This is a genomic window from Phenylobacterium sp. (assembly GCF_035944335.1).
Classification (GTDB): Bacteria; Pseudomonadota; Alphaproteobacteria; order Caulobacterales; family Caulobacteraceae; genus Phenylobacterium.
This window is the reverse complement of sequence record NZ_DASZBG010000059.1, coordinates 1-53,927: the sequence shown is the minus strand read 5'-3', so window position 1 is coordinate 53,927 and position 53,927 is coordinate 1. Positions and strand designations below refer to the sequence as shown.

Below are 53,927 nucleotides of genomic sequence, written 5' to 3'. Positions count from 1 at the left end.
GCCAAGGAAGCCCCCGACCCCCGCGACGAGGGCCACGACAAGCGGCTCGGCATGCTGCTGGCCGCCGCCCGCGAGGGCCGGGGCCGGCCCGAGCGCCCGGAACGGGCCGAGCGTCCCGCGCCGATCGCCGCCGCGCCGCTGCGTCCCCGCGTCAGTCCCGAAGACGACCTCTTCGAAGACCCGCCGCTCCGGCTGCATCAAGGAGGCCGCCTATGAAATCCATGCCGCGTATCCTGCCGCTGGTGGGCGTCGCCATCGGCGGCGTCCTGGCGGTCAACGCGCTCGCCGGCGCCCGCGATCTGCCGAGCCTGTTCTCGAACGCCAAGGCCTTCGCCGAGGAAACCGCCAAGGGCGCCAAGCCCGCCAAGGGCAAGGCGGACAAGTCCAAGGACGCCAAGGCCGGCGATCCCGCCGCCACGGCCGACGCGGCGAACACCGCCCCCGTCATCCCCGCGCTGCCGCCGCCCAGCATCAAGCCGCAGGCGGTCTGCGCCCCCACCGCCGCCGAGCTCGCCAAGGAAGCCGGGCTGTCGCCGGCCGAGCTGCAGGTGCTGCAGAACCTGGGGGCTCGCCGCGGCGAGCTCGACCAGCGCGCCACCGACCTCGACACCCAGATGGCCCTGCTGGCCGCCGCCGAGGCCAAGCTCGACGCCAAGGCCAAGGCGCTCACCGGCCTCAAGGCCGACGTGCAGGGCCTGCTCACCCAGGCCGACGGCCGCGAGGCCGCCGAGGTCGACCGGCTGGTGAAGGTGTTCGAAGGCATGAAGCCCAAGGACGCCGCCCCGCGCATGACGCTGCTGGACGACGCCGTGCGGCTGCCGATCGCCGCCAAGATGAAGGAGCGCTCGCTCTCGGCGATCCTGGCCCAGATGCCGCCGATCGAGGCCAAGAAGCTGACGGAGTCGCTGGCCAAGCGCTTCGCCGCCGCCCAGATCCTGGCCGCCAACGGCATCGCCCAAGCCGATCCGGCCAAGCCTGCGCCGGCCGCTGCCGCCGCGGCGGCGCCGGCCAAGCCTGCGGCCGTGAAGACCGCCAAGGCCCGCCCGCGCAAGAAGGCGCCGGCCTCCAAGCAGGCCTCGGCCGCCAAGCCGCCCGCCGCCGACGCGGCCCCGGCCGCCGCCACACCGCCCGCCCCGGCCGCCGCCCCGAAGGCCGGCTGACCGATGAGCCTGCGCCGCACCCTGCGCTCCGGCGTCGCTGCGGTCGCCATCGCGGCCGTCGTGGCGCCCGGCGGCGCGTGGTCGGCGACCCATGCCCCAGCCGGCCTCGACGTGCATGTGGCCCAGGCGCAGGACTTCTCGCGCATCGAATTCCACGGCGGCGGGGCGATCAAGTCGCGCCGCGATGGCCAGACCCTGGTCATCGATTTCGTCGGCAATGCCGATCCGGACATCGCCCGGCTACACACCGATCCGCCCAAATGGGTGAAGACCGCCGAGAAGCGCCACGTGGACGGCCACCTCGAGCTGGCGATCACCCTCACGGACGACGCCGACGCCAAGCTGGGCTTCGCCGATGGGGCGGCCTTCATCAATGTGTTCGCCAAGCCGACCCCGGATCCCGCGGCTGCGGCCAAGGCCCAGCTCGCCGCGCAAGCGCCGTCGCCGGAACCGCCCCGGCCCAATCCGATCCCGGCCGGCGGCGTCGTCCACATGGACGCCAAGGTCGCCAATCAGCAGGTGCTGCTCACCTTCGGCTGGGCCAATCCGGCCGGGGCCGCGGTGTTCCGGCGCGGCGACGCCGTCTGGGTGGTGTTCGACGCGGCGGCGACGCTGGACGTCTCGAAAGCGCCTCGCGGCCTGAAGCAGTTCTCAGGCCTCACCGCCTACCGCGGCGCGGACTACACCGCGATCCGCATCGATGCGGCCCACCAGATCCCGGTGTTCGCCGTCAGCCAGGGCGCGGTCTGGACCATTGCGCTCGGTCCCGGCGATCAGGGCCAGCCCAGCCTCGTGCACGTCGCCCGCGACGATGCGCAGGGGCCCGCCGTGCTGAAGGCCCCGGTGGCCGGCGCGACCCGCATCGTCAAGCTGGTGGACCCGGCCGTCGGCGACGTGCTCTCGGTGGTCACCGCGCTGGGCCCGGCCAAGGGCCTGCCCTCGCGGCGCGAATATGTGCAGATGGCCTTGCTGCCCTCGGTGCAGGGTCTCGCCGTCGAAAGCTACATCGACGACCTCTCCGTCGATCGGGCCGGCGACATCGTCCACATCGGGCGTCCGTCGGCTGGCCTGGTGCTCTCGCCCAAGTGGGCGACGCAGGACCGCGAGCAGGCGCAGCTGGGCGCCCCGCAGCCGGCGGCCATGCCCTCCCTGGTGGACTACGAGAACTGGCCGCGCACCGGCTCCGGCGGATTCCTCGCCCGCTACAACGCGCTGCTGTCGGCGGCCTCGACCGAGCAGGCCAGGACCGGCCCCGGCGCGCCCACCGCCGCGCGGATGGCCATGGCCCGCTTCCTGGTCGGCTCGGAGCTGTCGTTCGAAGCCATCGGCGTGCTCAACGAGGCGGCCCACGACCAGCCCAAGCTGCTGGACGATGCGGAATTCCGCGGCCTGCGCGGCGTGGCCCGCGTCATGGCCCGCCGCTACAAGGAGGCCGACACCGACTTCTCCTCGCCGGTCCTGGTGGAGGACCCGGCCAGCGCGCTGTGGCGGGCCTACGTCGCCTCGCAGCTCGCGCAATATGCCGAGGCCCGCACCCAGTTCGCCAAGGGCGCCGAGGCCTACGCCCTGTTCCCCGCCGTGTGGAAGGTGCGCTTCGCCCGCGCCGACGCCCAGGCCGCTCTGGCGCAGGGCGACCTGAACGGCGCCGACAGCCGCATCCGCCTGGCCTTGCTGGAGAAGACAGATCCCTACGAGGAGCTCGCCACCCGCCTCGTGCAGGCCCGGGTCATCGAGCTGCAGGGCCACAAGGACCGGGCGCTGCATGTCTACCAGGCGATCGCCAAGGCGCCGGCCGAGTACCTGTCGGCGCCGGCCCTGCTGCGCGCCACCCAGATCCAGCTCGATGGCGGCAAGATCACCCCTGTCCAGGCGGCGGGCGTGTTCGACGGCCTGCGCTATCGCTGGCGCGGCGACGCCACCGAACTGGAGACCATCCGCGCGCTGGGCCAGCTCTATCTCGGCCAGGGCCGCTACCGCGAGGCGCTCGAGGCCCTGCGCTCGGCCGGCAAGCGGCTGCCCGACCTGCCCGAGGCCCTGCAGCTGCAGGCCGACCTCACCGCCGCCTTCCGCGGCCTCTTCCTGGACGGTTCCGCCGACGGGCTCGAACCCATCCAGGCGCTCGCCCTGTTTTACGACTTCAAGGAGCTGACCCCGATCGGCGCCGACGGCGACGCCATGGTGCGCAAGCTGGTCCGCCGGCTGGTCGACGTGGACCTGCTGGACCAGGCCGCCGAACTCCTGAAGTACCAGGCCGACAATCGCCTCGACGGCGTGTCCAAGGCGCAGGTCGCCACCGACCTGGCCGTGATCTACCTGATGGACAAAAAGCCGGAGCAGGCGATCCAGGCGATCAACGCCTCGCGCACCACCATCCTGCCCGCCGCCCTCAACGCCCAGCGCCGGCTGATCGAGGCTCGCGCCTGGGCCGGCGTCGGCCGCTTCGATTCAGCCCTGGAGATCCTCGACAAGGACGCCTCGAAAGACGCCCAGGAGCTGCGCGCCGAGGTCACCTGGAAACAGAAGAATTGGGCGGCCGCCGCGCCGCTGTACGAGAAATCGCTCGGCGACCGCTACAAGACCGCGACGCCGCTCGCCGCCGAGGAAGAGGGACGGCTGCTCCGCGCCGGCGTGGCCTACAGCCTGGCCGGCGACGACGCCGCGCTCGCCCGCCTGCGCGGCGAGTACCAGGGCTTCATCGAAGGCGCGCACAACCCCGATGCCTTGAGGATCGCCCTGGCCGGCATGTCCGGCGGCCATCTGAACGTCGCCGACTTCGGCCGCGTCAGCGCCGACAACGAGGTGTTCGCCGGCTGGGTCGACAAGATGAAGGCCCGCTTCCGCGAGCCCCGCGCCGCCGCGCCGGCGGCCAAGCCCGCGGCCGCGCCGGCCAGGCGCGCCGAGGCCCCGACCGCGGCGAAGGGCTAGCCGGCGCCGGGTCCGTGCTGGAAGCTCTGCACGAGACTGCCTGCCACCAGCCGCCAACCGTCCACCAGGACGAAGAAGATCAGCTTGAAAGGCAGGCTCACCACCACCGGCGGCAACATCATCATGCCCATGCTCATCAAGACGCTGGCCACCACCAGGTCGATCACCAGGAACGGCACGAACAGCAGGAAGCCAATCTCGAAGGCGCGCTTCAGCTCGCTGATCATGAAGGCCGGCGTCACCACCCGGATCGGGGTGTCGGCGATCTTCGCGGGGCGGGGGACCTTGGAGAGCCGCACGAACAGGTCGAGGTCGCCGCGGTCCACCTGGCTCAGCATGAAGGTCTTCACCGGCGCGCTGGAGGCGTCGAAGGCCTGCGGCAGCTCCATCTTGTGATCCAGCAGCGGCTTGATGCCGGCCTGGTACGAGGCGTCGAAGGTCGGGCCCATGACGATGGCCGTCAGGAACAGCGACAGCGAGATGATCACCGCGTTCGGCGGGCTTTGCTGCAGGCCGAGCGCCGTGCGCAACAGGGACAGCACCACCACGATCCGCACGAATGAGGTGGTCATGATCACGATGGAGGGCGCGAGCGACAGCACGGTCAGGAGACCGACCAACTGCACCACCCGGTCGGTCAGGCCGGCGCCCGACCCCAGGTTGATGTTCACCGCCTGGGCCGCGGCCATGGCCGGGAAGATCAGGGTGAGGACGGTGGTCAGACCGGCCAGGCCCGCCGCCCGGCGCCACTCCGCCGCGGGCAGGGCGCGGATGGCGGCGATGAGCTCGCCCATCAGCCGCGGGCCCCCGTCGTCTTGGCTGGCTTGTCGACCGGGCCCAGCACCTGGCCCTCGCCCAGCAGGATCAGCTTCTCCTGGCCGTCGCAGGCGACCAGCACCAGGCGGCGCGACGGATCGAGCACCAGGGTCTCGATGACCGCCAGCCGCCGCTCGCCCTTCAGCGGCGCGGCGAACTTGCCAAGCGCGCCCGCGCCGTAACGGCGCAGCGCCACCGCCACCAGGCCGAACAGGCCCAGGGCGACCAGCAGCCCGAAGACCGCTCTGAAGAAGTAGCCGACGTCCATGAGGCCAGTTTGAGGGGATTCGCGGCCAAACGGGCGCTTCGACATCGTGTCGCGGCAAGTTCCTTAATCGCCGATTAACCCTGTTTGTTCACCTTTGCGGACCATGGATCTCGCCGACATCCCGCTCTTCGCCATGATCCGCGGCAAGCTGGGCTATCTGTCCGAGCGGCAGAAGGTCATCGCCGAGAACGTGGCCAACGCCAACACCCCTGGCTACAAGCCGCACGAGCTGAAGCCGTTCAGCTTCCAGGCTCAGGTGCAGGCCCAGGCGACCAGCGCCTCGTCCATGGCGGTGACCCAGCCGGGGCATATGACGCCGCCGCACGCCTCCGGTTCGGCCTCGGTCGCCAAGCCGGTGGTCACAAAGGATTCGGAGACCACCCTCGACGGCAACTCCGTCGTCCTCGAGGACGAGATGCTGAAGATGAGCCAGGCGCGCGCGGACTACGACGCGGCCATCGGCTTCTACCAGAAGTCCCTCGATCTCATCCGCCTGGCCGCCCGCGCGCCAGGCCACGGCTAGGAAAGGACTGACCCATGGCCGACGTCCGCTTCAACGCCGAAACCGCCCAGGCGATCGCCGCCTCCGCCCTGCGCGCCCAGCAGGGCCGCATGCGGATCATCGCGGAGAACCTGGCCAACGCCAATTCCACCTCCAAGACCAAGGGTGGCGATCCGTACCGGCGCCAGGAACCGGTGTTCGAGCCGACGCCGGTGGCCGGCGGGATGGGCGTTCGGATGTCGCGCGCCCAGCCGGACTCGAGCGCCTTCAAGCTGCAGTTCGACCCGGGCAATCCGTCCGCCGACGCGTCGGGCTATGTGAAGCTGCCCAATGTCGATCCGTTGATCGAGGCCCTCGACATGCGCGACGCCCAGCGGGCCTACGAGGCCAACCTCAATGTCATCGACACCGCGCGCACCATGCAGATGCGCACGCTCGACCTCCTCAAGAAGTAGGCGAGGGCGCTAGGTCATGATGACCCCCCTCGCCGTCGCCAAGGCCTACGCGGCCGTCCAGAAGGCGGCGGGCGCGGAGTCCGGTCTCGGCGCCGGGGCGCCGGCCCAGGGCGGCGGCTTCGGCGAGATCCTGAAATCGGCCATGGCCGACGCCTCCAAGGCCTCCAAGAACGCCGAAACCCAGATGAGCAACCACATCCAGGGCAAGGGCGATCTGGTGGACGTGGTGACGGCGGTGTCCTCCGCCGAGGCCAGCCTCGAGACCGTGATGGCGATCCGCGACCAGGTGATCAACGCCTACCAGGAAATCATGCGCATGCCGATCTGACGGCGGCGCGTCCCTCGCTCCCGGAGCCTTCATGACCGCAGCATCGCCCGCGAAAGCCCCGCCGCTGGTGGGGCCGTTCCGGCTCGGCGTCGACGTCGTGGTCATGGCCGTGCTGACCATCGCCTCGGTGATGGCCTTCTCGGCAAGCCAGGTCTCCGCGGCGGGCTGGCTCGGCCGGCTGGTGGTGCCGGGCCGCATGCTGATCCTGCTGCTGATCGCCACCCTCCTCCTGCGGCAGAGCGGCCAGGGCTGGCGCGACGTGGGCTTCGCCCGCCCGAAGCGGCTTTGGCTGACGCTCGTGCTGGCGCTCGGCGGCTACCTAGCCTCCTATCTGCTGGTCGGCCTCGTCGTGGCGCTGCTGTTTCCGGTGCTGCACCTGTCGCGTCCCGGCATCGGTCCGTTGGGCCACGTCCGCGGCAACCTCGGCGAATACCTCTACTGGATGATCCCCGTGACCTGGGCCTCGGCGGCCTTCGGGGAGGAGATGCTGTTCCGCGGCTTCTTCTTCACCCGCCTGCTCAGGATGTTCCCCGCCTCGCGGCTGGCGGTGGCGGGCGCGGTGCTGGCCCAGGCGATCCTGTTCGGCTCGCTGCACCTCTATCTCGGGATGAGCGGCGCCATCGTCGCCGGGGTCATGGGGATCGTGCTGGCCTCGGTCTATCTGTTCGGCGGCCGCAATCTCTGGGCCAGCATCATCCTGCACGGCCTGATCGACTCGACCTCGATCACCGTCGTCTACCTCGGGCTCGCGAAGGTCTGACGCGCCGGAAAACCGTGCTAGGCCTTGCCCCATGCCCGGGGCGATCGAACTTGCTGACATCGAGAAGCGCTACGGCGCTCAGCAGGCCCTGGCCGGCGTCAGCCTCGTCGTGCAGCCCGGCGAGTTCACCGCCCTGGTCGGCGGATCCGGCTCCGGCAAGACCACCCTGCTCAAGACCATCAATGGCCTGGTGACGCCCGACGCCGGTCAGGTGCGCGTGCTGGGCGAGCTGGCCCGCGACCAGCCCCCGCACATCCCACGGCGAAAAATCGGATATGTTTTCCAGGAGATAGGCCTCTTCCCTCATCTGAGCGTCGCCGAAAACATCGCCATCACGCCGAAGCTGCTGGGCTGGGCGCCGGACCGCATCGCCGCCCGCGTCGAGACGCTGCTCGACCTCGTGGCCCTGCCGCGCGAGGTCGCCGGCCGCGCGCCCTCTGAGCTCTCCGGCGGCCAGCGGCAGAGGGTCGGCGTCGCCCGCGCGCTCGCCGCCGAGCCCAAGATCATGCTGATGGACGAGCCGTTCGGCGCCCTCGATCCGCTCACCCGCGACCAGCTCGGCAGCGATTACCGCGGCCTGCACGAGCGGCTTTCCCTGACCACCCTGATGGTCACCCACGACATGGCCGAGGCCGTGCTGCTCGCCGATCGCATCGTGGTGCTGTCGGCCGGGCGCATCGTGGCCGACGGCAAGCCGGCCGAGCTTCTGGCCACCGCCAAGGACCCGGAGGTCCGCGCGCTCCTCGAGGCCCCGAAACGCCAGGCCGACCGGCTGCGCGCCAAGCTGGAGGCCGGCGCTTGAACGCCCGTCTCGCCGCCGCCTGGGCGCTGCTTCCCGAATACCTCGCCTGGCACGTGCTGCTGTCGGCCAGCGCGCTTCTGCTCGGCGTCGCCATCAGCCTGCCGCTGGCCATCGCCGCGGCCCGCTCGGCGCGGCTGCGCTGGCCGGTGCTGGCCGGCGCGAGCCTGATCCAGACCATTCCGAGCCTCGCCTTGCTCGCCCTCTTTTATCCCCTGCTGTTGGCGCTCTCGGCGCTCAGCGTCCGGCTGATCGGCGACGGCTTTCCGGCGCTGGGCTTCCTGCCGTCGCTCTTGGCGCTCACCCTCTATTCCATGCTGCCGATCCTCAGGAACGGCGCGGCCGCCATCCTCGGCGTCGATCCGGCGATCCGCGAGGCCGCCGACGGCGTGGGCATGACGCCCCGCCAGCGCCTGTTCCAGGTGGAGCTGCCGCTCGCCGCCCCGGTGATCATGGCCGGCGTCCGCACCGCCGCGGTCTGGACCATCGGCGCCGCGACCCTCTCGACCCCGGTCGGCCAGACCAGCCTCGGCAACTACATCTTCGCCGGGCTGCAGACCGAGAACTGGGTCTTCGTGCTGTTCGGCTGCGCAGCCTCGGCGGGCCTGGCGCTGGTCGCCGACCAATTGCTTGGCCTGGTGGAAGCCGGCGCGCGGCGCCGCAGCCGCGCCCTCACGCTGGCTGGGCTCGCCGGCCTCGCCGTCGGCGTCGCCTTCGCCGTGCTGCCCCTCGCCGGGTTGGGCAAGCCGGGCGCCTATGTGATCGGGGCCAAGAACTTCTCCGAGCAGTACATCCTGGCCGACCTGATGGCCCAGCGGCTGCAGGACGCCGGCGCCACTGTCCAGCGCAAGGAGGACCTCGGCTCGGCCGTCGCCTACCGCGCCCTCGCCGCCGGCGAGATCGATGCCTACGTCGACTATTCGGGCACGCTGTGGACCAACGTCCTGCAGCGCACCGGCAATCCCGGCCGCAAGCCGGTGCTGGATCAGCTCACCGCCGAGCTGAAGCGCCGCGACGGAGTCCTGGTCTTGGGCTCGCTGGGGTTCGAGAACGCCTATGCCTTCGTGATGCGGCCGGACCGCGCGGCGGCCCTGCACATCGCTTCCATCGCCGACCTCGCCCGCGAGGCGCCGCACCTGACGCTGGGCTCGGACCTTGAGTTCCTGTCGCGTCCGGAATGGAAGGCGGTGCAGTCAGCCTATGGCCTCAGCTTCAGGACCCAGCGTTCCTACCAGCCGACCTTCATGTACCGGGCGCTGAGCGGCGGCGAGGCCGACGTGATCTCCGCCTTCTCGTCCGACGGTCGGATCGCCGCCGACAGGCTGGTGGTGCTCAGCGATCCCAAGGGCGCGATCCCGCCCTATGACGCGGTGGTGCTGATCTCGCCCCGGCGCGCGAACGACGCGCGGCTGCTCGCGGCCCTCAAGCCGATGATCGGCAGGGTCTCGGTCGAGGCCATGCGCCAGGCCAACCTCACCGTCGACCGGGATCGGCAGAAGGCGACGCCGGCCGAGGCCGCCAGGGCGATGCGGCTCAAGCTCGGCCTTTGAACGGGCTTTAGTTAGCTTCCAGCGAGGCCTGTTCGCGCGTGTAGGCGACCAGCTTGGAGAGCGCGTTGGCATAGGCGCCGGTAACCTCGCCGAAGCTGCCCTGAACCGAGATCGGCCAGGCCTTCTTCCCGCAGGCGTACTGGTAGGTCATCTCGCCGCGCGATCCGGGGATCACCGGCTCGTAGCCGTCCTTCTTGGTGGCGACCCAGCTTTCCTTGGTCTTCAGGTCGCTGTCGAACCAGACCACCATCTCGGGGCGGATCATCGGCGTGCCGGTGCAGGAGACCTGCCACAGCGCCTTGACCACCGGCTCGTCCGCCTCGTTCACCTTCAGGGACGAGGTCCAGACGCTGACGTTGCCGTTCGCATGGACGACCTTGCTGTCGGTCTCCATCATCAGCAGCTCGGCCGGGGTTGCGCCCATCACATGCCACGTCTCGGCCAGGGCCGGCGTGGCGAGGAACATCAGCGCCGCCGCGGAAGCGAAATATCTCAGCATCAACTCAGCCTTCCACTTAGCTCTCCGGGGCCGACAACGGCGCAGCCGGCGCTTGGTCGCCTCCGATCTCGGAAATGTGTTGAGGGCTGGCCGCCGCGCCACACCGCCCGCGCAGGCCGTAAAGGCGCCAAATCAGCACTTCGTTAACCATACCGGCAGAAATTGCCCAGGTGGCCGCGCGCCGCCCGATTTCAGTGGCTTTCGAAGGGGTTTCCATGAACGGCGCCGAGGTTCTGGACGTCGGTCGCGACGCCATCTGGCTGACGCTTCAGCTGTCCGCGCCGATCCTCATCGTCGGCCTGATCGTCGGCGTCGGGATCGGCCTGCTGCAGGCCCTGACCCAGATTCAGGAAGCCACCCTGGTCTATGCGCCGAAGATCGTGGCAATCTTCGTCAGCCTCTTGGTCTTCCTGCCGCTGATGGGCGCCCTGATGAGCGGCTTCATGCGCCACATCGCCGCCCGCATCGCGGCGATGTAGGCGGGCGACGAGCCCGTGGAGCACTACGCCACAGCTCAGCAGCTCTACGCCGCCGGGCTGATCTTCGCCCGACTGGGCGCCATCGTCATGCTGATCCCCGGCATCGGCGAGACCTTCGTGCCGGCCCGGGTGCGGCTGTCCTTCGCCTTCCTGTTCGCGCTGATCCTGTTCCCGATCATCGGCGTCACCGTCCCGGCGGTGCCCACCACGGTCAGCGGGGCCGGCGGGGCGATGATCCAGGAGGTGCTGATCGGGCTGATGATGGGCGGCATCCTGCGCCTGTTCATGACCTCCCTGTCGACCGCCGGCGAGATCGTCTCGATCCAGACCACCCTGTCCTTCGCCCAGACCGCCAACCCGACCGAGGCCCAGCCCACCGCCAGCCTCGGCACCTTCCTGGGCCTGGTCGGCCTGCTGTTGATCATGACCACCAACCTGCACCACCTGTTCATCGGGGCGGTGGTGAAATCCTATGCCATCTTCCCCTTCACCCGGGCCGTGCCGGTCGCCGATGCCGGCCAGCTCGCCGTGCAGACGGTGAGCCGCTCCTTCGGCCTCGGCCTGCAGCTCGCCGCCCCGGTGCTGGTCTTCTCCCTGGTGTTCTCCGTCGCCACCGGCCTGGTGGCCCGGGTCATGCCCCAGTTCCAGGTGTTCTTCGTGGCCGCGCCCCTGCAGGTGCTGCTGGGCCTGTCGATCTTCGCGCTCAGCCTGGGCTCGATCGGCATGGTCTGGGTCGACCGCTACCGCGAACTCCTCGTGCCGTTCGGCGGCTGACCCATGAGCGACACCGAGGGCGCATCCCGCACAGAAGAGCCGACGCCGCGGAAACTCGAACGGGCCCGCGAGAAGGGCGACGTCGCCAAGACCCAGGACCTCGCCTCGCTGCTGTCGCTGGCCGCCGTCGCCAGCGTCATCGCCGTCTCGGGCGGACTGCTTTCGCGAAACCTCGCCCAGGCCCTGATCCCCTTCCTCGCCCGGCCCGACGCCATGGTCCTCGAGGGCGGCGGCGGGGTGGAGGTGGCGCGCCACGCGGTCATGGCCGGCGCGCCGATCCTGGTGATCGTCATGCTCTGCGCGGCCGCGGCGGGGGTCGCGGGCAACCTCATCCAGACCGGCTTCCTGTTCACGCCCAGCAAGCTTAGCCCCGACTTCTCCAAGGTCTCGCCCATGGCGGGGTTCAAGCGGATCTTCAGCGTCGACGGCCTGGCGCAATTCCTGAAGTCGCTGGCCAAGGTGTTCGCCACCGGCGCCATCGCCTGGTGGGTGCTGCAACCCCACGTCAACGAACTCGCCAACCTCACCCAGCTTGAGCCGGTGGCCATGCTGCCGTTCCTGGCCGATGTGCTTCGCCGGCTGATGTTCTCCATCCTCGCCCTCTTGCTGGTCGTCGCCGGGGCGGACTGGTTCTGGCAGCGCCAGCGCTTCATGGCCCGCATGCGAATGACCAAGGAGGAGGTCAAGGAAGACCACCGCCAGTCGGAAGGCGACCCGCACGTCAAGGCCAAGCAGAAGCAGAAGCGCGCCGAGGCGGCCCGCCGGCGCATGATGCAGGCGGTGCCGAAGGCCACCGTGGTGATCATGAACCCGACCCACTACGCCGTGGCGCTGAAGTACGAACAGGGCGAGGACGCCGCCCCGCTCTGCGTCGCCAAGGGCGTCGACAGCCTGGCCCTGAAGATCCGCGAGATCGCGGAGGAAGCCGGCGTGCCGATCATCGAGGACGCGCCCTTGGCCCGCGCCCTCTACGCCGCCGTCGAGGTCGACGACATGATCCCCACGGCCCATTACGAGGCGGTCGCCAAGGTCATCGGCTTCATCCTCGGAACGGGACGCCGTGCGGCGGCGAAAGCCTTGTGAGACAATGCCTTCGAGACAAAGCCTTTGACTGATTCGGAAAGGCGGCCGCCGCCCATGGCCAAGCCCGGCCAGGACAGGACCCGGAAGAAGGGACGCATCGACCCGCTGACCACGGCGGCGGTGATCTTTTTCCTGATCGCCGTGGTGTTCGCCGGCGCGCCCATGCTGAACGCCGGGCCGGCGACGCTGGCGGGCCTGCTGCTGCTGATCGGCCTGGCGGGCGTGGCCTTCCTCGGCCTCTTCGTGCTGCGCGCCGGGGTCGATCCCCAGGCCGAGAGCGAGCCAGGCGCGGAGCGCTTCATCAGCGCGCTCTCGGAGCCGGCGGTGGTGGCGGCCCCCGACGGCCGCATCGTCGCCGCCAACTCCGCTTGGCGCGAGGCGGTGGGCGCCTCGCCGCGCCTGCCCAAGGGCGGCGCTTCGGCCGCCAGCCTCTTCGCAGCGCTCGGCGCCGCGCGCCGCGGCGAGGTCGCCCGCGCGGCCATCAAGGCCAACGGCGCCGAGCATCAGGCCCTGGTCTCGCCGCTGGCCCCGCGCCGCTTCCTGGTGCGCCTGACCGGCCAGGGCCTTTCCACGCTGGCCCTGCCGGCGGCGGCCCTCGAGGTGATCCAGGCGGTCGCCACCGCCGGACGCCCGCCGCCGCAGGTCCTCGACGCCTTCGCCGCCGCCTCGCCGTTCGGCGCGGCCCTGCTGGAAGGCGAGGACCCGTTCGCCGCCAGGATCGTCGAGGCCAATCCCGCGCTGAAGGCCGTGGCCGGCGGCGGCGAGGCCGGCCAGGTGTTCGGCGAGCTGATCGAGCCTGCCTCCCGCGCAGACGCCGCCGAGCGGCTGGCGGCCGGGACCGGCTCCGGCGCGCCGCTGGAGGTCCGCCTGGCGCATGACGCCGCGCGCATCGCCCACCTCTATCTCACCAAGACCGACGGTCGCTGGGTCGCCTATCTGGTGGATGTCTCTGAGCAGAAGCAGATCGAGCTGCAGCTCTCCCAGAGCCAGAAGATGCAGGCCATCGGCCAACTCGCCGGCGGCGTGGCGCACGATTTCAACAACCTGCTGACCGCCGTCTTCATGCAGCTCGACGTGTTGGCCGCCCGCCATCCGGTGGGCGATCCGTCCTTCGAGGGGCTGAACGAGATCCGCCAGATCTCCACCCGCGCCGCCGACCTGGTGCGCAAGCTGCTGGCCTTCTCGCGCAAACAGACCGTCCAGCGCGAGATCCTCGACCTCGGCGAACTGATCAGCGAGTTCGAGGTGCTGCTGCGCCGGGTGCTCTACGAGGACGTCAAGCTCGCCACCGAATACGGCCGCAACCTGCCGCTGGTGCGCGTCGACCGCGGGCAGCTGGAAACCGCCGTCATGAACCTGGCCGTCAACGCCCGCGACGCGGTGCGCGCCCACGGCGGCGGCTCGGTGAAGATTCGCACCGCCCGGGTGACCCAGGAACAGGCCGCGGCGCTCGGCTATGCGGTGGCCCAGGGCGACCAGGCGCTGATCGAGGTCTCCGACGACGGCGGCGGCATTCCGCCGGAGGTCATGGACAAGATCTTCGATCCCTTCTTCACCACGAAGCCGGTGGGCGAGGGGACGGGGCTGGGCCTGGCCACCGTCTACGGCATCGTCAAGCAGTCGGACGGCTGGATCGCGGTGGACTCCAAGCCCGGCGAAGGCGCGGCCTTCCGCATCTTCCTGCCGGTGCACCATGCCGCCGCGGTGATCGCGCCCGCGCCCGCGCCGATCCAGACCAAGCGCCCCGCCGCCCGAGACCTCTCCGGCGCCGGGCGCATCCTGTTCGTGGAGGACGAGGATGCGGTGCGCGGCGTCGCCGCCAAGCTGCTCCGGTTGCGCGGCTACGAGGTCATCGAGGCGGCGAGCGGCGAGGAGGCCCTGGCGCTGGCCGAGACCCATGCCGGCCAGATCGACCTGATGATCTCCGACGTGGTCATGCCCGGCATGCAGGGCCCCGACCTCTTGAAACAGGCCCGCCAGTACCTGGGCGCGGCGCCGGTGATGTTCATCTCCGGCTATGCGGAGAGCGAGTTCTCCGACCTGCTGGAGGGCGAGAGCAACGTCTCCTTCCTGCCCAAGCCCATCGACATCAAGACCCTGGCCGAGCGGGTGAAGCTGGAGCTGCAGCGAGCGGCGTGACGCCGCGCTTTGCGCCCCCGCGCGGCGCGCTACTATGGGCCCTCTGTATCAGCGGCCTTGGGGGCCAAACGCGTGTCCGACGTCACCATCACGCCCAGCCAACGGCTCACCTACGCCGATGTCCTGGCGCGCGCCTTCGCGGCGGCGGAAGCCGGAAACGTCGCCGAGGCCGAACGCCTCTATCGCGGCCTGCTGGCCAGCGTCCCGGGCGGGGCGGCGGCGGCCAGCCTGGGCTTCCTGCTCGACCAGCAGGCGCGTTTCGCCGAGGCCGAGGCGGTCTATGTCGAGGGCCTGAAGGCGACGCCCGACGACCACCTGCTGCGCTGGAACCATGCCTTCGGCCTGATGCGCGAGGGCCGCTATGCCGAGGCCTGGCCGTTCTTCGAATCCCGCGCCGCCCGCCAGCGGATCGCCCCTGAGCTGCCCTTCCCGGAGTGGGACGGCCGGGCCATCAAGTCGCTGCTCATCCTGCCGGAGCAGGGGCTGGGCGATCAGATCCAGTTCGCCCGCTTCGCCAGGCTGCTGCAGGCCCGCGGCGTCCAGGTGACCCTGCTCTGCGACCGCGCGCTCGCACGCCTCTTCGCCCCGCTCGGCGTGACGGTGCTGCCGGCCACGGGCGCGCTCGACATCGCCCCGCACGACGCCTGGATCCTGGCCGATTCCGTCCCGGGCCGTCTCGGAATGACGCTGGAGACGCTGCCCGCCGAGCCCTACCTGCCGGGCCGGCCAGGCGGGACCGGCATCGGGGTCGTCACCGAGGGCAATCCCAAGCATCCGAACGACGCCAACCGTTCGCTCCCCCCCGACCTCGCCGCCGTCCTGCGGTCGTGGCCGGGCGTGGTCGGCCTGACGCCGCAGGAAACCGGGGCCAAGGACATGGAGGACACCCGCGCGGTGGTCGCCGGGCTTGAGCTGGTGATCTGCGTCGACACCGCCATCGCCCACCTGGCCGGCGCCATGGGCAAGCCGTGCTGGCTGCTGCTGCCGCACGTCGGTGACTGGCGCTGGTTGCGCGACCGTGCCGACAGCCCCTGGTACCCCTCGATCCGCATCTTCCGCCAGCCCAAGCCCGGCGACTGGGCGAGCGTGATGGCCGAGGTGCGGCGCGAACTCGGCGCACGCCCATGATCCTGGAGGCGGTCAAGGACGACTGGCCGCCGCTCAGCTACGACGACTGGGCCGACACCCAGGCGACCCTGCACATGTGGACCCAGGTCGTCGGCAAGATCCGCATGGCGCTATCGCCGCCGGTGAACCACTGGTGGCACGTGCCGCTCTATGTGACCTCGCGGGGCCTCACCACCTCGCCCATGCCGGTGGGCGGCCGCACCCTCGAGATCACCTTCGACTTCGTCACCCACCAGCTGCGGCTCGACTGCAGCAACGGGGCGGGCGAGCGGCTGGCGCTGAAGCCGCGCAGCGTCGCCGACTTCTATCGCAAGCTGATGGCGGCGCTCGAGCGCCTGCACGTCAGGGCGCCGATCTGGACCACGCCCTGCGAGGTCGAGGCTCCGATCCCCTTCGAACGCGACGAAACCCACGCGAGCTACGACCCCGCCGCGGCCCACCGCTTCTGGCGCGCCCTGGTCCAGGCCGACCGCGTGATGAAGGCCTTCCGCGGCCGCTTCCTCGGCAAGGCCAGCCCCGTGCACTTTTTCTGGGGCAGCTTCGACCTGGCGGTCACCCGCTTCTCCGGCCGCCCCGCGCCGCCGCATCCTGGGTCGCCGCTGGCGCCGGCGTCGGTCAGCCGCGAGGCCTATTCGCACGAGGTGTCGAGCTGCGGCTTCTGGCCGGGCGGGCCGGGCGTCGCGCCGCTGTTCTACGCCTATGCCTATCCCGAGCCGGAGGGCTTCGCCGAGACGGGGGTTCGTCCCGAGGCCGCCGGCTGGAACAAGGCCTTGGGCGAATTCGTCCTGCCCTACGAGGCCGTCCGGGCCGCCGGCTCGCCGGACGAGGCCCTGCTCGCCTTCTTCCAGTCCACCTATGAGGCCGCCGCCGTCACGGCCCGCTGGCCGCGCCGCGCGCTGGAACGGCCTGACGGCCTGGGAGCCGCGCCATGAAGGAGCCGATGCCGTTCAGGAAGCCGCTGCCCCTGTCGCGCTGGATGGCGACTGCGGTGGGCGCTGCGGCGGTCGGCGCGCTCGCCGTAGGCGCCGTCGCGATCGGGCGGATGGCGATCGGGCGCCTCGCCATCGGCCGCCTGCGGATCGGCAAGCTCGAGGTGGACGAGCTCACCGTGAAGCGCATCGTCGGTCCGGAGGACTAGCCGGCGCGCGCAGCCTCCGGAGCCTCGGCTCCGTACGGCGTCAGGTCGATCCCCGGATAGCGCAGGGCCACGTCCGACAGGGTCTGGGCGTTCCAGTAGTCGTCGCCCGGCGGCGGCCAGCCGAACAGGTCGCGCTGGCGCGGGGTCATGTTCACCATCGCCTCCTTCCAGCCGGGATTGGGCGCCTGGTTCGCCCAGGCGAGCTTGCCCTGCCAACGCCAGCCGCGCTTCTTGAAGTCGATGGGCATGACGAAGCGAGAGCGGCCGGGCGCGCCGAAATTCGAGCCGCGATGGAAGACGTCGGTCTTGTAGATCAGGATCGAGCCCGCCGGCCCGGTGATCGCCACCTCGTCCTCGAAGAACTCGCCCATCCGGGTCTTGGTGACGCCGATCGGGAGGTGGCGGGTCGCCTCGATCGGCACGACCTTGGTCGGCCCGTCCAGCTCGGTCACGTCGGAGAGCAGGATGAAGCAGGTCATCTGCGGCATCGTCTGGTCGGCGCGGGGCACGACGATGGTGTGGTTCTCGTAGTCGCGGTGATGTGGCTGGTCGTAGTCGATGGCGCCGGCGTACTTCCCCCACAGCTCGATCTTGTAGCAGTCGATCTCGGTGGTCTGCAGGAACCGCTCGGCCGCGTCGATCAGGTCCGGATAGACGCTGATCCGGTTGATCGCCCAGGACGGGTAGGGGAAGAACCGCAGGCCCGCGAACTGGCTCTTGGCGTACTTCGGATAGGCTTGCGGGTTGGCGAAATAATCCTCGGGCGGGGGATAGACCTCCCAAAGCGCGTCCTGCGCCGCGGCAAGCGTCCCCTTGTCGAGGAAACCCTCCACCACGGTGAAGCCGCGGTCGAACACTTCGGCCAGGTTCTGGTCGGGAATCCGCATGGCGCCATTGAAAGCCTGCCGGGCCCCTCCGCGCAACTCGCCCTTGCGCTGAACGCCGCCGCGCGCTTGGCTTGGGCCATTGCACAAAAATCGATTTCGGAAGGACAACATGGCCAGCATCAATCGCAACGGCGCGCTCAAGGGGCGCAACGCCATCGTCACCGGCGCCAGCCGCGGCATCGGCGAGGCCATCGCCGCGCGCCTCGCCATGGAGGGCGCCAACGTCGTCTGTTCGGCCCGCACCGCCGAGAGCGGCGAGAGCAAGCTGCCCGGCACGCTCCACGAGACGGTCGAGCGCATCAAGCGGGCGGGCGGCGAGGCGACCTTCATCAAGGCGGACCTCTCCGACGCCGGCGACCGCGAGCGGCTGGTCCAACAGGCGGTGGAGGCCTATGGCCCGGTCGACATCCTGATCAACAACGCCGCCGTCACTTTCTTCATCCCGGTCGAGACCTTCCCGGAGAAGCGCTTCAAGCTGATGATGGAGGTGCAGGTCTGGGCGCCCTTCCACCTGTCGCAGCTGGTGCTGCCGTCCATGCGCGAGCGCAAGCAGGGCTGGATCGTCAACATCTCCTCGCCCGCCGGCCTGCATCCGAAACAACCCTACAATCGACGCGGGGGCGGCACGGTCTACGGCATGTGCAAGGCGGCGCTGGAGCGCTTCACCACCGGTCTCGCCTCGGAGGTGCATGGCGACAACATCGCCGTCAACGTCGTCTCGCCGGGGCTCGTCGACACGCCCGGCGTCGCGGTCCACGGCCTGATCAACGAGGCCACCAAGGACCGCGTGCAGCCCATCGAATATATCGCCGAGGCGGTCTACCGCCTGGCCTCCGGCGATCCCAAGACCGTCACCGGCCGCATCGACTACGCCGAGCCGCTGCTCAAGGAGCTCTCGGTGAAGCCGGCCGAGCTCGTCTGATGATCGAACAGACCCTCGACATCCCCACCAAGGACGGCGCGACCACCACCTTCATCGTCCACCCGGAGCGTGACGGGCCGCACCCGGTGATCCTGTTCTTCATGGATGCGCCGGCGATCCGCGAGGAGCTGCGCGACATGGCCCGACGGATCGCGGCCGTCGGCTACTATGTGATCCTGCCCAACATGTACTACCGATCGGGCGTCATGGAGATGAAGGACCTGCCGCCCCTGCCGGAGGCCGAGGCCAGGGCGCGGATGTTCGAATATATGAACTCGCTGACCATCCCGCTGGTCATGGCCGACGCCGACGCCCTGCTGGACTTCGCCGACCGCGATCCGGCGGCGGGGAAAGGTCCCATCGGCGCGCTCGGCTACTGCATGAGCGGCCAGTACGCGATCAACTTCGCCGCCCGCTGGCCGCAGCGGGTGGGCGCGGCGGCCTCGATCTACGGCGTGCGGCTGGTGACGGACACGGCTGACAGCCCGCACCTGGCCGCCGCCAAGGCCAAGGGCGAGCTCTATTTCGCCTGCGCCGAGCACGACCAGTGGGCCCCGCTGGAGATGGTCGAGGCCCTCGACCAGTCCATCAAGAGCCGCAACCTGAACGCCGAGGTCGAGCTCTATCCCGGCGTCCACCACGGCTTCGCCTTCCCCCAGCGGCCGGTCTACGACAAGCCCAGCGCCGAACGGCACTGGGAGCGGCTGTTCGCGCTCTGGAAGCGGAACCTCAGCTAGGAGATTGCGCCACCACCGGGGGGACCCAGCCGGGCTCCAGCGCCTTGGCGGGGTGCGAGGCGCTGACCATGCCCAGGAACGGCGGGGCGATTTCGTAGCCCAGCAGGCGCTGCGCCGTCGGCGACATCTCGCGGACCATCTCCCTCGGCACGGACAGCCAGAAGTTCTCCTGCGGCCGCGCCCAGGGCTCGCAGTACTGGTGGGTGAAGGCCAGCCGTGGCTTGTCGGTGACGTTCGCCCCGCCCCGGTGCAGCAGGGTGCCCGGAAAGACCAGGGCCGCACCCGCCGGGATCTCCATCGGGACCAGCATCTGTTCGAGCTCGGTCGGGTCGGTCGGCCGTCCGTCGCCGCCCGGCTCGCCCCACAGGTGGCTGCCGGGGATGACCTCGGTCGCGCCATTGGCCTGGGTGAAGGCGTCGATGGCGCCGATCACGCTGATGCCGATGGGCGCCCGCGGCCGCGGTTGGCGATAGAAGTTGTCGTCGGAATGGATGGATTGCGGCGTCTCGCCGGGCTCCAGCGAGATGGCGTGGCTGGCCGACAGCAGGAAATTCGGCTGCAGGAAGCGCCCGATCAGCGCCATCAGGCGGGCATCGGCGGCGATCTCCTCGAACACCTTGCCGCGCGCCACCAGGGTGTAGATCCGCTCGGTCTTGAAGCCCTCGAAATCGTTGCGGCCATGGTGGCTGCCCATGAAGGGCGCGAGCCCCGCGCGGAAGCGGGCGAGCGTCGGGGCGTCGAGGAAATCCTCGATCACCGTGTAGCCTTGGGTGCGCATGCGCTGGGCGTGCGCGTCGGCGTCGAAACGGCCTGTGACGGCGTCCATGGTTCCAGCCTCCACAGGCTACTGTATCATGGCCCGGGCTTGCCCCAAGGAGACCGCCATGGCCCAGGCCCTGAAGATCCGCCGCGTCGCCGGCGCGTTGGGCGCCGAAATCTCCGGCGTCAACCTCGGCCAGGAGCTTTCCGACGGCGTCATCACCGCCCTCCGCCAGGCGCTGGTGCAGCACCAGGTGATCTTCTTCCGCGACCAGCAGATGACACCTGCCCAGCAGGTGGCCTTCGGCGCCCGCTTCGGACCTCTGAACATCCATCCCTATGTCGCCGGCATGGCCGGGCAGCCCGAGATCATGGAGATCATCAAGGAGCCGCAGGACAAGGTGAACTTCGGCGGCGGCTGGCACTCCGACATGAGCTTCCTCGAGCGGCCGGCCATCGGCTCGATCCTCTACGCCCTGGAGATCCCGGAGTACGGCGGCGACACCCTGTTCGCCAGCCAGGCGGCCGCCTATGACGCGCTCTCGCCGGGCCTGAAGCAGACGCTCGCGACCCTCAGCGCCGTCCATTCGGCGAGCCGTGAATATTCCGCCGCCGGCCAGTCGACCCAGAAGCGCTCGTCCATGTCGGTGGCGGAGGCCGACGGCATGGTCGGCGAGTACGTCCACCCGCTGGTGCTCACCCACCCTGAGAGCGGCCGCAAGGCGCTCTACGTGAACCCCGCCTTCACGCTGCGGATCGAGGGCTGGTCGAAGCGCGAGAGCAAGGCCCTGCTGGACTTCCTGTTCGAGCATTCGCGCTACGAGGCCTTCACCTGCCGCTTCGCTTGGGCCAAGGGCTCGGTCGCCTTCTGGGACAACCGCTCGGTCTGGCACTTCGCGCTCAACGACTACCCCGGCCAGCGCCGCCACATGCGCCGCGTCACGGTGGACCCGTGGCCGGAAGGGGCGGGCGCGGCCGCTGAGCGCGTCAGCGAGGCCGCTCTCTAAGCCGTCATCCTCCGGCCGACCGTGGGATGACCTCTATTGGACTTCCCGGAAACACCCCACCACCTCGCCGACCCAGGCCCTGAGCTCATCCTTCAGTCCGAGCGGCGTCGCGCCGTGGCGGACCAGCACCATGTCGAGGTCGGGGACGCACAGGGTGTACTGGCCGTCGTAGCCGTTGGCCGAGAATGAGCCCGGCCCGCCGAGGTCCAGCCACCAGTGGGCGCCGTAGCGGCTGTCGATCGAGGGATCGTCCTGCTGCCAGGTGGGCGTGCGCGCATAGTCGACCCAGCCCGGCGGCAGGATACGCCGGCCGTCCCACACCCCGTCGCGCAGATAGAGCAGGCCGAAGCGGGCGAAGTCGCGCGCCGTGGCGAAGCAGAAGGACGAGCCGATGAAGGTCCCGGCCGCGTCGAACTTCGGGATCGGGCTCCCCATGCCAATCGGCTCGAACAGCCGCTCGCGCATGAAGGCCTCGAACTCCGCACCCTGTTTGCCGATGGCGCGGCCCAGCGCGCGAGCCACGATGTTGGTCGTGCCGCTGGAATAGTACCAATAGCCCCCCGGCTCATGGGCCAGAGGGAAGCCCGCCGCGAAGCCGGCGACATCGGCTTGGCCCTCGCCGAACAGCATGGCGATCACGTCCGACGGCTGGTCGGGCAGATATTCCTCGAGCCATTGCAGGCCGCTCGACATGCGCAGCAGCTGGTCCAGCGTGATCGCTCTGCGAGGATCGCCCGGCCCCTGCCATTCCGGCACATCGGCCGGGGCCATGGCGTCGATCTTCCCATCGCCCGTGGCGATGCCCACCAGGGCATGGGTGATGCTCTTGGCCTTGGACCAGGAGGGATAGGTCTGATCCGGCCCGAAGCCCTCGCCGTACTGCTCGTGGACGATCTTGCCGCCCTGGACGATCAGGAGGGCGTGGGTCTCGCCCAGCCGCGGCGTCGACTTGGCGGCAAAGGCCTCGTCCAGCAGCGCGGAGAAGCGGGTCTTCGCCAGGCCCTGGGGCGCCTCGCCCTCCGGCCAGGCCCGGGTCGGCCAGGGGACGCCGGCCGGTTGCGGCGGCAGGGCGGGCAGGCGCGCGCGCATCAGGGTCTCGCTCATGGCGGCCAGCGTCTCAGCTTTTGGCGCCGGCTGCCAGAGCGGCCGTTACGCCGATTTAACGCAGGCCCCGGCCACCCCGGGTTGCGGTGCGCTGGGGCGCGGTCGTAAGCCTAGCCGCCAATCTCCTGGGGAAACGTCATGCTCAGCCGCCGTCACCTGCTCCTCGCCGCCGGCGCCGGCGCCACGCTCGCCGGCTGCGCCACGGCGCGGCCGGCGCCCCCGGCCGCCCGCGTTCCGCCGCCGGCTCCGTTGCCGCCTGGACCCCCGCCGCCGCCCACCACCGAGCAACAGCTGAATGCGATCCTCGAACAGTTCTTCAACGAGACGCTGGCGGAAGCCCCCGAACTCGCCAGCTCGCTCGGCCTCGACACCGGCGCCCACGCCGACCTGAAGTCGAAATTCCACCAGGGCTCGGTCGCCGCCCTCGCCCGCGACAAGCAGCGGACCGCCCGCCATCTGGCCGAGCTCTCGAGGGTCGACCGCTCCAGGCTCTCCGGCATGTCCGCGGTGAACTACGATTCCGTGTTCTACGACCTGAAGGCGACCGACGCCGCCAATCGCCGCTTCGCCTATGGCGGGGAAGGCGCGGGCAGCCCCTATGTGGTCAGCCAGATCACCGGCGTCTATCAGGAGGCGCCCGACTTCCTGGCCACCCAGCACAGCATCGAGACCCGCGCCGACTGCGAGGCCTATGTGGCCCGCCTCGTCGATCTCGGCCGGTTGATCGACGACGAGTCCGAGCGCGTGCGCCATGACGCGGGCCTGGGCGTCATCCCACCGGACTTCGCGCTCAAGGGCGCCATCGGCTCGATGAAGACCATCAATGTGGCGCCGGACAGGTCGGTGCTGGTGACCTCGCTGGTCGACCGCGCGCGGGCCAAGGGAATCGCCGGCGACTGGCAGGCCCAGGCCTCGGCCGCCTATCTGGAGAAGGTCGCCCCGGCCCTGCAGCGGCAGTCGGAGCTGCTGAGCGGCCTCTTGCCCAAGTCCACGCACGACGCCGGCGTCTGGAAGCTGCCGGACGGCGACGCCTACTATGCCGCGGCCCTCGCGGCGGCGACCACCACGACCATGACTCCACAGGAGGTCCACCAGCTCGGCCTCGACGTGGGCCAGGAGCTCTCCGCCCGCGCCGACGTGCTGTTCCGGAAGACGGGCATGAGCCAGGGCACGGTCGGCCAGCGCTACAAGGCGCTCTTCAAATCCAAGAAGTACATCTACCCCAACACCGACGCCGGAAAGGCCAAGCTGGTCGCCGACCTGAACCTGGTGGTGCAGGACATGCAGCGCCGGCTGCCGCAGTACTTCGGCGCCCTGCCCAAGGCCGGCCTGGAGATCCGCCGCATCCCCAAGGAGACCGAGCAGGGCGCTTCGACCCACTACACCTCGGGCAGCCTCGATGGGGCGCGGCCGGGCATCTACTGGCTGAACCTGCGCGACACCGCCGAGAGCCCCAACTGGGACATGCTGACGACCACCTACCACGAGGGCATCCCGGGCCATCACCTGCAGCTCACGCTCGCGCTGCAGGCCGACCTGCCGATGCTGCGCCGCGTCGCCAGCTTCAACGCCTATCAGGAAGGCTGGGCGCTCTACGCCGAACAGCTGGCCCAGGAGATGGGCGTCTATGCCGACAATCCGGCCGGCGAGCTGGGCTACATCCACGACGCCCTGCTGCGCTCGGGACGCCTGGTCACCGACACCGGCATCCACGCCCTGCGCTGGAGCCGCGAGAAGGCCTCGGCGACCCTGTCCTCCATCGAAGGCGATCCCGTCACGCTCGCCAACCAGGAGATCGAGCGCTACTCGGTCTGGCCGGGCCAGGCGTGCAGCTACATGGTCGGCAAGGTCACGATCCTGGGCCTGCGCGACAAGGCGCGGACCGCCCTGGGGCCGGCCTTCGACATCCGGAAATTCCACGACGCGGTGCTGCTGGCCGGCGCCATGCCGCTGACCGTCCTGCCGAGCGCGGTCGACAACTACATCGCGGGCGCGAAACGGGGTTGATCGGCAAGATTGTCGGCGCACGCCGCCACCGCGCGTCCTCTGTTGACATCAAGCTGTCAGCAGGGCGGCGTAGGCTGCGGTTGGCGGCAATCGGAACCCACGAAAGGGGTCTCACATGTCCGACGAGCTCGTTTTCTACACCAACCCGCAGTCGCGGGGCCGGATCGTCCGCTGGATGCTGGAGGAGGTCGGCCAGCCCTACCGCACCGAAATCCTTGGCTATGCCGACAGCATGAAGGCGCCGGCCTATCTGGCGATCAACCCGATGGGCAAGGTGCCGGCGATCAGGCACGGCGACACGGTGGTCACCGAGGCGGGCGCCATCTGCGCCTACCTGGCCGATGCCTTCCCGCAGGCAGGCCTCGCCCCGCCGCTTGGGGACCGGCGCCGCGGCCCCTATTTCCGCTGGATGTTCTTCGCCGCGGGCCCGCTGGAGGCCGCGGTGACCAACAAGAGCCTTGGCGTGGTCGTGCCGCCGGAGCGCAAGCCCATGGTCGGCTACGGCGACTTCGATGACGCCATTAACGGCGCCGAGCACGCGCTGAAAGCGGGGGACTACATCCTGGGCGACACGTTCAGCGCCGCGGATGTCTATTTCGGCTCGGCGATCGGCTTCTTCCTGCAGTTCGGCTCGGTCGAGCCCAGGCCCGCCTTCGTCGCCTATTCCGAACGGCTGCAGGCCCGGCCCGCCGCCATCCGTGCGCGCGAGATCGACGACGCGCTGATCGCCCAGCAACCACAGCCGCAGCCGGCCTGACCGGCCGCACTGGACAGCGTCTCCGCCCGGGGCGAACCTCGCCGAGGGCGGAGGCGCGACCATGACGACGAACCAATCGCGGATCGCGTGGGGCGCGGTGGCGCTGCTCAGCCTGGGCGTGGCCGGCTACGCCTGGCACTACCTCCTGCCAGGGGCCTTCGCGCCGCCCGGGATCAAGGAGAACCCGAGGGCCTATCCGTGGCTGTTCGTGCACGCGGGCCTGGCGGGTACGGCCATGGCGCTCGGGCCCTTCCAGTTCCTGCCGCGCCTGCGTCTGACCCGGCCCAGGCTGCACCGTTGGATCGGCCGCACCTACGTCTTCGCCTGCCTGACCGGCGGCTCGGCCGGCCTGCTGCTGGCGACGGGATCGACGGCCGGGCCCATCGCGCGGGTGGGGTTCGGCGCGCTCGCGGTCACCTGGCTTGCCGTCACCTCGATGGCCTGGCGCATGGCGCTGGCCCGGCGTTTCGACGAGCACCGGCGCTGGATGATCCGTTCCTTCGCGCTCACCTTCGCAGCGGTGACGCTCAGGCTCTACCTGCCCATCGGGGCGGTGCTGGGGTTCCAATTCCTCGACGCCTACCGCGCCATCGCCTGGCTCTGCTGGGTCCCCAATCTGCTCGCCGCCGAGCTCTACCTCGCGCGCCGCCCGTTCCGCGCGCCGCAACCGGCAGGCGCCTAGAGCCCCTCCGCCACGTCGACGATCAGGTCGCGCATCCAGGCGATGGCCGGCTCGTTCAGTCGCTCCTTCAGATAGAGCAGGGTCACCTCGACGGCCGGCGAGGGGTAGGGCGGCTCGATCAGCGCGATGCGCCCGTTCTGCGCGGCCAGCTCCGCCAGCCGACGCGGGATCAGCGCCGCCATATTGGTCCGCGCCACCACCGCCAGCGCCGAATAGGTGTCCGGCACCTGCACCCCGATCCGCCGCGTCAGGCCATGGGCGGCGAGCGCCGTCTCGAAGGCCCCGGCGTCCTCCCAGCTGGCCTGCGGCACCAGCGCCCGGCGATCGGCCTCCGGGTTGCGCAGCTCCTTCGGCCCGCCGGTGATCGCCGCGTGCGGGATCTCCGCCAGCCGCGCCAGGGTCACCGCCTTGACGCCGGCCAGCGGATGGTCGCGGGCCACCACCCAGGTCATGGTCTCGGTAAGGATCGCCTCGCGGGCGAAGCGCTCCGGCGCGCTCACCACCCCGCCCACCAGGAAATCGAGCCGCCGCGCGTCCAGCCGGTCGACCACGTCGATGGCGCGGTCGAGGATGGCCAGTTCCGCCAACGGAGCCTCCTGCGCCAGCCGGCCGACCAGCGGCGGCGCCAGCACACCGCAGGCATAGGAGCCGGCCGCCACCGTGAACCGCCGCTCGCTGCGCCGGGGATCGAAGTCCGGATAGGTCAGGGCCGCCTGCAGCTGGTTCAGCGCCGCATGCACCTGCGGGCCCATCTCCAGGGCCCTGGGCGTCGGCTGCATGCCCGAGGGACCCCGGACGAACAGTTCGTCGTTGAGCGTGTAGCGCAGCCGGTTCAGCGCATGGCTCACCGCCGACTGGGTCAGGCCCAGCCGCGCGCCGGCGCGGGTGACGTTGCGCTCCTCGAGCAGGACGTCGAACACGCGCAGGAGGTTGAGGTCAGGCGTCGTCATGCAGCAGGTTCATTCCTCCCGTGCAGACATATCATTTTGATCATCCGGGGGCGCGCACTATCTCAACCAGGACGGGACCGGCGCCGCAGGCTTGCGAGCGCCCGATGCCGCTATTGCCGCTTGCTGACTATTCCTGGGGATCGAGATGCGTGACGTGAGCGATGCCGAGGCTATTCCCGCCCAAGGCAACGCCGAGGTCGACCCGCGGGCCGGCCGCCCGAGTTTCCTGCGCCGCTGGCGCTGGCCGCTGATGGTCGGCGGCCCGGTAGTGATCCTGCTGGTGGTCGGCTACCTCGTGCTCACCGGCGGCAAGTCCCAGGCCACCGACGACGCCTATGTCCAGATCGCCAAGGCGCCCGTCGCGCCCTCGATCGCCGGCCGGGTGACCGACATCTACGTCAAGGAGAACCAGTTCGTCCGCAAGGGCCAACTGCTGTTCCGGCTGGACGCTCGCGACTTCCAGGCCAATGCCGCCGCCGCCCAGGCCCAGCTTGCCGGCGCCCAGCTGCAGCTTCGCGCCGCCCGCGCCGCCTACCAGCAGCAGCGGGCCAGTGTGCAGGCCGCGCAGGAGGCCGTCGGCTACGCCAACAAGGAGGCCGCAAGGCAACGCCAGCTCGCCGCCGCCGGCGTCGCTTCGCAGCAACAGGTGGACCAGGCGATCCACGCCGCCCAGCAGGCCCGCGATCAGCTGGCCGTCGCCCAGCAGCAGGCCGCCCAGGCCCTGGCCACGCTCGGCGGCGATCCCAACGCCGGTGACAACGCCAATCCCGCGGTGATGCAGGCCCAGGCCCAGCTCTCCCGCGCTCAGCTCAACGTGGCCTACGCCGACGTTGTGGCGCCAGCCGACGGCATCGTCACCCGCGTCGACCAGATGCCGGTCGGCACCTATCTGAACGCCTCGCAGACCGGCTTCTGGCTGCTCTCCGGCCAGCCCTGGGTGGAGGCGAACTTCAAGGAGGATCAGCTCGCCCACATGCGCATCGGCCAGCCGGTGGACATCAAGGTCGACGCCTACCCCGAGGCCCTGCACGGCCATGTGGCCAGCTTCTCGCCCGGCACCGGCCAGGCCTTCTCGCCGCTGCCGGCCCAGAACGCCACGGGCAACTGGGTGAAGGTCGTCCAGCGCCTGCCGGTCCGCATCGTGTTCGACCGCTCGCCGCCCGATATGGCCGCCCGCGCCGGTCTCTCCGCCCACGTGAAGGTCGACATCCGCGCGCCCGGCAAGGCCGGCTGAGGCCGAGCGCCATGTCGGAGGCGAAAGACACGGCCAACCGCTGGCCCATCACCATCTCCATCATGCTGGCGACGGTGATGAACTCGCTGGATACGACCATCGCCAACGTGGCCCTGCCGCACATCCAGGGCAGCGTCTCGGCGAGCTCGGATCAGATCACCTGGGTCCTGACCTCCTACATCGTCTCCGCGGCGATCATGACGCCGCTGTCGGGCTGGCTTGCCGACCGGGTCGGCCGCAAGCGGATCTTCCTGCTCTCCATTGGCGGCTTCACCATCGCCTCGATGCTCTGCGGCATCGCCTCCAGCCTGCCGGAGATCGTCATCTTCCGCTTGCTCCAGGGCGTGGCGGGCGCGGCGCTGATACCGCTTTCCCAGGCGGTGCTGCTGGACATCAACCCGAGGGAAAAGCACGGCCAGGCCATGGCCATGTGGGGTGCGGGCGCGCTGCTGGGCCCGATCCTCGGCCCGGCGCTCGGCGGCTATCTGACCGACAATTTCTCCTGGCGCTGGTGCTTCTACATCAACCTGCCGGTGGGGATCCTCGCCTTCCTGGGCGTCTGGTTCTTCATCTCCGGCGACCGCAACACGCGCGCCAAGCCCTTCGACTTCCTGGGCTTCGGCATGCTCACCGTGTTCGTGGGCTCCATGCAGCTGCTGCTCGACCGCGGGCCCAGCCAGGACTGGTTCGCCTCGTCGGAGATCACCACCTACGCGATCCTGGGCGCGATCTCGGCCTGGGTGTTCGTCTCCCACACCCTGACCGCCACCCACCCGTTCTTCGACCGCCGGCTCGCCGGCGACCGCAACTTCGTCACCGCCTCGGCCTTCGGCTTCTTCGTCGGCGTGCTGCTGTTCTCCACCATGGCGCTGCTGCCGCCCATGCTGCAGGGGCTGATGGGCTATCCTGTGCTGACCTCGGGTCTGGTCACCATGCCCCGCGGCCTGGGCACCTGGGTGGCGATGATTTTCGTCGGCCGGCTGGTCGGCAGGGTCGACACCCGCTTGCTGCTGGTCTTCGGCCTCTCGATGAACGCACTGGCCCTCTACCAGATGGTGCACTTCGACCTGTCCATGTCGCCGCGCCTGGTGATCATCTCGGGCGTCATCCAGGGCTTCGGCCTGGGCTTCCTGTTCGTGCCGCTCTCGACCCTGGCCTTCGCCAGCCTCCCGCCTGTGCTGCGGCCCGAGGGCTCCTCGCTCTACACCCTGATCCGCAACCTCGGCTCCAGCGTCGGAATCTCGGTGATGGAGGCCCAGGTGGTGTCGCAGAGCGCCGCGGCCCACGCGGGCCTTGCCGGCAATATCGACATGTCCAATCCAGTGGTCCGCGCCACGCTCGCGCCGGGCCTGAACCCGGCCACCACCGCCGGCGCCATGGCGCTCAACAACGAAGTCACGCGCCAGGGGGCCATGGTGGCCTATGTCGGCGTGTTCCACATCCTGTTCTACATCACCCTGGCCTGCATCCCGATGCTGTTGCTGATGCGCCCGCCGCGGCGTGAGGCCGGCGGAGAACCCCTTCATGTCGCTGTCGAATAGATTTCCCGCCCTCGCCGCCACAGCCTCCGCCCTGGCGCTCAGCGCCTGCGCCGCCGTGGGCCCGAACTTCAAGGCGCCGGCCGGACCTCAGGGGCCCGCTGCGTCCGGCTACGCCATGCCCGGCGACGCCAGCCCCGCCGGCGTGCGCCTCAGCCCGGACACCCGCATCTCCGGACCCTGGTGGCAGGCGTTCGGCTCGGCCGACCTCGACCGGGTGATGGCCGAGGCGCTGGCGGGCAGCCCCACCCTCGGCGAGGCCAACGCCACGCTCGCCCGTGCGCAGCAGCAGGCCGCCGCCGTCCGCGGCGCGCAGCTACCGCAGGTCGACCTCAACGGCTCGGCGCAGCGCGAGCACATCAACCTGCAAGCTTTCGGCTTCTCGGGCTTCCCGGGCGTCAGCCTCTCCAACCCGACGCTGAACCTCTATTCGATCGGCGGATCGGTCGGCTACGACCTCGACCTGTTCGGCGGCAAGCGGCGGGCGGGCGAGGCGGCCGGGGCCCGCGCCGAACAGGCGGCCCGCGAGGCGGACGCCGCCTATCTGACGCTTTCGGGCAACGTGGCCATGCAGGCGCTGCGCGTCGCCAGCCTGCGGGCCCAGTCAGCCACCCTGAGCCAGGTGGTCGCCGACGACCGCCGGCTGCTCGACCTGATCCACGCCGCCCAGCGCGCGGGCTCCGAAGCGCCCTCGGCGACCTCCGGCGGCGAGGCGCAGCTCGCCGAGGACGAGGCCCTGCTGCCGCCGGTGCAGCGCGACCTCGCCGCCGCGCGCCACCAGCTCGCCCTGCTTGTCGGCAAGTCGCCGGCCGAGTGGACCGCGCCCGACTTCGACCTCGCCGCCTTCACCTCGCCCGCCGATGTGCCGGTGACCCTGCCCTCGACGCTGGTGCGCCAGCGGCCGGACATCCTGGCCGCCGAGGCCGAACTGCACGCCGCCACCGCCGATGTTGGCGTCGCCGTCGCCAACCAGTATCCGGACATCCGGCTGTCGGCGAACCTGACCCAGTCGGCGATCAAGCCGGAGACCCTGTTCAATTACAAAGCCAGCGGTTGGCAGCTGCTCTCGGGGGTCACCGCGCCGATCTTCCACGGCGGCGCGCTGAAGGCCCAGCGCAAGGGCGCCGAGGCCGAGGCGCGCGCCGCGCTCGCCCGCTATCAGGCGACGGTGATCCGCGCCTTCGTGCAGGTCTCCGACCTCCTGGCGGCGCTGGGCACCGACCAGCAGCAGATCGTCAGTCTGAAGCGGGCCGAGGCCGCCTCGGCGGCCAATGTCCGCGACGCCCAGACCGCCTATCGCCTGGGCGGCGGAACCCTGCTGCAGGTGATCGACGCCCAGCGGACCCTCAACCGCGCGCGCCGCAATAGCGTGCAGGCGCAGGGCCAGCGCCTCAGCGACCTCGTCCAGCTCTACGCCGCCACCGCCGCCGACTGGCGGGCGACGCAGACAGCTCAGCGCTAGGCCGCCGCCTTGGCCGGGGCGCTGCGGTGCTCCTTCTTGTGGGTCTCGGTGAGCACCAGGACCGACAGGAACGACACCGCGCACAGGATCGCCATATAGACCGAGATCGCCATCGCCGTGTGATACTTGGCGAACAGGGCCGTGGAGATGATCGGGGCGAAACCGCCGCCGAAGATCGCCCCGATCTGGTAGCCCAGAGAGGCGCCGGAATAGCGCAGCTCTGTGGAGAACATCTCGGTCATCATCGCCGCCTGCAGGCCGTACATCACGCTGTTGAAGCCGAGCCCGCCCGCCATCGCCAGCAGCATGAGCGGAAAGCTGCCGGTGTTCAGGAGCATGAAGAACGGCCAGGCCCAGATCAGCTCCAGCGCCGCGCCGGCCAGGAACACGCCTCGCCGGCCGAACCGGTCGGAGAGGGCGGCGGTCAGCGGCAGGATCGGCGCGGAGATCACGCTGCCCAGCAACACTGCCCACAGGATCGTGGTGCGCGGCACGTGGACGGTCGTGGTGGCGTAGGCGATGGCGTAGGTGATCATGATGTAAAAGGTGCCGTTGGCCGCGACGAAGGAGCCGGCGGCCAGCAAGATCTCCTTCGGGTGCTTGGCGATCGCCTCGAGGATCGGCGAAGCGACCTTCTTCACCGCCTGGACCTTCTTCTCGGCCGCCTTCTGCAGGGCCTGGAATTCGGCGGTGTCCTCAAGTTTCAGCTGCACGTACATAGCCAGCCCGACCAGCAGGATCGACAGTAGGAACGGCACGCGCCAGGCCCAGGCGACGAAGGCGTCCGGGGCCACGATCGAGCCCATCACCAGGAAGATGAAGTTGGCCAGCACGACGCCGGCCGGCACGCCCATCTGGGCGAAGCTGCCGAAGAAGCCCTTGCGATGCGCCGGCGCGTTCTCGATGGCGATGAGGGCCGCACCGCCCCACTGGCCGCCCACCGCCAGGCCCTGCAGGAAGCGCAACAGGATCAGGATCACCGGGGCGGCGACGCCGAGGGTCGCATAACCGGGCAACAGACCCACGGCCGTCGTGGCGATCCCCATCAGCAGCATGGCGGTGACCAGGGCACGCTTGCGGCCCAGCCGGTCGCCGAAATGGCCGAACAGGATGCCGCCGACCGGCCGGGCGATGAAGCCCACCGCGAAGGTGGAGAACGAGGCCAGCTGCGCCACCGCCGGCGGCAGTCCGGCCGCGAAGAACAGCTTGGGGAACACCAGCGCCGCGGCGGTGCCGTAGATGAAGAAGTCGTACCATTCGATGCTGGAGGCTGCGAGCGAGGTGAGCGCCACGCGCGTCATGCTGATCGGTTTGGCCGGTGCGGCCGCGGCTGCGGTCATCGTCTCACTCCCCTCGGGACTCGCGCGGTGTCCTCCCGCGGCTTGGGCGAATCTCTAGCGCAGCGTTGGCGTGTGCGGAACCTCCCCCGTCCGGCGGACGGGGGAGGCGCTAGGGGTCAGTGCGCCGCAGCCGCCGGCTTGCTGGCCTGGGCCGCCAATTCGGCCAGGCGGCCGTGCAGTTCGGCCATGTGGTCGAAGTCGGCTTCGAAGGCCCCGAGCCCCTGGGTCAGGCCGCGGATCTCGGCGATCAGGTCCTGGCGCTCGCTCTGCGGCAGATAGGCCTCGATCCGCTCCCAGCCGCGCCAGTCCTCCCGCGGGCTCAGGCCCAGGATCTGGCCGCGCCGGGCGGTCAGCGCCGAGGTGACGTTCGAGGCCGCGGGGGAGGGCGAATAGACCACCAGCTTCTCGATCGGCTCCAGCAGGATCGAGCCGCCGGAAGCCAGCGCCTCCTCGATGGCCACGCGGCCCACCGTGCGGAAGGCCATTTCGGAGGAGTCCACCGAGTGGGTCTGGCCGTCGGTCAGCGTCACCTCCAGGTCGGTGACCGGGAAGCCCAGCGGCCCCTTGGCGAGGCCGTCGCGCACGCCGTCCTCCACCGCCGGGATCCACTGCTTGGGCACGGCCCCACCGACCACCCGGGCGGTGAACACGAAGCCCGAGCCGCGGGGCAGGGGCTTCACCTCGATGGTCACGTCGGCGAACTGGCCGTGGCCGCCCGACTGCTTCTTGTGCCGCGAGCGCTGGGTGACGCCGCGCTGGATGGTTTCGCGATAGGCGGTCCGCGGCTGGGAGGTATCGATCTCGACGCCGAACCGGCGCTTCAGCCGCTCCAGCGCCAGCCGCACGTGGCCCTCGCCCTGGCCGGCCAGCAGCACCTGCTTGGCCTCCGGATCGTGGGTCAGCAGCAGGCCGGGGTCCTCCTCCACCAGCTTGCCCAGCGCCGAGGACAACCGCACGTCGTCGGAGTGATTCTTGGCCGACAGCGCCACCGCGAACTGCGGCCGCCGCGCCCGGTCGGCGCCGCGCACGCTCTGCGGCTTGCCGGTGAGCGACAGGATCTCGCCGGCGTGGGCGTGCTCCACCTTGCCGATGGCGCAGATGTCGCCCACCGGGGCCGTGGCGATCTTCCGCGTTGCGCCCCCCTGCACGGCGAACAGGCCGCCGGCCCGGGCGCGGTCGCCGTTCGACAGCACCAAGTCGGCGCCGTCGCTCATCGGTTGGCCGAACACCCGGGCGTAGGCGAGCTTGCCGGACTGGCCGGCATAGGCGGTCTTCAGCACATAGGCGCCGGCGCCTTCGACGCCCACGCGGGCCGCCGCGCGCTCCGGCGCCGGGGTCTCATGGCGCAGCGCCTTCAAGAGCCTGCGCACCCCAAAGCCGTTGGCGGCCGCGCCGAAGAACACCGGCACGATCAGCCCCTCGTTCATGTCCTTCACCAGGTCGGCGAAGACGGCGTCGCGGGACGGCGTCACATCGCTGAGCAGCTGTTCCAGGAGTTCGTCGTCGAAGTCGGCGATCTGCTCCAGCATGTGGAAGCGGGCGTCGGCCTCCTCGGACTGCAGGTCCTCGGGGATGTCGATCTGCTGCGACGCCTCGCCCGGCCGGTAGACGAAGCAGCGCTCCAGCGCCAGGTCGATGAAGCCGGTGGCCTTCTCGCCGTCGAAGGTGGGGATCTGGCGGGCCACCAAGGGCGCGCCGCTGACCGCCGACAAAGCCTCCAGCAGGCCCTGCAGCGAGCCGCGGGCCTGGTCCATCTTGTTGATGAAGAGGGCGCGGGGGATGCCCAGCCGCTCCAGCTCGCGCAGCGTCGGCTGCAGCAAGGCGGCCTTGGCCGGATCGGGCTCGGCCACCACCACCGCCAGGTCCACCGCCGGCAGGGCGCGATCCACGTCGGCGCAGAACTCCAGGGAGCCGGGACAGTCGACCACCTGGTAGTGATCGCCCATGAAGTCGAAGCCGGCGAGGTTCAGTTCGACCGAGTGGCCGCGGGCGCGGGCCTCGGGGCTCGCATCGCCCACCATCTCGCCGCCGCTGCGCGACACCGCGCCGGTCACCGTCAGCAGGGCCTCCATCAGCGTCGTCTTGCCGGAGCTCGTGGGGCCCGCGAGCGCCAGAGCGCGGACGGACCCCGTGGATTGGATCGGCATGGTCGTCTCCCATCACCTCGGGCGCCACAGACGCCCCCGAAGTCACCCGGGTTTCTGACGCATCCATGGCGCAATTGAGGGCGGTCGCGGGACCAACCAGGCGCGCGCAACCGCCCTGACGGAGCAAGCCTACGCCCGGATTTTTGAGGACGCCAGAGGCCCGAATCAGCCGGCGGCGCGGCTCAGGCCCGGCCGCATGGCCGAACGCGCGGGCTTGATCTTGCCGATCGGCGGCAGCGGCATGTCGGCGGCCGCGCCATAGCGCCAGCCCTGCGCCAGGTCGACGCCGGCCTTGCGCACCGCGGTCTCCGCCTCTTCCGTCTCGACCATCTCGGCCAGGGTGCGCACGCCGAGCTCGGCGCACATCCTGACCACCTGCTTGACGAAGGCGGCTTCGCGGCCGCCCGCCTGCAGGTCGCGGATGTAGCGGCCGTCGATCTTCACAATGTCGAGACCGAGCTGTTGCAGATAGGCGAGCGAGGCCGCGCCGGCCCCGAAATCGTCCAGGCAAATCAGGCAGCCTTCGCCGCGGATCGCCTGCAGGTGACGGTCCGCCGCGGCCAGGTCCTCGATCGCAGCGCTCTCGGTCAGCTCGAAGAGCAGGCGCCCACGCACGGCCGGATGGGCCTGCACCAGGCGGCAGGCGGCGTTCACATAGGCCGGGCTCATGATCGTGCGGCCCGAGACATTGACCGCCAGCTTCAGGCCCGCGTCGCCCGCGAGGATGCGGACCACCTGTTCGAGCACCGCCAGGTCGAGCGACTCGATGAGGTCCATCTCCTCGGCCATGCGGATCTGCGGAAACGGACTCTCGTCTTCGCCGAAGCGGACCAGGGTCTCGTAGTGATGCAGCGACCCGTTCTTCAGGCGCACCACCGGCTGGTAGACCAGCCGGAACTTGCGGTCGCGGATCGCCTCGCCCAGCACGCCCACCTCGGTGAGCGTGCGCTGCATGGCCTTGCTCAGCGCTTCCGAGAGGTTGGCCGCCGCGGCGCCGCCGACGCCCTCACGCAGGAAGCTGTCCAGCGAATAGCGCAGCGCGCGGATGGCGCGCTTGGGATCGTTCTCGCCCTGCAACGGAATCAGGTCGGCGACGGGCGCGATCGACCCGTTCACGCCGTCCTCCAGCAGGCGGGCGATGCGGCGGACCAGCACCTCGGCGGCCTCGCCGCGCTGGCGCACCAGCGCGAAACGGTCTTCGCCGAGCTCGGTGGCCGCCTGGCCGCCGTGCGCCTGGGCGCGCAGCACCCCGGAGAGCCTGGCCTCCAGCCGTCCGCGATCCTCGGGCGAGGCCTTCTCGCGGGCCGCCGACAGGCCGGCGAGTTCGACCAGCGCCAGTTCGAGCTCCGCACCCGTGGAGCGGGCGGTCTCGAGCAAGGTCGCGGCCATGCTCTCGAAAGCCTGGCGGTCATGCAGGCGGCTGGCGTCGGGGGCGTTCTCGATGAAGGCGCGCGACAGGGCGCAGGAGATGGCGCCGCCGTTCTCGGCCAGCCGGAAGGCGGAAAAGGTGGCGGCTCGCGGCACGCCGTCCTTGTGGGCGGCCAGGCGCACCAGCACCGGGCCCGAGCGCCGGCCCGGCTCCAGCCCGTCGAACAGCGCCTCGATCATGGCGCAGTCGGCGGTGGCGACAAAGTCGCGCCAGGGCCGGCCGACCAGGGACAGCTCCGCCGAGCCGGACAGCGCTTCGCCAGCGCCCACGGCGAAAGCGATCGCGCCCGAAGGGGCGATTTCGAGGAGCAGGTCCGCGCTGGCGAACGCGAACCCGAGCAGCCGATGGGAACCGACCTTCACCAGGTCTCCCCCGTCCATTGGTGGGGATGCAGCCTAGCCGCTAGAGCTTAACCCCACGTTGAGCCGGCTCAGGCCGCCTCGCCCTGGCGGCCGCGACGGTGCTGCAGACGGCGGTTCCGGTCCTGCAGCACGTTGAACAGGCGCGTGCGCTGATGCTCACCGGCCGGCAGAGGAATGCGATTGTGCTGGATCTGCAGGTCGTGGTCGGCGTCGGCCGCCAGCCGCTCCATGGCCTTGGGATCGACCCGCCACAACAGGTCGATGAGGTCTGAGACCAGCAGCTCCAGCGTCGCCACCCGGGCGATCAGATCGTGCTTGCTGGTGCGGATATCGTCGGGCATGCCGACCCTCAGGCGTCTACGCGGTACAAACGGAGCGGGGATACTGGCCGGGCACTCGTTAAGGTTTCCATATCGGAGGCCCATCCTGCGGCTCGAAGATCGCCCCATGCGTGCCGCATGCGCCGCCGCCTGACGGCCCGCGTCCTGCTGTTCGACCCGCAGGACCGCCTGCTGCTCATGAAAGGCCGGCTGCCGAGCGACCCGGACGGCCCGGGCGCCTGGTTCACCGTCGGCGGCGGCGCCATGCCCGGCGAGAGCGTGCTGGACGCCGCGGCCCGCGAGATCGTCGAAGAGACGGGTTTCCGGACCTTCGAACTCGGCCCGGTGATCTGGCGGCGCGAAGGCCCGCTGCCGCTCGCGACCGAGACCGTCTGGATGGACGAGCACTACATCGTGGCCCGCTGCGCCGGCGGCGATCCCGTCCGCCACGGCTGGCAGGCCGACGAGCACGCCTTGATCGACGACATCCGCTGGTGGACCCACGCCGAGCTGCAGGCGACGGACGAGCGGGTCTTCCCGCCGGGGTTGGCCGATCTTCTCCACGATATCGTCGCGGGCCGCCTGCCTGAGACGCCCCTGGCCATCGCCTGGTAGCCAGCGTCACAATTCGCCGTCACCATCGCGGCAATCAAAAGGGGAGGGGCCGATGCTTGCCGCACTGTTCGCCGCCGCGCTGGCGATTTCCGGGTCCTGCGACCTGGAGCATCCGTCGGGCCGGCCCGGCTGCACGCGGGCCGCCGTGGACGCCCTGCCGATGAACAGCCTGCAGGTGATCGGCACCCACAACAGCTACAAGATGGCCATCGCGCCCAAGGAGATGGAGCAACTGCGCAAGGCCAACGCCAAGGCCGCCACCGAGCTCGACTACAGCCACATCAAGCTGACCGACCAGCTCAACACCGGCGCCCGGCAGCTCGAACTCGACTACGTCTATGACCCGCAGGGCGGCCGCTATTCGACGCCGCTGTTCCGCAAGGTGGTTCCCGACACTACCCCCTACGACCTGACGCCCATGGCCCGGCCGGGGTTGAAGGTGCTGCATGTGCCCGACATCGACTACCGCTCGGTCTGCCCGCTGTTCGTCGACTGCCTGAGGGAGATCCGCGCCTGGTCGAAGGCCCATCCCGACCACGTGCCGATCCTGATCATCATGAACCTCAAGCAGGACAATCTGAAGATCCCCGGCGCGGAGCCGCTCCTACCCTTCGACGCCAAGGCCATGGACGCGATCGACGCCGAGATCCGCTCGGTCTTCCCTGAAAGCGAGCTGATCACCCCCGACAAGGTGCAGGGCCGGCACAAGACCCTGCGCGAGGCGGTCCTCGCCGGCGCCTGGCCGAGGCTGAAGGCCGCGCGCGGCAAGTTCATGTTCGCCATCGACGAGCCGCCGAAGGTGGTGGCCGTCTATCAGGGCGGGCGCACGTCCCTGGAGGGCCGGGTGTGCTTCATCAACAGCCCGGACGAGGCCTCGCCGGCCGCCGGCTACTTCACCCTCAATGAGCCGATCGAGCTGGCCGAGCGCATCCGCAAGGACGTCCGCGCCGGCTTCATCGTGCGCACCCGCGCCGACGCCGATACCTACGAAGCGCGCAAGGGCGACTACGAACGCCAGAAACAGGCCTTCGCGTCCGGCGCGCAGTACGTCTCCACCGACTACATGCAGCCCGATCCGCGGCTCGGCCCCTACGAGGCCCACCTGCCGGGCGGCGGGCTGGCGCGGCTCAACCCGGTGCGGGCGGCGAACTAGCGGCCTGCGGCGCAGGCGCCGGCTCTTCCTTCTTCTTGCCGCCGCCCAACACCCTGCGCGCGCCCTTGACCAGGCCGCCGCCGACCTTGTTGCCGACGAAGCCGGCCGCCGCCCCGCCCAGCGGTCCGCCCGCCGCCGTGCCTGCCGCGGTGGCCAGGAGTCCGCCCACCGTCGAGCCGCCCGCGACGGCCAGGTCGACCTTGGGCGGCGGCGCCTTCTTGGGCGGTGTCGTTTCGGGGCCGGGCGGCGGCGCCACGCCGCGCCGATCGGGGTCGGGATTGGACGGGTTCGGGGCCGCGTCCCCCGGCTGCGGCGAGACCGCAGCCGGCGCGCGGGCGGCCGCGTCCTGGGCGGGGACCGAGGGCGCTTCAGCCACGGGGGGCTTGGCGGCGTCGCCCGCACGCCGCTCTGCGGGGACCGGCGCGTTCGCCGCCGGTGCGCTGGGCTGGCCAGGCGACAGCGGCTTCACGTCCTGGGCCCGGGCGGCGGGCCCGGCCACGACAGCGCCCGCGGCCATCAGCCCTAGGATCCTACGCATCGCACGCTCCTCGCATATCGCTCCGCGAGGCATTTCAACGCCTTGGCGCGAGGCGAGTTCAGTCGCTGGGCCGTGGCGCCGAGCCGGGACTCGCGCGAAGATCGCCGCGGCCAGGGGGCCGGGAGACCGCAAACATGGCCAAGGCGCAGGCGCCCCGGCGACGCAGCTGGTTGACGATATTCGCCGCCCGTCCCCGGCTGCTGGCCGCGGCCCTGGTCGGCGGCGTGGCCGGTCTGGCGCTGGCCAAGTTCGAGCCCGCCCTGCCCGAGGTCACCGACGTGGTGATCGGCTGGGATGTGATGTGCGTGCTGTTCATGCTGGCGGTCACCGGGGCCCTGATCGGTCACAGTCCCGACGACATCCGCGCCCGCTCAGAACGGGAGGACGAGGGCCGCGGGTTGATCCTGGCCCTGGTTCTGATCGCCGCCGCCGCCAGCGTGGCCGCCATCGCCGGCGAGCTCTCCCTGGCCAAGACCGCCCACGGGGTGATCAAGGCGGGCCATGTGGCGCTGGCCTTCGGCACCGTCGCGGCGTCCTGGCTGATGATGCAGATCGTCTTCGCCCTGCACTACGCCCACGAATACTACGATGAGAATCCCGAGTGCGACGGCCACGACATGAAGGGCCTGCACTTCCCCGGCGAAGAGCTCCCCGACTACTGGGACTTCGTGCACTTCTCGGTGGTCATCGGGGTGGCCTGCGCGACGGCCGACATCGAGTTCAGGTCAAAGGCGCTGCGCCGCATCGGCACGATCCACAGCCTGGTGGCCTTCGCCTTCAACACCATGATCGTGGCCCTGACGATCAACCTGCTGGCCGGGCTGTTCTGAGGCCGAAACGAAAACGAGGCCGCGTAGCCGCGACCTCGTTCCGGACGCGCGGCGGGCGCGCGCCTTGTCTTGATCCGTGCAGAAGGCCGCCCCGGAGGTAGGCCCCGAAGACCTAGTCCTGAACCTTCAGGTTCGTGGCCGAGGTCTTGCCGCTGCGGCGATCCTGTTCGAGGTCGTAGGCGACCGCCTGGCCCTCGTTCAGGCCGCGCAGGCCCGCCTGTTCCACGGCGGAGATGTGCACGAACACATCCTGGCCGCCGCCTTCCGGCTGGATGAAGCCGAACCCCTTGGTGGGATTGAACCACTTCACCGTGCCGCTGCCGGAGCCCGCCACTTCGCCGCGCGGACGGTCGAAACCCCCGCCGCCGCCGCCGGCGCGCGGGCCGCGGTCATAACCGCCGCCACCGCCGCCACCGCCGCCGAAGCCGCCACCACCGCCGCCGCCGAAGCCGCCCGACCGCGGGGGCCTGGAGCCGCCGCCGCCGCCACCGCCGCCCGACGGCGCCGGGCCGTGGCCGGTGACCACGAGATTGCCCGCCGCCAGCTTGCCGCTGCGCCGGTCCTGTTCGAGATCGAACTCGACCGTGTCGCCTTCGTTCAGGCCGCGAAGGCCTGCCTGCTCGACGGCTGAGACATGGACGAAGACGTCTGCGCCGCCATCGTCCGGTTGAATAAAACCAAAGCCCTTAGCGGTATTGAACCACTTGACCGTGCCGCTCGCCATTCGTGTGCCTAACCGAGATAGAAGTCTTGCGCCGCGTAGCGTCGCATGCGGCGCCCGGCCAACAACGTGTCGAGCCGTGCAGGCCTTGTAACCGCGGAAAAGGCGTCAGGCCAGCCGGACCGTGACAGAAGGCCGCAATCGGCCTATCAGCGTGCGCTCTTTTTCCCCAAGAGCCCCCCACCGCCCGGGACAGCGCCGCCTTGAAAAGTATCTGTGTCTACTGCGGCTCCTCGGCCGGAAACGACCCCGCCTACCTCGCTGAAGCCGAGCGCGCCGGGACCCTGATCGCGCAGGCGGGATTGACCCTCGTCTATGGCGGCGGACGGGTCGGCCTGATGGGCCAGGTGGCCGACGCGGCGCTGGCGGCTGGCGGCCAGGTGATCGGCGTCATGCCGGAAGACCTGGTCAACCAGGAGATCGCCCATACCGGCCTCTCCGAGTTGGTGGTGGTCAAGTCCATGCACGAGCGGAAGTGGAAGATGGCCGAGCTCGGCGACGCCTTCCTCTCACTGCCCGGCGGCCCCGGCACCTTCGAGGAGTTCATCGAGCAGTGGACCTGGGCGTTGCTGGGCTTCCACGCCAAGCCCTGCGGCTTCGCCAATGTGAACGGCTACTACGAACTGTGGCGCAAGACCGTGCAGCAGATGATCGACGCCGGCTTCGTCGCCCAGCAGTACGGCGACATGCTGATCTATGAGCCGACCACCCAGGCGGTGCTGGAACGCTTCCGGAGTTACGTCCCCCCGCCGCCCAAGTGGGGCGTGGCGCCGGTGGAGCAGCGGTATTAGGGGCGATGGGCGCATCCAATGGCCGGCGAGGGTCGACGCTTTTGTAGGGCTCGATATCATGCGCTGCATGACGCTGGAAAAATGGACAAGCGAGCTGCGCGAATGCGGCAAAGCCGCGGTCGTCGATTGGACGCGGATTGACATGCTGTGGAGGCAGTTGGCCGCAGAGGCCGAGCGGATCGCCTCATCCGTCGCGCCCGGCGCCTTCTGCACTGCGCAGGAGTGGGATCAACGGATCGACTGCACCATCAAGCTCTCCGACGGGAAGATCGTGGGCGAGATGATCTTGCTCAGTGAAGTGACAGTTCAGCGGGTCGAGGAGACCGCCGAGCGACTGCGGAGACGATTGGCAGGCGAGAACGTCCCGCTCATGAATGAACTTTGGCCACCCATCCGGATCATTTCCAGCTAATTGCAGCGCTTCAGATCAGATCGACCCCCGGCATCCTCGCATTGCCGCGCCAGGCGCGCCCGGCTTCGGCGTGGTGCGCGGCGGCCTCGGGCCTGTGGAGCTTCGTCTCCGCCTCCGCCAGGATCTCGAGCGTCAGCGGATCGCCCGGCCAGATCTTCAGGCTCTTCTCGGCGTCCTTGGCGGCCTCGTCGGCCTTGCCGGCCTTCAGCTCGGCGGCGGCCAGGCTGCGGCGCACGGGATACCACCAGGGCGGCGGGTCGAAGTTGGTGGCGTAGATGCGTTCCTGCGTCGTCGCCGCGGCGCCGAACGCGGCGGCGGCCCGATCGGCATCGCCCTTCAGCATGGCGGCCCGGCCCTCCAGCACCGCGGCGGCGATGCTGATGACGTTGTTGTCGCCGGCCGATCCGCGGATGGCGGCGGCCTCCGCCAGCACGCCGTGCGCATCGCCCTTGGCCGCGAAAGCCTCGCCGCGGGCGTAGTGGCGCATGATCTTCATGTAGGGCGCGTCGTCGTCGCCCTCGGGGAGCGCCAGCGCCTTGTCCGGCGCGAACCGGCCATAGGCGATGTAGCTGCGGCCGACGGCGGTGGCGCGGCGGTCGGCCGGCGAGCCCGCCGGGAAGGCCACGGAGGCGTGGTCGGCGTATTTCAGCGCCAGGCCGCGGTCGCCGGCCATCAGCGCGCCGGCCAGGCCGAAGGTGTCGTTGTGCAGATAGTAGCGTGGGCCGCTGATCGGCCCCTTCAGCCCTTCCCTGGCGCCGAAGTCGGTGTCGGTCTTCATGGCGTCGGCGTTCAGCACCGCCACCTCCTCGTAGCGGCCGACGCGGAACAGGGTGTGGCCGCCCATGTGCACCAGGTGGCTGGCCTCCGGCGCCAGGCCCGCCAGCTGCTCGGCGTAGGGCAGGGCGAGCGCCGGCTTCCCGGCCGCCTCGGTGGCGTGGATGTAGTAGTGGATCGCCGCGGTGTTCCTGGGGTCGCGCTTAAGGATCGGCTCCAGCAGCGCCAGGGCCGGCTGGACGCCCGCGAAATTGTTGCTGCGGTAGGGCGTCAGCAGAGCGTGCGCCGCCAGCGCCGGGATGTCGTCAACGCCCGGGAACTGCGGAGCCAGCGCGGCGAGCGCGTGGCCATAGGCGAGCTCGCGGTCGATCGGCTTCTGGCCGGCGCGATAGCGCGACTGCAGCGTGCCGGCGAGCGCGCGCGTGCGGTCGTCCTTGGCGAGCTTGGCGGCCTGGTCGGCGAAGCCCAGGGCGGTCTTCAACTGCTCGGGCGGCACGTCGAAGTTCAGCGTCGGGCCAAGCGACAGGGCCTCGCCCCAGGCGCAGAGCGCGCAGTCCGGATCGGCCTTCATGGCCCGCTCGAAGGCGACCTTGGCCTCGTCATGGTAGAAGGCGTGATAGAGCTGAAGCCCATAGTCGAACCAGGCCTGCGCCTCGGCCTTGGTGGTGTCGGCGTGGAAGCCGCCGGAGCCCATGCCCTTGACGATGGTCAGGGCGCGGCCGGGCGGCTCATGGGCCTCCGCGGCGCAGATGTAGCCCACGCCCAGCGAGGTGGGATCGCGCCCGGAAAGGCCGGGAACCGCGAGCGTCAGGGCCGCCGCCGCCAGCGCCAGTTTCATCCGATCGTCCTCCCTCGCCGCGGGCAGCCTACGCCACCGCCACAGGTCGGCGATAGACGCCTGCAAGCTTGACCATGGGTCCATCGAGGTAAAGGCTGCCGTTTCATTTCATCTTGGGGGGATGACATGGAACTCAGGACGCTCGTTGCCGCCGCGGTGATGGCCTGCAGCGTCTTGGCGGCCGGCCCGGCCGTTTCCCGGAACCTGCCCGCGGGCGGGGTGACCCGGCAGGAGGTGGCGGCCTGGCTCGAGGCCGGAGGCCATCCGGCGACCATCCACGCCGACAGCGCCGGCGAGATCATCGTCTCCTCGTCGAACGGCGGCGTGAACTGGGACATCTACTTCTACAAGTGCGCGGCCGGGCGCTGCGCCGACATCCAGTACGCCGCGGGCTGGACAGAGATCACGGGCATGACCCTCGACAAGGTCAACCAGTGGAACCACGACAAGCGGTTGATCCGCGCCTACCTCGGCCCCAAGAGCTCGGTGTGGGGCGAATATGACGTGGTGCTGAGCCCGGGCGGAAGCTGGGAGCAGCTCGACACCAGCCTGCGCGACTGGAGCAGCGCGGTCCTGCGGTTCAAGACCTTCATCCTCGGCTGAGACCGCTCTACTGGCGCGGGATGTGAGCCCCGGTTGCCGCTTAAGAGTTGCGATACTCATTTGAGGCATTGTCGCCTCCCATGACGCTCACGAGGCTGACAAATCAGGCTCTATCTGAGCCGATCAGACTCAAGCGCGAGCGCTTCGAGGCGCTGGTGAGCGCCCACGAATCCTTCCTCCTCGGCCGGCCGGGGGGCCGCCGGGCGACGCTCAGCTTCATCGTCGCCACCGGCTATGTCTGCGACGGCCGCACGCTCGCCGACGCCCGCTTCGATGGCTCCGACTTCACCGGCACCAGCTTCGCGGGCGCCGACCTCAGCCGCGCCTCGCTCTATTGCGCCAATCTCACGCGCTGCGACTTCCGCGGCGCGCGGCTGCAGCGGTGCGACCTGCGCGGGGCGACCTTCGCCGGCGCGACCCTGGTCGGCGCCAACCTCGACCAGGCCGATATGCGCGCCGCAGTGCTCTGGGCCAGCGATTCGCTGCGCGGCATGCGCCGGGTGGGTGCGCGGGGCGAGGCGCTCGACGGCGAGCCTCAGGCGGGCGGCGGCGTGGCCCACGGCGTCGACTTCTCCAACTGTTCGCTGCAGGGCGCGCGGATGCGCGAAGCCAACCTCAAGAACGCCGATTTCAGCGGAGCCAATCTCGCCAACGCGGACCTGCAAGGCGCCAAGCTGGAGGGCGTGCGGCTGCGCGGCGCGATCCTCACCGGCATGGACGTGAGCCGGCTGAACCTGTCGCCCGCCGCGCTCAAGGACTGCGTGTTGGATCCCACGAAAGAGGCCGTGGCCCGCGTCGCCCACATCCGCAGCGAGCTCGATCGGTCGCACGACTGGATCACCACCGGCGGCAGCCCGGCCCATCTCGAGGGCTTCGACCTGCGTCCCGCCGCGGAGCTGTTCCGCGAACGTTTGCTGGCCGGTCTGCAGGCGAGCGAGGCCATCGCCGTCGGCGTCGATTTCTCGAACGCCAAGCTGCAGGGCGCGAACTTCGACGGCGCCGACCTGCGCGGCGCCCACTTCACCGGCGCCGACCTGCGCGGCGCCTCCTTCGTGGGCGCGAACCTCGCCCACGCCAGCCTCGGCGGCATCGAAACCGGCGAGCTGGAACTGCGGCCGGGGCTGAGGCTGCCCACCCGGTTCGATGGCGCGAACCTGGTCGGAACCATGCTGACCCCACCGGACGCCGCACCACCGCCTCCGGCCGCTAGCGAAGGGCCGACCGCAGTCGGCTAACGGGCCTTGGCTCCGCCGCCTCGTGCGGCGCGTCCGAGACGTCGGCGGGCATGGACGCGGCCTGGACCTGGCGCTCGGTCGCCGCCAGCCAGATCCAGTGGTGCAGGATGTGCACGACCAGGGCCCACGTGTGGCTCAGCCTCGTGTCCCGACATGCGCGCCCCGCGCCTAGCCTGAGCTAAGGTCCAGCTTGTAGACCTTCGTAGCGGTCCCTGAGAACAGCGCCGTCTTCTCGGGCCCCGACGCGCCTTTGGCGATGTGCTTGAAGGCGTTCCACAGGGTTGCGTAGCTGCAGGCGCCCATGTCCACCGGGAAGTTGCTCTCGAACATGCAGCGCTCGGCGCCGAACGCCTCGATGCAGGTCTCGACATAGGGCCGCCATTCCTGCGCGAGCTGGGTGGAGGGCGCCCGCGGTTCGGCCAGGAACGAGGGGAAGTTGCAGAAGGCCATGGCCAGGCCACCGAGCTTGACGACCACCCTGGGCGACTTCGCCAGCTCGCGGATGTTGTCGCGCCAGACACCGAAGCGCTCCTCCAGCTTGCCGGCGTAGCTCCCCCGCCCAAGCGGGGTTCCTACGTGGTCGAGCACGATAGTGGTGTCCGGGAAGGCGCGCGCCAGGTCGACGAGGTCGGGCAGCTGCGGCTCCAGCAGCCAGGCGTCGAAGCTGAGCTCCATCCTGGCGAGGTGCTTGAAGCCGGCCCGGAACGGATCCGACCGGTAGAGTCCCGCCTCGACCCGGTTGAGGGGCCCCAGCACCTCCTTGTCCGCCTCGAAGGAGGCGGAGTTGCGGATGCCGCGGAAGCGCCCGCCGCCGGCCCGGACATGGGCCTCCAGCACCGGGGCGACGCCATCGCCCAAGAGCAGGTCGGCGCGGCTGACGATCCCCGCGCAGGCGCGTATCGGGCCATAGGTCCCGCTGGCGCTCATCGCCGCGACGCCGTTCACGAACTCGGTCTCGCCGACCCCGCGATATTCCACCGGCCCGTCCGCCTTGTAGAAGGCGCCGCACTCCACGAAGACCGTGCCGATGACGTTGTGGCCGCTGCCGGTGTCGGCCAGCAGCTCATCGAGCAGATAGCGCCGCGCGTCGCGGATCGCAGCCAGGAACGGATGGGCCGCGATCTCCGGCGGTGGCTCCGGGGCATGGCGGCGATCCCACAGGTGGTGGTGCGGATCGACGATCGGCAGCTCGGGCTCGAGGATCTCTTCAGCCGTGCCGACGGTCATTGGGCACCCTCCCTCATCTGGTTGGGCGACACCCTAACGTCGGGATGTTCGAGACCGCTAGTGGGCGATGGCCGGCGCGGCCGCGGCGACGGGCGGGCCATCCGTGGCGGCGACCACCTGATCGGCGCGGCCCATGGGCACGAAGGCCCAGGCGCGCTCGTGGAAATAGAACAGGATGATCTTCGTGAAGGTCTCCACCGAGGCGATGGAGGCGGCGAACACCAGCCGGCCGGTGACGAAATAGCTGATCACGAAGGTGTCGATGCTGCCGAGGATCCGCCAGCTGATCGCCTTCAGGAACGACCGGCCGTGGGCTTCAGGCGCGCGCAGGAACATCGGCTATCCCTCCAGTGGCCCTGCCTAGATGGCATCACGGCGCGGCCTTGCCACGCAAGTTATTCCCACTCCGGCGATAGGTTTTCTGAGGCGACGCGCCTAGCGCTGGACGCTGCCGGTCAGGGAGGCGTGGGCGATGGACTGCTTGAGGAGGCGCGCCTCGAGGTCATGGGCGTCGGCATCGGGGGCCACCTCAACGCGCGGCTCGCCGAGCGCCCAGACGGTGATCTGGTAGTGGTGGACGCCCGAACCGGACGGCGGGCAGGGGCCGGCGTAGCCCGCCGCCCCGAAGTTACTGACCACGCCGCGCGCGCCGCTCGGCGGCGCCTTCAGCCCACCGGCGAGGTGATCCACCTCGGGCGGGATATCGACGACGATCCAGTGGGACCAGGCGTGCGGGGCCACGTCCTCGTCGATCATGGTCAGCACGAAACTGCGGGTCGCCTTGGGTGCGCCGGCCCAGGCGAGCGCCGGTGACAGGTTCGAACCGCCGCAGCGCGGATAGATCTGGGCCGCGGCGACGACGCCGCCCGGCTGGATATCGCCGCTATGCAGCGTCATGGCGGCCGCGGGCGCGGCGGCCATGACCGCAAAGACCATCAGGGCGGCGGCTATTCGCATCCGAGCTCCCTCCACGGCGTTGCCGCGGAGGATAGCAAGGTCACGTCAGGGCTCAAGCCTAGTGGTTCGACCAGACCCCGCCGCGGTTCTCCCGGCGCGGGCCCTTGAAGCCGCCGCGGGCCGGGCGCGCCTGGCCCTGGCCGCCTTGGCCGCCCTGGCGAGGTTCGCCGCCACGCGCCGGACCGCCGTCATGACGGTGGCCGGCCTTGGCCGGGGAATGGTTGCGGTTCTGCGCCTGGCGGTGGTCGCCGCGGTGCGACTGGCCCGAAGACCTGTTCGGACGCTCCGGCTTGCCGGCCACCTCCGGCATCGCGGCCGTGGCGGCCCCGAGCTGGCGGTCGTTGCGGCGATCGAAGGAGGGGATCCGTTGCCGGCTCACCTTCTCGATGTCCTTCAGCAGGTTGCGTTCGTCGTCGGAGCAGAAGGCCACCGCCGAGCCGTCGGCGCCGGCCCGGGCGGTGCGCCCGATCCGATGCACATAGGCCTCCGGGACATTGGGCAGGTCGTACTGCACGACGTGGCTGACCGCGTCGATGTCGATGCCGCGCGCGGCGATGTCGGTGGCCACCATGGCGCGGACCTCGCCGGCCTTGAACTGCGCCAGGGCGCGCTCGCGCTGGCCCTGGCTCTTGTCGCCATGGATGGCGGCCGCCTCGACGCCCAGCTGCTCCAGGCCGCGAGCCACGCGGTCGGCGCCGCGCTTGGTGCGGGTGAACACGATCACGCGCTTGAAGCTGGCGTCATCGAACAGCTCGCCGAGCAGGGCGCGCTTGCGCGACTGCTCCACGAACAGCACGCGCTGGTTCACCTTCTCGACGGTGGTCGCCTGCGGGGCCACCGAGACCTTCAGCGGGTTGGGGCCGAGGATCTCCGAGCCGAGCTTTTCGATCTCGGCCGGCATGGTGGCCGAGAAGAACAGGGTCTGCCGCTGGCGCGGGATGTATTTCACGATCCGGCGGATCGGCATGATGAAGCCCATGTCCAGCATCTGGTCGGCCTCATCCAGGACGAAGGTTTCCACGCCCTCGAGGACGATGGTCTTCTCCTGAAGGTGGTCGAGCAGGCGCCCCGGTGTGGCCACCAGCACGTCGACGCCGGGCGCCATGGCGCGCAGCTGGCCGCCGTACTTCACGCCGCCGAACACCACGGCGACGGAAACGCCGATCTGCTTGCCGTAGGTCTTGAAGCTCTCGCCGATCTGGGTGGCGAGCTCGCGGGTGGGGGACAGCACCAGCACCCGGCACGAGCGGCGCGGGGCCGGCTTACGGTTTTCGGCGAGGCGATGGAGGATGGGAAGGGCGAAGGCGGCGGTCTTGCCGGTGCCGGTCTGGGCGATGCCCAGCAGGTCGCGGCCGGCCATGACGCCGGGAATGGCCTGCGCCTGGATCGGCGTGGGCGTGGTGTAGCCTTCGTCGGCCAGGCTCTTGAGCAAGGGCTTGGCGAGGCCGAGGTCGGTGAATTGAGTCAAAAGTTGATCTTTCGCGTATGCGCCGAGCGCGGCCTCACGGCTGAGCCGGGGTCGCGGGAAGCGCGGGGTCTTTTGGGGAGCGCCCCGCGTGATGGGCGATCTGATGATATCTACTGCGCTCGACAGGCTGGACTGCGTTCTGGCAATCCCACGCGGCTGGAGCACGGAGGGCGCCGATGATCCGGCGCGGGGCTGACATCGTGTCAACGGGCAGGGAAGTCAACCCGCGCGGGCCATTTGGCCGCGGGGGTGTCTCTTCAAAGCTTCACTAGGAAAAGGGGCCGGCGCGGGCGCCGAACCCCCGTTTCAGGTCGTCTAGGCCGCGGTCAGATCGCCCGCTGCGGTCTTGCCGCTCCGGGCGTCTTGTTGCAGCTCGAAGTTGATCTTCTGGCCCTCGTGGAGAGAGGCCATGCCGGCGCGTTCCACGGCCGAGATGTGGACGAAGACGTCCGTGCCGCCGTCGTCGGGCTGGATGAAACCGAAGCCCTTTTGGCCGTTGAACCACTTAACAGTACCGGTCGTCATAGGTGCATCCCTTTCCGGGAATAGTACTCGCGAACCCAAGAAGGGTGCGGAGATCAAATTGTCGGAGAGGGTCGAGGGCGGATCCCGGGTGCGAATTCTGCAATTCAACCCGGAAAGCAGGCGATCCTTAGCGATATTCGATGCTTCGGATAATGGGTGGCGAGGTCCCTGGTTGCAAGTTTTATTTGGATAATTCTACCCTCTGACTTGGGTTTTATGGTAAAGTCCGCGCCACGACGGTTCCAGTCGCCGAAGGCTCTGGTTCGACAGGGCCCAGGAGTTCCCGATGCGCGACGTTCCCGAACGGGCAATCTTCACGGTCATTCGCCATGACGGCCAGTGGGCCGTGGAACATCAGGGCGAATACTTCGGCCATTCGGTCGACAAGGAAGTCGCCAAGGCCCACGCCAACAAGCGCGCCCGCGCCGCCCAGGACGCCGGCCGTCCCTGCCAGGTGCGCGTGCACGGCGAGCAGGGCTACTACGGCATCCCCGCCTAGCCCGGGCTTTACCCGCGCGGGCGACGCTCGCTAGGGTCTGCGGCCCATGCGTCACCGGCTTTTCGCCCTCCTCGCCGCCTCCGCCTTTGCGCCGGCCGGCGCGCTCGCTGCGCCGCCCGAGGTCTCGACCGTCGTCGTGGTCGGCCGCGCGCCGCTGGCCGGCTCCGAGGTCGCCGCCGACCAGGCGGTGGGCGCCGTCACCACCCTCAACGAAGACGATCTGCGGCCCACCGGCGGCTCCAAGCTGCTGGAGGCGCTGGAACGCCACGCGCCCGGCGTCAGCCTCAACAACGAGCAGGGCAACGCCTTCCAGCCCGACGTCGTCTACCGCGGCTTCGAGGCCTCGCCCCTGCAGGGCGCCGCCCAGGGGCTGGCGGTCTATGTGGACGGCGTGCGGCTGAACTCGCCGTTCGGGGAGACGGTGAACTGGGACCTGGTGCCGGAGGGCGCGATCCGCACCATCACCCTGCAGGGTTCCGACCCGACCTTCGGCCTCAATACGCTGGCCGGATCCATCGCCGTGCGCCTGAAGACCGGCTTCGACGACCCCGACGGCGACCTCGAACTTTCCGCCGGCAGCTTCGGCCGCCGCCGGGCCGAGCTGCAATACGGCGCCGCCGCCCAGCACTTCGGCGTCTACTTCGCCGCCACCGGCTTCCACGATGACGGCTGGCGGCGGTTCTCGCCCAGTAACGTTCGCCAGCTCTACGCCGACCTCGCCTGGCGCGACGGGCGCTGGAAGGTCGACCTCGGCCTGACCGGCGCGAAGAACGATCTCACCGGCAACGGCCCGGCGCCCGTGGAGCTGCTGGCCGCCGACCGCCGGGCGGTGTTCACCCAGCCGGACACCACCCTCGATCGCTTTGGCCAGGCGCGGCTGTCGGCCGGCTACCAGGCCTCTTCGCATCTGTCCCTGCAGGGCCAGCTCTATGCCGGACGCCTGCAACAGCGGACGGCCAATGGCGACGCCACCGACGCCCAGCCCTGCGCCGCCGGCGCGGCCGTCCTCTGCCTCAACGACGACGGGCCGCCGCTCACCGATGCCCGCGGCGCACCGATCGCCGCCTTCAACGGCGACGGTCCCTATGCCGCCTTGAACCAGACCGCCACGCGGACCGACCGCTGGGGCGCGGCGGTCCAGCTGGTCTCCACCGCCCCGCTCGGGCCCCTCGCCAACCAGTTCACCGCCGGCGCCAGCTTCGACGCCGGCAGCACCGGCTTCCGGGCCGACACCCTGGTGGGCGCCATGACCGCCGAGCGCGGCTTCGGCGGGCCGGGCGTGCTGATCGACCAGGCCGGCGGCCCCATCGCCCCGCTCAGCCTGACGGCGCGCACGCGCTATGTGGGCCTCTACGCCACCGACACGGTGCACCTGAGCGAGGCCCTGGCGTTCACGGCCTCGGGCCGGTTCGACCGCGCCGAGCTGAACCTGCGCGACCAGTTGGGGACCGCGCTCACCGGCGACCACCGCTTCGACCGCTTCAATCCGGCGCTCGGCGTGACCTACAAACTGACGCCCCGCCTGACCGCCTATGCCGGCTACGCCCAGGCCAGCCGGACGCCCACGCCCGCCGAACTCTCCTGCGCCAGCGCGCAGGCGCCGTGCACGCTGACCGACTTCTTCGTCGGCGATCCCGACCTCAAGCTGGTGACCGCCGACACCTGGGAGGCGGGCCTGCGCGGCCATCATGCGCGCGGCGCGGCGGCGCTGACCTGGAGCCTCGGCGTCTATCGCACCGAAACCCACAATGACATCATGCGGGTGGCGAGCGCGGTGCGCGGCCGCGGCTTCTTCGAGAATGTCGGCCAGACCCGCCATCAGGGCGTCGAGGCTCAGGCCGAACTCACCGCCGGCCGGTGGCGCGCCTTCGCCACCTACGCCTTCACAGACGCCACATTCCAGACGCCACTGACCTTGACCAGCCAGGACAATCCCTCCGCCGACGCCAATGGTCTGATCCAGGTGATCCCCGGCGACCGCATCCCCGACGTGGTCCGCCAGCGGGTCAAGCTCGGCGTCACCTATGAGACCGGCCGCTGGCGCCTCGGCCTGGACGCCGCCTACGCCTCGGGGAGCTTCCTGGCCGGGGACGAGGCGAACCTGCAGCCGCCGCTCCCGCCCTATGTGGTCGCCAACCTCTCCGGCGCCTGGCGGCTGAACCGGCGGCTTGAGCTGTTCGGGGTGGTCGAGAACCTCGCCGACCGCCGCTACGCCACGGCCGGGACCTTCGCCCAGACCTCGCAGGTCTTCCTCGCCGAGGCGCCCGGCGCCTCCAACCCACGCAGCCTGACGCCGGCGTCGCCCCGCAGTTTCCAGCTCGGCCTGCGGCTGAGCTTCTAGCGGCCCGCCGTCAGGGCCCGACGACCAGGATCTGGAAGGTGCCGGGAACCGTGGTCGGTCGCCCGCCGCCCGCCGGCGCCACATATTCGGCGGTGGGCAGGTAGATCCGGCCGGTGCGCTCGTCGACGGCGATGGTGCGCGCGCCGCGCTGGGTGGTGACGGTCTCGGCGATGCGCCCCTCGCCCTTGGAGAAGGCGATGACGCTCAGCGTCCCGTCGCGGCCGGCCGGCACGAAGGCCAGGTGGCGCTTGGCGTCATAGGCCACGCCGTCGGCGCCCTTGCCGGTCGGCAGGGTCTGCAGCACCTTGCCGCTGGTCGCGCTGACCAGGGCGGTTGCCCCGTCGCAGGCGGCGATCAGGAGCTTGTCCTGGCGATCGTAGGCGAGGCCCGTCGGGCCGTCGCATCCGGTGAGCGGCCAGTGCGCCGTCACCTTGCGGCCCGCGATGTCGAGCACCGCGATCTCGTTCTTGTTCTCGACATTGACGAAGGCCCGGCCGGCGCCGTCGGCGACGCCTTCTTCCAAGGTCCCGCCCACCGCGATCGTCCCGACCACCTTGTGGGTCTTGACGTCGATCAAGGTCACGTCGCCGGCCAGGTGGCCCATCACGAAGGCCAGGCCCGACTTGGGATCGACCGCGGCGTCGTCCGGCCCCTTGCCGGTGGGCACGCTGGCGATGGTCGCTCCGGTGATCGCGTCGGCGAAGATCGCGCTGTCGGTGGCCCCGTTGGTCACCAGCATCTGGCGGCTGTCGTCCACCGGCAGGGCCACGTGCTGGCGGCCGCCGGGAACCAGGCCCACGGTGGCCTTCTTGGTCGCCAGGTCGATGGCCGTCACCGCCACGCCGCGCGGGATCAGGATCCGGTTGTGCGCCGCATCGATGCGCAGGTAGTCCCAGCCGCCGTCAGGCCCCGGGATCTTGTCGACCACATGGTAGCCCGGGCCTGCCGCCTGGGCCGCGCCCGCCATCGCCAGGGCCGCGATCGCGCCTGCCGTCCACCGAACCATCTGCCGTCTCCGCTTGGGTTGCCTGCCGATGCTACGAAGACTTGGCGACGCCGTCGCGTCCTTTCGTCAGCCGCAGCACCCCGGCCCAGGCGATCAGGGCGACGCCGGCCCCCGCGCACCAGCCGGCCAGCACGTCGCTGGGCCAGTGGACGCCGAGGTAGATGCGGCTGACGCCGACGGCGACCATCACCACGATGGCCGTCGCGAACACCAGCACCCGGGTGGCGCGCCGCGGCTCCAGCGTCGAGACCAGGGCCGCCAGCGTCAGATAGACCGTGGCCGCCAGCATCGAATGCCCGCTCGGGAAGCTGGCGGAATAGACGTAGGAGCCGTGCGGCACGAGCTCGGGCCGCGGCCGTCCGTAGAGGTTCTTCAGGAGCTCGCTGCCCACCTGGGCGACCAGCACAGCGCCTACGAACACCCCGGCGTGCCGCAGCTTGCGGTGGAAGATGAAGATCAGCGCCGCCACGATGGTCACCAGCGTCAGCACGGTCACGCCGCCCAGCGCCGTCACGTCGCGCATCGCCTCCTGGAAGCCGTGCGGGCCGAGCGGCTGGTCCGGGTGGCCGGGCGTTTGGAAGGCCAGCAGGATCTTGCGGTCCAGCGCCAGGGTCTCGCCCTCGCGCATTTCCCCGCCCACCGCCAGGAACGCCCACACCGCCGCGGCGGCGGCGAACAGCATGATGAGCGCGCGGGACTCCAGGCGACGTAACAGGTTCATGCGGCCTCCAGGCGCCTCAACGCGCGAAACCCGGGAACGCGCGCCGCCGTCCGGCGGCAGGCCGCGACCGATCGTCGGATGAGCGGGAATTCACTTTCTCTTAACCGGTCGAGTCGCCAGAACAGAGGCATCGAAAATTCGCGCGCTGGGGGGCGTCGCCTTAGGAGCTGCCCGTGATCGGCCTCATCGCCGCGGTGTCCATTCTAGGCCAGGCCCCCGAGCTGCC

55 protein-coding genes and 1 pseudogene (1 of these 56 running past the window's edge) are annotated in these 53,927 nt (G+C 70.3%); 34 read left to right on the top strand and 22 right to left on the bottom strand.

From position 1 onward, the window contains the following. The 3 genes in view from VGT80_RS10695 to VGT80_RS10685 are tightly spaced (at most 3 nt apart) and all read left to right on the top strand, a layout consistent with a single transcriptional unit that may run on beyond the window. A protein-coding gene (locus tag VGT80_RS10695) for a DUF6468 domain-containing protein (protein ID WP_327455602.1) crosses the window boundary here: on the top strand, window positions 1-216 show its 3' portion. The gene continues 288 nt to the left of window position 1, outside the view; 216 of the gene's 504 nt are visible here — the last part of the coding sequence; its start codon lies off the left edge, out of view; it ends in the stop codon at window positions 214-216. Then, window positions 213-1,160: a hypothetical protein gene (locus tag VGT80_RS10690; protein ID WP_327455600.1), complete on the top strand. Its 948-nt coding sequence runs from the start codon at window positions 213-215 to the stop codon at window positions 1,158-1,160. The genes VGT80_RS10695 and VGT80_RS10690 overlap by 4 nt, the downstream gene beginning before the upstream one ends. 3 nt (window positions 1,161-1,163) lie before the next feature. Next, window positions 1,164-4,085, top strand: coding sequence for an endoglucanase (locus VGT80_RS10685; protein WP_327455598.1), 2,922 nt, complete (start codon window positions 1,164-1,166; stop codon window positions 4,083-4,085). Here VGT80_RS10685 and fliP read toward each other — a convergent pair. Beyond that, window positions 4,082-4,879, bottom strand: coding sequence for a flagellar type III secretion system pore protein FliP (gene fliP / locus VGT80_RS10680; protein WP_327455596.1), 798 nt, complete (start codon window positions 4,877-4,879; stop codon window positions 4,082-4,084). The two genes, VGT80_RS10685 and fliP, sit on opposite strands and share 4 nt — an antisense overlap. Continuing rightward, window positions 4,879-5,169 carry a flagellar biosynthetic protein FliO gene (locus VGT80_RS10675; RefSeq protein WP_327455594.1) on the bottom strand — a complete coding sequence of 97 codons (291 nt, stop codon included), beginning with the start codon at window positions 5,167-5,169 and terminating at the stop codon, window positions 4,879-4,881. Before VGT80_RS10675 ends, fliP begins: the two co-directional genes overlap by 1 nt. A 103-nt stretch (window positions 5,170-5,272) precedes the next feature. Here VGT80_RS10675 and flgB point away from each other — a divergent pair, with 103 nt between their 5' ends. From flgB to VGT80_RS10645, 6 genes are read left to right on the top strand one after another with little or no spacing between them, the layout of a single operon-like run. Beyond that, complete coding sequence (flgB, locus tag VGT80_RS10670) at window positions 5,273-5,692, top strand: flagellar basal body rod protein FlgB (protein ID WP_327455592.1); 420 nt, start codon at window positions 5,273-5,275, stop codon at window positions 5,690-5,692. A gap of 14 nt (window positions 5,693-5,706) precedes the next feature. Beyond that, a complete protein-coding gene (gene flgC / locus VGT80_RS10665) occupies window positions 5,707-6,126 on the top strand; it encodes a flagellar basal body rod protein FlgC (RefSeq protein WP_327455589.1) in 420 nt (139 codons plus the stop codon). 16 nt (window positions 6,127-6,142) lie between these two features. Further along, window positions 6,143-6,454 (top strand): flagellar hook-basal body complex protein FliE, encoded by a 312-nt coding sequence (gene fliE / locus VGT80_RS10660; RefSeq protein WP_327455587.1) that lies wholly within the window; start codon window positions 6,143-6,145, stop codon window positions 6,452-6,454. 31 nt (window positions 6,455-6,485) lie between these two features. Beyond that, window positions 6,486-7,214 carry a CPBP family intramembrane glutamic endopeptidase gene (locus VGT80_RS10655; RefSeq protein ID WP_327455585.1) on the top strand — a complete coding sequence of 243 codons (729 nt, stop codon included), beginning with the start codon at window positions 6,486-6,488 and terminating at the stop codon, window positions 7,212-7,214. 31 nt (window positions 7,215-7,245) lie between these two features. Then, window positions 7,246-8,016: an ABC transporter ATP-binding protein gene (locus tag VGT80_RS10650; RefSeq protein WP_327455583.1), complete on the top strand. Its 771-nt coding sequence runs from the start codon at window positions 7,246-7,248 to the stop codon at window positions 8,014-8,016. Then, entirely contained in the window at window positions 8,013-9,563 is a 1,551-nt protein-coding gene (locus tag VGT80_RS10645; RefSeq protein ID WP_327455581.1) for an ABC transporter permease/substrate-binding protein, read from the top strand. The genes VGT80_RS10650 and VGT80_RS10645 overlap by 4 nt, the downstream gene beginning before the upstream one ends. Before the next feature lie 7 nt (window positions 9,564-9,570). Here VGT80_RS10645 and VGT80_RS10640 read toward each other — a convergent pair whose 3' ends face one another. Beyond that, window positions 9,571-10,062 (bottom strand): hypothetical protein, encoded by a 492-nt coding sequence (locus tag VGT80_RS10640; RefSeq protein ID WP_327455579.1) that lies wholly within the window; start codon window positions 10,060-10,062, stop codon window positions 9,571-9,573. A 215-nt stretch (window positions 10,063-10,277) separates the two neighbouring features. On the opposite strand from VGT80_RS10640, the gene fliQ reads away from it, so the two are divergent. The 7 genes from fliQ to VGT80_RS10605 all read left to right on the top strand — a co-directional run bounded on the left by fliQ (window position 10,278) and on the right by VGT80_RS10605 (window position 16,803). Further along, window positions 10,278-10,541 carry a flagellar biosynthesis protein FliQ gene (fliQ, locus tag VGT80_RS10635; RefSeq protein ID WP_327455577.1) on the top strand — a complete coding sequence of 88 codons (264 nt, stop codon included), beginning with the start codon at window positions 10,278-10,280 and terminating at the stop codon, window positions 10,539-10,541. A 15-nt stretch (window positions 10,542-10,556) separates the two neighbouring features. After that, window positions 10,557-11,315, top strand: a complete 759-nt coding sequence (gene fliR, locus VGT80_RS10630; RefSeq protein ID WP_327455575.1) for a flagellar biosynthetic protein FliR — start codon at window positions 10,557-10,559, stop codon at window positions 11,313-11,315. A gap of 3 nt (window positions 11,316-11,318) precedes the next feature. Then, a complete protein-coding gene (gene flhB, locus VGT80_RS10625; protein WP_327455573.1) occupies window positions 11,319-12,398 on the top strand; it encodes a flagellar biosynthesis protein FlhB in 1,080 nt (359 codons plus the stop codon). Window positions 12,399-12,452: 54 nt separating this feature from the next. Next, complete coding sequence (gene cckA, locus VGT80_RS10620) at window positions 12,453-14,537, top strand: cell cycle histidine kinase CckA (protein ID WP_327455571.1); 2,085 nt, start codon at window positions 12,453-12,455, stop codon at window positions 14,535-14,537. Window positions 14,538-14,609: 72 nt separating this feature from the next. Then, complete coding sequence (locus VGT80_RS10615) at window positions 14,610-15,665, top strand: tetratricopeptide repeat-containing glycosyltransferase family protein (protein ID WP_327455569.1); 1,056 nt, start codon at window positions 14,610-14,612, stop codon at window positions 15,663-15,665. Beyond that, on the top strand, window positions 15,662-16,597 hold the full coding sequence (locus tag VGT80_RS10610) for a DUF5996 family protein (RefSeq protein ID WP_327455567.1): 936 nt from the start codon (window positions 15,662-15,664) through the stop codon (window positions 16,595-16,597). The genes VGT80_RS10615 and VGT80_RS10610 overlap by 4 nt, the downstream gene beginning before the upstream one ends. After that, complete coding sequence (locus VGT80_RS10605; RefSeq protein ID WP_327455565.1) at window positions 16,594-16,803, top strand: hypothetical protein; 210 nt, start codon at window positions 16,594-16,596, stop codon at window positions 16,801-16,803. The genes VGT80_RS10610 and VGT80_RS10605 overlap by 4 nt, the downstream gene beginning before the upstream one ends. On the opposite strand, the gene VGT80_RS10600 is transcribed toward VGT80_RS10605, so the two are convergent. After that, window positions 16,800-17,690: a phytanoyl-CoA dioxygenase family protein gene (locus VGT80_RS10600; protein WP_327455563.1), complete on the bottom strand. Its 891-nt coding sequence runs from the start codon at window positions 17,688-17,690 to the stop codon at window positions 16,800-16,802. The genes VGT80_RS10605 and VGT80_RS10600 overlap by 4 nt on opposite strands. Before the next feature lie 109 nt (window positions 17,691-17,799). On the opposite strand from VGT80_RS10600, the gene VGT80_RS10595 reads away from it, so the two are divergent. Both VGT80_RS10595 and VGT80_RS10590 read left to right on the top strand, forming a co-directional pair. Next, complete coding sequence (locus tag VGT80_RS10595) at window positions 17,800-18,612, top strand: SDR family NAD(P)-dependent oxidoreductase (RefSeq protein WP_327455561.1); 813 nt, start codon at window positions 17,800-17,802, stop codon at window positions 18,610-18,612. Beyond that, window positions 18,612-19,349 carry a dienelactone hydrolase family protein gene (locus VGT80_RS10590; RefSeq protein ID WP_327455559.1) on the top strand — a complete coding sequence of 246 codons (738 nt, stop codon included), beginning with the start codon at window positions 18,612-18,614 and terminating at the stop codon, window positions 19,347-19,349. The genes VGT80_RS10595 and VGT80_RS10590 overlap by 1 nt, the downstream gene beginning before the upstream one ends. On the opposite strand, the gene VGT80_RS10585 is transcribed toward VGT80_RS10590, so the two are convergent. Further along, on the bottom strand, window positions 19,342-20,175 hold the full coding sequence (locus VGT80_RS10585; RefSeq protein ID WP_327455557.1) for a phytanoyl-CoA dioxygenase family protein: 834 nt from the start codon (window positions 20,173-20,175) through the stop codon (window positions 19,342-19,344). The two genes, VGT80_RS10590 and VGT80_RS10585, sit on opposite strands and share 8 nt — an antisense overlap. Window positions 20,176-20,233: 58 nt before the next feature. Between VGT80_RS10585 and VGT80_RS10580 the strand changes: the two genes are divergently transcribed. Continuing rightward, a complete protein-coding gene (locus VGT80_RS10580; protein ID WP_327455555.1) occupies window positions 20,234-21,115 on the top strand; it encodes a TauD/TfdA dioxygenase family protein in 882 nt (293 codons plus the stop codon). 33 nt (window positions 21,116-21,148) lie between these two features. On the opposite strand, the gene VGT80_RS10575 is transcribed toward VGT80_RS10580, so the two are convergent. After that, window positions 21,149-22,219: a serine hydrolase gene (locus tag VGT80_RS10575; protein ID WP_327455553.1), complete on the bottom strand. Its 1,071-nt coding sequence runs from the start codon at window positions 22,217-22,219 to the stop codon at window positions 21,149-21,151. A 138-nt stretch (window positions 22,220-22,357) separates the two neighbouring features. On the opposite strand from VGT80_RS10575, the gene VGT80_RS10570 reads away from it, so the two are divergent. The 3 genes from VGT80_RS10570 (at window position 22,358) to VGT80_RS10560 (ending at window position 25,665) form a co-directional block, all read left to right on the top strand. Next, entirely contained in the window at window positions 22,358-24,226 is a 1,869-nt protein-coding gene (locus VGT80_RS10570) for a DUF885 domain-containing protein (protein WP_327455551.1), read from the top strand. Between the two features lie 115 nt (window positions 24,227-24,341). Continuing rightward, window positions 24,342-24,983: a glutathione S-transferase family protein gene (locus VGT80_RS10565; protein ID WP_327455550.1), complete on the top strand. Its 642-nt coding sequence runs from the start codon at window positions 24,342-24,344 to the stop codon at window positions 24,981-24,983. 61 nt (window positions 24,984-25,044) lie between these two features. Further along, window positions 25,045-25,665 carry a DUF2306 domain-containing protein gene (locus tag VGT80_RS10560; protein ID WP_327455548.1) on the top strand — a complete coding sequence of 207 codons (621 nt, stop codon included), beginning with the start codon at window positions 25,045-25,047 and terminating at the stop codon, window positions 25,663-25,665. Here VGT80_RS10560 and VGT80_RS10555 read toward each other — a convergent pair. Further along, window positions 25,662-26,615 carry a LysR family transcriptional regulator gene (locus tag VGT80_RS10555; RefSeq protein ID WP_327455546.1) on the bottom strand — a complete coding sequence of 318 codons (954 nt, stop codon included), beginning with the start codon at window positions 26,613-26,615 and terminating at the stop codon, window positions 25,662-25,664. The two genes, VGT80_RS10560 and VGT80_RS10555, sit on opposite strands and share 4 nt — an antisense overlap. 145 nt (window positions 26,616-26,760) lie before the next feature. Here VGT80_RS10555 and VGT80_RS10550 point away from each other — a divergent pair, with 145 nt between their 5' ends. The 3 genes from VGT80_RS10550 to VGT80_RS10540 are packed head-to-tail and all read left to right on the top strand — an operon-like array spanning window position 26,761 to window position 30,849. Beyond that, on the top strand, window positions 26,761-27,849 hold the full coding sequence (locus VGT80_RS10550) for an HlyD family secretion protein (protein WP_327455544.1): 1,089 nt from the start codon (window positions 26,761-26,763) through the stop codon (window positions 27,847-27,849). An 11-nt stretch (window positions 27,850-27,860) separates the two neighbouring features. After that, complete coding sequence (locus VGT80_RS10545) at window positions 27,861-29,390, top strand: DHA2 family efflux MFS transporter permease subunit (protein WP_327455542.1); 1,530 nt, start codon at window positions 27,861-27,863, stop codon at window positions 29,388-29,390. Beyond that, entirely contained in the window at window positions 29,374-30,849 is a 1,476-nt protein-coding gene (locus VGT80_RS10540) for an efflux transporter outer membrane subunit (RefSeq protein WP_327455540.1), read from the top strand. Before VGT80_RS10545 ends, VGT80_RS10540 begins: the two co-directional genes overlap by 17 nt. On the opposite strand, the gene VGT80_RS10535 is transcribed toward VGT80_RS10540, so the two are convergent. From VGT80_RS10535 to VGT80_RS10520, 4 genes are all read right to left on the bottom strand, one after another. Beyond that, window positions 30,846-32,189, bottom strand: coding sequence for an MFS transporter (locus VGT80_RS10535; RefSeq protein WP_327455538.1), 1,344 nt, complete (start codon window positions 32,187-32,189; stop codon window positions 30,846-30,848). The genes VGT80_RS10540 and VGT80_RS10535 overlap by 4 nt on opposite strands. A 116-nt stretch (window positions 32,190-32,305) precedes the next feature. Next, complete coding sequence (locus VGT80_RS10530; RefSeq protein ID WP_327455536.1) at window positions 32,306-34,336, bottom strand: elongation factor G; 2,031 nt, start codon at window positions 34,334-34,336, stop codon at window positions 32,306-32,308. A 165-nt stretch (window positions 34,337-34,501) separates the two neighbouring features. After that, window positions 34,502-36,127 (bottom strand): EAL domain-containing protein, encoded by a 1,626-nt coding sequence (locus VGT80_RS10525; RefSeq protein WP_327455534.1) that lies wholly within the window; start codon window positions 36,125-36,127, stop codon window positions 34,502-34,504. A 68-nt stretch (window positions 36,128-36,195) separates the two neighbouring features. Further along, the gene (locus VGT80_RS10520) at window positions 36,196-36,468 is read right to left on the bottom strand and encodes a hypothetical protein (RefSeq protein WP_327455532.1); all 273 of its coding nucleotides are present in this window, start codon (window positions 36,466-36,468) and stop codon (window positions 36,196-36,198) included. 117 nt (window positions 36,469-36,585) lie between these two features. On the opposite strand from VGT80_RS10520, the gene VGT80_RS10515 reads away from it, so the two are divergent. Next, window positions 36,586-37,062 (top strand): NUDIX hydrolase, encoded by a 477-nt coding sequence (locus VGT80_RS10515; protein WP_327455530.1) that lies wholly within the window; start codon window positions 36,586-36,588, stop codon window positions 37,060-37,062. Between the two features lie 52 nt (window positions 37,063-37,114). Next, window positions 37,115-38,215 (top strand): phosphatidylinositol-specific phospholipase C1-like protein, encoded by a 1,101-nt coding sequence (locus VGT80_RS10510; RefSeq protein WP_327455528.1) that lies wholly within the window; start codon window positions 37,115-37,117, stop codon window positions 38,213-38,215. Here VGT80_RS10510 and VGT80_RS10505 read toward each other — a convergent pair. Continuing rightward, the gene (locus tag VGT80_RS10505) at window positions 38,190-38,753 is read right to left on the bottom strand and encodes a hypothetical protein (protein WP_327455526.1); all 564 of its coding nucleotides are present in this window, start codon (window positions 38,751-38,753) and stop codon (window positions 38,190-38,192) included. The two genes, VGT80_RS10510 and VGT80_RS10505, sit on opposite strands and share 26 nt — an antisense overlap. Window positions 38,754-38,887: 134 nt before the next feature. On the opposite strand from VGT80_RS10505, the gene VGT80_RS10500 reads away from it, so the two are divergent. Next, window positions 38,888-39,583 (top strand): DUF1345 domain-containing protein, encoded by a 696-nt coding sequence (locus VGT80_RS10500; protein WP_327455525.1) that lies wholly within the window; start codon window positions 38,888-38,890, stop codon window positions 39,581-39,583. A gap of 112 nt (window positions 39,584-39,695) precedes the next feature. Here the strand turns inward: VGT80_RS10500 and VGT80_RS10495 are convergent, their stop codons facing one another. After that, complete coding sequence (locus VGT80_RS10495) at window positions 39,696-39,917, bottom strand: cold-shock protein (protein ID WP_327455633.1); 222 nt, start codon at window positions 39,915-39,917, stop codon at window positions 39,696-39,698. A 183-nt stretch (window positions 39,918-40,100) separates the two neighbouring features. After that, window positions 40,101-40,307 (bottom strand): annotated as a pseudogene (locus VGT80_RS10490) (cold-shock protein); the annotation flags it as partial. A 200-nt stretch (window positions 40,308-40,507) separates the two neighbouring features. On the opposite strand from VGT80_RS10490, the gene VGT80_RS10485 reads away from it, so the two are divergent. Beyond that, complete coding sequence (locus VGT80_RS10485; RefSeq protein ID WP_327455523.1) at window positions 40,508-41,095, top strand: TIGR00730 family Rossman fold protein; 588 nt, start codon at window positions 40,508-40,510, stop codon at window positions 41,093-41,095. A 58-nt stretch (window positions 41,096-41,153) separates the two neighbouring features. After that, window positions 41,154-41,507: a hypothetical protein gene (locus tag VGT80_RS10480; protein ID WP_327455521.1), complete on the top strand. Its 354-nt coding sequence runs from the start codon at window positions 41,154-41,156 to the stop codon at window positions 41,505-41,507. Between the two features lie 10 nt (window positions 41,508-41,517). Here the strand turns inward: VGT80_RS10480 and VGT80_RS10475 are convergent, their stop codons facing one another. Further along, window positions 41,518-43,119, bottom strand: coding sequence for a hypothetical protein (locus tag VGT80_RS10475; RefSeq protein WP_327455519.1), 1,602 nt, complete (start codon window positions 43,117-43,119; stop codon window positions 41,518-41,520). A gap of 126 nt (window positions 43,120-43,245) precedes the next feature. On the opposite strand from VGT80_RS10475, the gene VGT80_RS10470 reads away from it, so the two are divergent. Together VGT80_RS10470 and VGT80_RS10465 are read left to right on the top strand one after the other, a co-directional pair. After that, complete coding sequence (locus VGT80_RS10470) at window positions 43,246-43,722, top strand: YbjN domain-containing protein (protein ID WP_327455517.1); 477 nt, start codon at window positions 43,246-43,248, stop codon at window positions 43,720-43,722. A gap of 155 nt (window positions 43,723-43,877) precedes the next feature. Beyond that, on the top strand, window positions 43,878-44,957 hold the full coding sequence (locus tag VGT80_RS10465; RefSeq protein ID WP_327455515.1) for a pentapeptide repeat-containing protein: 1,080 nt from the start codon (window positions 43,878-43,880) through the stop codon (window positions 44,955-44,957). A gap of 168 nt (window positions 44,958-45,125) precedes the next feature. Here VGT80_RS10465 and VGT80_RS10460 read toward each other — a convergent pair whose 3' ends face one another. From VGT80_RS10460 to VGT80_RS10440, 5 genes are all read right to left on the bottom strand, one after another. Continuing rightward, window positions 45,126-46,184 (bottom strand): amidohydrolase family protein, encoded by a 1,059-nt coding sequence (locus tag VGT80_RS10460; RefSeq protein WP_327455513.1) that lies wholly within the window; start codon window positions 46,182-46,184, stop codon window positions 45,126-45,128. A 57-nt stretch (window positions 46,185-46,241) separates the two neighbouring features. Then, the gene (locus VGT80_RS10455; RefSeq protein WP_327455512.1) at window positions 46,242-46,520 is read right to left on the bottom strand and encodes a DUF2061 domain-containing protein; all 279 of its coding nucleotides are present in this window, start codon (window positions 46,518-46,520) and stop codon (window positions 46,242-46,244) included. Between the two features lie 99 nt (window positions 46,521-46,619). Then, window positions 46,620-47,141, bottom strand: a complete 522-nt coding sequence (locus VGT80_RS10450; RefSeq protein WP_327455510.1) for a YbhB/YbcL family Raf kinase inhibitor-like protein — start codon at window positions 47,139-47,141, stop codon at window positions 46,620-46,622. A 58-nt stretch (window positions 47,142-47,199) separates the two neighbouring features. After that, window positions 47,200-48,609, bottom strand: coding sequence for a DEAD/DEAH box helicase (locus VGT80_RS10445; protein WP_327455508.1), 1,410 nt, complete (start codon window positions 48,607-48,609; stop codon window positions 47,200-47,202). A gap of 315 nt (window positions 48,610-48,924) precedes the next feature. Continuing rightward, window positions 48,925-49,134, bottom strand: coding sequence for a cold-shock protein (locus tag VGT80_RS10440; RefSeq protein WP_327455507.1), 210 nt, complete (start codon window positions 49,132-49,134; stop codon window positions 48,925-48,927). Between the two features lie 286 nt (window positions 49,135-49,420). On the opposite strand from VGT80_RS10440, the gene VGT80_RS10435 reads away from it, so the two are divergent. Together VGT80_RS10435 and VGT80_RS10430 are read left to right on the top strand one after the other, a co-directional pair. After that, a complete protein-coding gene (locus tag VGT80_RS10435) occupies window positions 49,421-49,633 on the top strand; it encodes a hypothetical protein (RefSeq protein ID WP_327455505.1) in 213 nt (70 codons plus the stop codon). Between the two features lie 46 nt (window positions 49,634-49,679). After that, the gene (locus tag VGT80_RS10430; RefSeq protein WP_327455503.1) at window positions 49,680-51,974 is read left to right on the top strand and encodes a TonB-dependent receptor; all 2,295 of its coding nucleotides are present in this window, start codon (window positions 49,680-49,682) and stop codon (window positions 51,972-51,974) included. A 10-nt stretch (window positions 51,975-51,984) separates the two neighbouring features. On the opposite strand, the gene VGT80_RS10425 is transcribed toward VGT80_RS10430, so the two are convergent. Next, window positions 51,985-52,980, bottom strand: coding sequence for a YncE family protein (locus VGT80_RS10425; RefSeq protein WP_327455501.1), 996 nt, complete (start codon window positions 52,978-52,980; stop codon window positions 51,985-51,987). A gap of 31 nt (window positions 52,981-53,011) precedes the next feature. Next, window positions 53,012-53,701, bottom strand: coding sequence for a phosphatase PAP2 family protein (locus VGT80_RS10420; protein ID WP_327455499.1), 690 nt, complete (start codon window positions 53,699-53,701; stop codon window positions 53,012-53,014). Window positions 53,702-53,927: the final 226 nt, after the last annotated feature.

Excerpts from the sequence above, each read along its gene's own strand:
- VGT80_RS10690 (WP_327455600.1), top strand. The coding sequence starts at position 213 with ATGAAATCCATGCCGCGTATCCTGCCGCTGGTGGGCGTCGCCATCGGC.
- VGT80_RS10685 (WP_327455598.1), top strand. The coding sequence starts at position 1,164 with ATGAGCCTGCGCCGCACCCTGCGCTCCGGCGTCGCTGCGGTCGCCATC.
- fliP (WP_327455596.1), bottom strand. The coding sequence starts at position 4,879 with ATGGGCGAGCTCATCGCCGCCATCCGCGCCCTGCCCGCGGCGGAGTGG.
- VGT80_RS10675 (WP_327455594.1), bottom strand. The coding sequence starts at position 5,169 with ATGGACGTCGGCTACTTCTTCAGAGCGGTCTTCGGGCTGCTGGTCGCC.
- flgB (WP_327455592.1), top strand. The coding sequence starts at position 5,273 with ATGGATCTCGCCGACATCCCGCTCTTCGCCATGATCCGCGGCAAGCTG.
- flgC (WP_327455589.1), top strand. The coding sequence starts at position 5,707 with ATGGCCGACGTCCGCTTCAACGCCGAAACCGCCCAGGCGATCGCCGCC.
- fliE (WP_327455587.1), top strand. The coding sequence starts at position 6,143 with ATGATGACCCCCCTCGCCGTCGCCAAGGCCTACGCGGCCGTCCAGAAG.
- VGT80_RS10655 (WP_327455585.1), top strand. The coding sequence starts at position 6,486 with ATGACCGCAGCATCGCCCGCGAAAGCCCCGCCGCTGGTGGGGCCGTTC.
- VGT80_RS10650 (WP_327455583.1), top strand. The coding sequence starts at position 7,246 with ATGCCCGGGGCGATCGAACTTGCTGACATCGAGAAGCGCTACGGCGCT.
- VGT80_RS10640 (WP_327455579.1), bottom strand. The coding sequence starts at position 10,062 with ATGCTGAGATATTTCGCTTCCGCGGCGGCGCTGATGTTCCTCGCCACG.
- fliQ (WP_327455577.1), top strand. The coding sequence starts at position 10,278 with ATGAACGGCGCCGAGGTTCTGGACGTCGGTCGCGACGCCATCTGGCTG.
- flhB (WP_327455573.1), top strand. The coding sequence starts at position 11,319 with ATGAGCGACACCGAGGGCGCATCCCGCACAGAAGAGCCGACGCCGCGG.
- cckA (WP_327455571.1), top strand. The coding sequence starts at position 12,453 with ATGGCCAAGCCCGGCCAGGACAGGACCCGGAAGAAGGGACGCATCGAC.
- VGT80_RS10610 (WP_327455567.1), top strand. The coding sequence starts at position 15,662 with ATGATCCTGGAGGCGGTCAAGGACGACTGGCCGCCGCTCAGCTACGAC.
- VGT80_RS10605 (WP_327455565.1), top strand. The coding sequence starts at position 16,594 with ATGAAGGAGCCGATGCCGTTCAGGAAGCCGCTGCCCCTGTCGCGCTGG.
- VGT80_RS10600 (WP_327455563.1), bottom strand. The coding sequence starts at position 17,690 with ATGCGGATTCCCGACCAGAACCTGGCCGAAGTGTTCGACCGCGGCTTC.
- VGT80_RS10595 (WP_327455561.1), top strand. The coding sequence starts at position 17,800 with ATGGCCAGCATCAATCGCAACGGCGCGCTCAAGGGGCGCAACGCCATC.
- VGT80_RS10590 (WP_327455559.1), top strand. The coding sequence starts at position 18,612 with ATGATCGAACAGACCCTCGACATCCCCACCAAGGACGGCGCGACCACC.
- VGT80_RS10585 (WP_327455557.1), bottom strand. The coding sequence starts at position 20,175 with ATGGACGCCGTCACAGGCCGTTTCGACGCCGACGCGCACGCCCAGCGC.
- VGT80_RS10580 (WP_327455555.1), top strand. The coding sequence starts at position 20,234 with ATGGCCCAGGCCCTGAAGATCCGCCGCGTCGCCGGCGCGTTGGGCGCC.
- VGT80_RS10575 (WP_327455553.1), bottom strand. The coding sequence starts at position 22,219 with ATGAGCGAGACCCTGATGCGCGCGCGCCTGCCCGCCCTGCCGCCGCAA.
- VGT80_RS10570 (WP_327455551.1), top strand. The coding sequence starts at position 22,358 with ATGCTCAGCCGCCGTCACCTGCTCCTCGCCGCCGGCGCCGGCGCCACG.
- VGT80_RS10565 (WP_327455550.1), top strand. The coding sequence starts at position 24,342 with ATGTCCGACGAGCTCGTTTTCTACACCAACCCGCAGTCGCGGGGCCGG.
- VGT80_RS10560 (WP_327455548.1), top strand. The coding sequence starts at position 25,045 with ATGACGACGAACCAATCGCGGATCGCGTGGGGCGCGGTGGCGCTGCTC.
- VGT80_RS10555 (WP_327455546.1), bottom strand. The coding sequence starts at position 26,615 with ATGACGACGCCTGACCTCAACCTCCTGCGCGTGTTCGACGTCCTGCTC.
- VGT80_RS10550 (WP_327455544.1), top strand. The coding sequence starts at position 26,761 with ATGCGTGACGTGAGCGATGCCGAGGCTATTCCCGCCCAAGGCAACGCC.
- VGT80_RS10545 (WP_327455542.1), top strand. The coding sequence starts at position 27,861 with ATGTCGGAGGCGAAAGACACGGCCAACCGCTGGCCCATCACCATCTCC.
- VGT80_RS10540 (WP_327455540.1), top strand. The coding sequence starts at position 29,374 with ATGTCGCTGTCGAATAGATTTCCCGCCCTCGCCGCCACAGCCTCCGCC.
- VGT80_RS10535 (WP_327455538.1), bottom strand. The coding sequence starts at position 32,189 with ATGACCGCAGCCGCGGCCGCACCGGCCAAACCGATCAGCATGACGCGC.
- VGT80_RS10530 (WP_327455536.1), bottom strand. The coding sequence starts at position 34,336 with ATGCCGATCCAATCCACGGGGTCCGTCCGCGCTCTGGCGCTCGCGGGC.
- VGT80_RS10520 (WP_327455532.1), bottom strand. The coding sequence starts at position 36,468 with ATGCCCGACGATATCCGCACCAGCAAGCACGATCTGATCGCCCGGGTG.
- VGT80_RS10515 (WP_327455530.1), top strand. The coding sequence starts at position 36,586 with ATGCGCCGCCGCCTGACGGCCCGCGTCCTGCTGTTCGACCCGCAGGAC.
- VGT80_RS10510 (WP_327455528.1), top strand. The coding sequence starts at position 37,115 with ATGCTTGCCGCACTGTTCGCCGCCGCGCTGGCGATTTCCGGGTCCTGC.
- VGT80_RS10505 (WP_327455526.1), bottom strand. The coding sequence starts at position 38,753 with ATGCGTAGGATCCTAGGGCTGATGGCCGCGGGCGCTGTCGTGGCCGGG.
- VGT80_RS10500 (WP_327455525.1), top strand. The coding sequence starts at position 38,888 with ATGGCCAAGGCGCAGGCGCCCCGGCGACGCAGCTGGTTGACGATATTC.
- VGT80_RS10480 (WP_327455521.1), top strand. The coding sequence starts at position 41,154 with ATGCGCTGCATGACGCTGGAAAAATGGACAAGCGAGCTGCGCGAATGC.
- VGT80_RS10475 (WP_327455519.1), bottom strand. The coding sequence starts at position 43,119 with ATGAAACTGGCGCTGGCGGCGGCGGCCCTGACGCTCGCGGTTCCCGGC.
- VGT80_RS10470 (WP_327455517.1), top strand. The coding sequence starts at position 43,246 with ATGGAACTCAGGACGCTCGTTGCCGCCGCGGTGATGGCCTGCAGCGTC.
- VGT80_RS10460 (WP_327455513.1), bottom strand. The coding sequence starts at position 46,184 with ATGACCGTCGGCACGGCTGAAGAGATCCTCGAGCCCGAGCTGCCGATC.
- VGT80_RS10455 (WP_327455512.1), bottom strand. The coding sequence starts at position 46,520 with ATGTTCCTGCGCGCGCCTGAAGCCCACGGCCGGTCGTTCCTGAAGGCG.
- VGT80_RS10450 (WP_327455510.1), bottom strand. The coding sequence starts at position 47,141 with ATGCGAATAGCCGCCGCCCTGATGGTCTTTGCGGTCATGGCCGCCGCG.
- VGT80_RS10440 (WP_327455507.1), bottom strand. The coding sequence starts at position 49,134 with ATGACGACCGGTACTGTTAAGTGGTTCAACGGCCAAAAGGGCTTCGGT.
- VGT80_RS10435 (WP_327455505.1), top strand. The coding sequence starts at position 49,421 with ATGCGCGACGTTCCCGAACGGGCAATCTTCACGGTCATTCGCCATGAC.
- VGT80_RS10430 (WP_327455503.1), top strand. The coding sequence starts at position 49,680 with ATGCGTCACCGGCTTTTCGCCCTCCTCGCCGCCTCCGCCTTTGCGCCG.
- VGT80_RS10425 (WP_327455501.1), bottom strand. The coding sequence starts at position 52,980 with ATGGTTCGGTGGACGGCAGGCGCGATCGCGGCCCTGGCGATGGCGGGC.
- VGT80_RS10420 (WP_327455499.1), bottom strand. The coding sequence starts at position 53,701 with ATGAACCTGTTACGTCGCCTGGAGTCCCGCGCGCTCATCATGCTGTTC.